The organism is Parahaliea maris (genome assembly GCF_008064665.1).
Lineage (GTDB): Bacteria > Pseudomonadota > Gammaproteobacteria > Pseudomonadales > Halieaceae > Parahaliea > Parahaliea maris.
This window is the reverse complement of sequence record NZ_VRZA01000001.1, coordinates 519,043-573,614: the sequence shown is the minus strand read 5'-3', so window position 1 is coordinate 573,614 and position 54,572 is coordinate 519,043. Positions and strand designations below refer to the sequence as shown.

Annotated in this window: 60 protein-coding genes, 1 tRNA gene and 1 pseudogene (2 of these 62 only partly in view); 29 read left to right on the top strand and 33 right to left on the bottom strand. The window is 63.8% G+C overall.

What is annotated here, in order from left to right; genetic code table 11:
• Together FV139_RS02550 and FV139_RS02545 are read left to right on the top strand one after the other, a co-directional pair.
• Positions 1-420, top strand: partial view of an ion transporter gene (locus tag FV139_RS02550; protein WP_148066663.1) — the 3' portion only. 405 nt of this gene lie to the left of the window's left edge; only the last 420 of its 825 coding nucleotides appear in the window; the start codon falls outside the window, past its left edge; its stop codon occupies positions 418-420.
• A 16-nt stretch (positions 421-436) separates the two neighbouring features.
• Positions 437-1,351 (top strand): transporter, encoded by a 915-nt coding sequence (locus FV139_RS02545; protein ID WP_235898498.1) that lies wholly within the window; start codon positions 437-439, stop codon positions 1,349-1,351.
• Positions 1,352-1,368: 17 nt separating this feature from the next.
• On the opposite strand, the gene ychF is transcribed toward FV139_RS02545, so the two are convergent.
• The 8 genes from ychF to FV139_RS02505 form a co-directional block, all read right to left on the bottom strand.
• The gene (gene ychF, locus FV139_RS02540; protein ID WP_148066660.1) at positions 1,369-2,463 is read right to left on the bottom strand and encodes a redox-regulated ATPase YchF; all 1,095 of its coding nucleotides are present in this window, start codon (positions 2,461-2,463) and stop codon (positions 1,369-1,371) included.
• Between the two features lie 39 nt (positions 2,464-2,502).
• Positions 2,503-3,093: an aminoacyl-tRNA hydrolase gene (gene pth / locus FV139_RS02535; protein ID WP_148066658.1), complete on the bottom strand. Its 591-nt coding sequence runs from the start codon at positions 3,091-3,093 to the stop codon at positions 2,503-2,505.
• 29 nt (positions 3,094-3,122) lie between these two features.
• Positions 3,123-3,773, bottom strand: a complete 651-nt coding sequence (locus tag FV139_RS02530; RefSeq protein WP_148066657.1) for a 50S ribosomal protein L25/general stress protein Ctc — start codon at positions 3,771-3,773, stop codon at positions 3,123-3,125.
• 70 nt (positions 3,774-3,843) lie between these two features.
• Positions 3,844-4,776 (bottom strand): ribose-phosphate pyrophosphokinase, encoded by a 933-nt coding sequence (locus FV139_RS02525; protein ID WP_148067047.1) that lies wholly within the window; start codon positions 4,774-4,776, stop codon positions 3,844-3,846.
• Positions 4,777-5,159: 383 nt separating this feature from the next.
• A tRNA-Gln gene (locus FV139_RS02520) sits at positions 5,160-5,234 on the bottom strand.
• 12 nt (positions 5,235-5,246) lie between these two features.
• Positions 5,247-6,077, bottom strand: a complete 831-nt coding sequence (gene ispE / locus FV139_RS02515; RefSeq protein WP_148066656.1) for a 4-(cytidine 5'-diphospho)-2-C-methyl-D-erythritol kinase — start codon at positions 6,075-6,077, stop codon at positions 5,247-5,249.
• Complete coding sequence (gene lolB, locus FV139_RS02510; protein WP_148066655.1) at positions 6,074-6,667, bottom strand: lipoprotein insertase outer membrane protein LolB; 594 nt, start codon at positions 6,665-6,667, stop codon at positions 6,074-6,076. Before lolB ends, ispE begins: the two co-directional genes overlap by 4 nt.
• 3 nt (positions 6,668-6,670) lie before the next feature.
• Entirely contained in the window at positions 6,671-8,449 is a 1,779-nt protein-coding gene (locus tag FV139_RS02505; RefSeq protein WP_235898497.1) for a tetratricopeptide repeat protein, read from the bottom strand.
• Positions 8,450-8,660: 211 nt separating this feature from the next.
• On the opposite strand from FV139_RS02505, the gene hemA reads away from it, so the two are divergent.
• The 6 genes from hemA to rhlB all read left to right on the top strand — a co-directional run bounded on the left by hemA (position 8,661) and on the right by rhlB (position 14,860).
• Complete coding sequence (hemA, locus tag FV139_RS02500; protein WP_148066654.1) at positions 8,661-10,034, top strand: glutamyl-tRNA reductase; 1,374 nt, start codon at positions 8,661-8,663, stop codon at positions 10,032-10,034.
• Complete coding sequence (gene prfA / locus FV139_RS02495; RefSeq protein ID WP_148066653.1) at positions 10,031-11,116, top strand: peptide chain release factor 1; 1,086 nt, start codon at positions 10,031-10,033, stop codon at positions 11,114-11,116. Before hemA ends, prfA begins: the two co-directional genes overlap by 4 nt.
• Positions 11,117-11,122: 6 nt before the next feature.
• Positions 11,123-11,947, top strand: coding sequence for a peptide chain release factor N(5)-glutamine methyltransferase (prmC, locus tag FV139_RS02490; RefSeq protein WP_148066652.1), 825 nt, complete (start codon positions 11,123-11,125; stop codon positions 11,945-11,947).
• Positions 11,941-12,690 carry a HesA/MoeB/ThiF family protein gene (locus FV139_RS02485; protein WP_148066651.1) on the top strand — a complete coding sequence of 250 codons (750 nt, stop codon included), beginning with the start codon at positions 11,941-11,943 and terminating at the stop codon, positions 12,688-12,690. The genes prmC and FV139_RS02485 overlap by 7 nt, the downstream gene beginning before the upstream one ends.
• A 93-nt stretch (positions 12,691-12,783) precedes the next feature.
• Positions 12,784-13,377, top strand: coding sequence for an HvfX family Cu-binding RiPP maturation protein (locus tag FV139_RS02480; RefSeq protein ID WP_148066650.1), 594 nt, complete (start codon positions 12,784-12,786; stop codon positions 13,375-13,377).
• Between the two features lie 307 nt (positions 13,378-13,684).
• A complete protein-coding gene (rhlB, locus tag FV139_RS02475) occupies positions 13,685-14,860 on the top strand; it encodes an ATP-dependent RNA helicase RhlB (protein ID WP_268939930.1) in 1,176 nt (391 codons plus the stop codon).
• Positions 14,861-14,867: 7 nt separating this feature from the next.
• On the opposite strand, the gene cysZ is transcribed toward rhlB, so the two are convergent.
• The gene (cysZ, locus tag FV139_RS02470; protein WP_148066649.1) at positions 14,868-15,617 is read right to left on the bottom strand and encodes a sulfate transporter CysZ; all 750 of its coding nucleotides are present in this window, start codon (positions 15,615-15,617) and stop codon (positions 14,868-14,870) included.
• On the bottom strand, positions 15,614-15,838 hold the full coding sequence (locus FV139_RS21355; RefSeq protein WP_148066648.1) for a cysteine-rich CWC family protein: 225 nt from the start codon (positions 15,836-15,838) through the stop codon (positions 15,614-15,616). Before FV139_RS21355 ends, cysZ begins: the two co-directional genes overlap by 4 nt.
• Before the next feature lie 115 nt (positions 15,839-15,953).
• Here FV139_RS21355 and smrA point away from each other — a divergent pair, with 115 nt between their 5' ends.
• Positions 15,954-16,562 carry a DNA endonuclease SmrA gene (gene smrA / locus FV139_RS02460; RefSeq protein WP_148066647.1) on the top strand — a complete coding sequence of 203 codons (609 nt, stop codon included), beginning with the start codon at positions 15,954-15,956 and terminating at the stop codon, positions 16,560-16,562.
• Positions 16,563-16,589: 27 nt separating this feature from the next.
• Here smrA and FV139_RS02455 read toward each other — a convergent pair whose 3' ends face one another.
• Genes FV139_RS02455 through gatC form a run of 4 tightly spaced genes read right to left on the bottom strand, consistent with a single transcriptional unit; the run spans position 16,590 to position 20,162 of the window.
• Positions 16,590-16,880, bottom strand: a complete 291-nt coding sequence (locus tag FV139_RS02455; RefSeq protein WP_148066646.1) for a PA4642 family protein — start codon at positions 16,878-16,880, stop codon at positions 16,590-16,592.
• Positions 16,881-16,931: 51 nt separating this feature from the next.
• Positions 16,932-18,374 carry an Asp-tRNA(Asn)/Glu-tRNA(Gln) amidotransferase subunit GatB gene (gatB, locus tag FV139_RS02450; protein WP_148066645.1) on the bottom strand — a complete coding sequence of 481 codons (1,443 nt, stop codon included), beginning with the start codon at positions 18,372-18,374 and terminating at the stop codon, positions 16,932-16,934.
• Positions 18,374-19,837 carry an Asp-tRNA(Asn)/Glu-tRNA(Gln) amidotransferase subunit GatA gene (gatA, locus tag FV139_RS02445; RefSeq protein ID WP_148066644.1) on the bottom strand — a complete coding sequence of 488 codons (1,464 nt, stop codon included), beginning with the start codon at positions 19,835-19,837 and terminating at the stop codon, positions 18,374-18,376. The genes gatB and gatA overlap by 1 nt, the downstream gene beginning before the upstream one ends.
• A gap of 13 nt (positions 19,838-19,850) precedes the next feature.
• The gene (gatC, locus tag FV139_RS02440) at positions 19,851-20,162 is read right to left on the bottom strand and encodes an Asp-tRNA(Asn)/Glu-tRNA(Gln) amidotransferase subunit GatC (RefSeq protein WP_148066643.1); all 312 of its coding nucleotides are present in this window, start codon (positions 20,160-20,162) and stop codon (positions 19,851-19,853) included.
• Between the two features lie 292 nt (positions 20,163-20,454).
• On the opposite strand from gatC, the gene FV139_RS02435 reads away from it, so the two are divergent.
• The 6 genes from FV139_RS02435 to FV139_RS02410 all read left to right on the top strand — a co-directional run bounded on the left by FV139_RS02435 (position 20,455) and on the right by FV139_RS02410 (position 28,924).
• Positions 20,455-21,492 (top strand): rod shape-determining protein, encoded by a 1,038-nt coding sequence (locus FV139_RS02435; RefSeq protein ID WP_148066642.1) that lies wholly within the window; start codon positions 20,455-20,457, stop codon positions 21,490-21,492.
• Between the two features lie 80 nt (positions 21,493-21,572).
• Positions 21,573-22,409 carry a rod shape-determining protein MreC gene (mreC, locus tag FV139_RS02430; protein WP_268939929.1) on the top strand — a complete coding sequence of 279 codons (837 nt, stop codon included), beginning with the start codon at positions 21,573-21,575 and terminating at the stop codon, positions 22,407-22,409.
• A 3-nt stretch (positions 22,410-22,412) separates the two neighbouring features.
• A complete protein-coding gene (gene mreD, locus FV139_RS02425) occupies positions 22,413-22,895 on the top strand; it encodes a rod shape-determining protein MreD (RefSeq protein ID WP_148066640.1) in 483 nt (160 codons plus the stop codon).
• A gap of 1 nt (position 22,896) precedes the next feature.
• Positions 22,897-23,490 carry a Maf family protein gene (locus FV139_RS02420; protein ID WP_148066639.1) on the top strand — a complete coding sequence of 198 codons (594 nt, stop codon included), beginning with the start codon at positions 22,897-22,899 and terminating at the stop codon, positions 23,488-23,490.
• Positions 23,487-24,965 carry a ribonuclease G gene (gene rng, locus FV139_RS02415; protein ID WP_148066638.1) on the top strand — a complete coding sequence of 493 codons (1,479 nt, stop codon included), beginning with the start codon at positions 23,487-23,489 and terminating at the stop codon, positions 24,963-24,965. The genes FV139_RS02420 and rng overlap by 4 nt, the downstream gene beginning before the upstream one ends.
• 65 nt (positions 24,966-25,030) lie before the next feature.
• A complete protein-coding gene (locus tag FV139_RS02410) occupies positions 25,031-28,924 on the top strand; it encodes a YhdP family protein (protein ID WP_148066637.1) in 3,894 nt (1,297 codons plus the stop codon).
• Here FV139_RS02410 and yjgA read toward each other — a convergent pair.
• From yjgA to FV139_RS02345, 13 genes and pseudogenes are all read right to left on the bottom strand, one after another.
• On the bottom strand, positions 28,921-29,442 hold the full coding sequence (yjgA, locus tag FV139_RS02405; RefSeq protein WP_148066636.1) for a ribosome biogenesis factor YjgA: 522 nt from the start codon (positions 29,440-29,442) through the stop codon (positions 28,921-28,923). The two genes, FV139_RS02410 and yjgA, sit on opposite strands and share 4 nt — an antisense overlap.
• On the bottom strand, positions 29,435-30,790 hold the full coding sequence (gene mgtE / locus FV139_RS02400; protein ID WP_148066635.1) for a magnesium transporter: 1,356 nt from the start codon (positions 30,788-30,790) through the stop codon (positions 29,435-29,437). Before mgtE ends, yjgA begins: the two co-directional genes overlap by 8 nt.
• A gap of 388 nt (positions 30,791-31,178) precedes the next feature.
• The gene (locus FV139_RS02395) at positions 31,179-31,448 is read right to left on the bottom strand and encodes an HPr family phosphocarrier protein (protein WP_148066634.1); all 270 of its coding nucleotides are present in this window, start codon (positions 31,446-31,448) and stop codon (positions 31,179-31,181) included.
• Positions 31,445-32,314, bottom strand: coding sequence for an RNase adapter RapZ (gene rapZ, locus FV139_RS02390; protein WP_148066633.1), 870 nt, complete (start codon positions 32,312-32,314; stop codon positions 31,445-31,447). The genes FV139_RS02395 and rapZ overlap by 4 nt, the downstream gene beginning before the upstream one ends.
• A 12-nt stretch (positions 32,315-32,326) precedes the next feature.
• On the bottom strand, positions 32,327-32,785 hold the full coding sequence (gene ptsN, locus FV139_RS02385) for a PTS IIA-like nitrogen regulatory protein PtsN (protein WP_148066632.1): 459 nt from the start codon (positions 32,783-32,785) through the stop codon (positions 32,327-32,329).
• Between the two features lie 9 nt (positions 32,786-32,794).
• Positions 32,795-33,082: a ribosome hibernation-promoting factor, HPF/YfiA family gene (gene hpf, locus FV139_RS02380; protein ID WP_148066631.1), complete on the bottom strand. Its 288-nt coding sequence runs from the start codon at positions 33,080-33,082 to the stop codon at positions 32,795-32,797.
• 79 nt (positions 33,083-33,161) lie between these two features.
• Complete coding sequence (locus FV139_RS02375; protein WP_148066630.1) at positions 33,162-34,661, bottom strand: RNA polymerase factor sigma-54; 1,500 nt, start codon at positions 34,659-34,661, stop codon at positions 33,162-33,164.
• A 145-nt stretch (positions 34,662-34,806) separates the two neighbouring features.
• The gene (gene lptB, locus FV139_RS02370) at positions 34,807-35,532 is read right to left on the bottom strand and encodes an LPS export ABC transporter ATP-binding protein (protein ID WP_148066629.1); all 726 of its coding nucleotides are present in this window, start codon (positions 35,530-35,532) and stop codon (positions 34,807-34,809) included.
• The gene (lptA, locus tag FV139_RS02365) at positions 35,510-36,136 is read right to left on the bottom strand and encodes a lipopolysaccharide transport periplasmic protein LptA (protein WP_187276363.1); all 627 of its coding nucleotides are present in this window, start codon (positions 36,134-36,136) and stop codon (positions 35,510-35,512) included. The genes lptB and lptA overlap by 23 nt, the downstream gene beginning before the upstream one ends.
• Positions 36,117-36,677, bottom strand: a complete 561-nt coding sequence (lptC, locus tag FV139_RS02360) for an LPS export ABC transporter periplasmic protein LptC (protein WP_148066627.1) — start codon at positions 36,675-36,677, stop codon at positions 36,117-36,119. The genes lptA and lptC overlap by 20 nt, the downstream gene beginning before the upstream one ends.
• A gap of 47 nt (positions 36,678-36,724) precedes the next feature.
• Positions 36,725-36,871 (bottom strand): annotated as a pseudogene (locus FV139_RS02355) (phenylphosphate carboxylase subunit delta); the annotation flags it as partial.
• A complete protein-coding gene (locus FV139_RS02350) occupies positions 36,871-37,848 on the bottom strand; it encodes a KpsF/GutQ family sugar-phosphate isomerase (protein ID WP_235898493.1) in 978 nt (325 codons plus the stop codon). The pseudogene FV139_RS02355 and the gene FV139_RS02350, both read right to left, overlap by 1 nt.
• Before the next feature lie 9 nt (positions 37,849-37,857).
• Complete coding sequence (locus FV139_RS02345) at positions 37,858-38,832, bottom strand: calcium/sodium antiporter (RefSeq protein ID WP_148066625.1); 975 nt, start codon at positions 38,830-38,832, stop codon at positions 37,858-37,860.
• Between the two features lie 186 nt (positions 38,833-39,018).
• Here FV139_RS02345 and FV139_RS02340 point away from each other — a divergent pair, with 186 nt between their 5' ends.
• From FV139_RS02340 to hisD, 5 genes are all read left to right on the top strand, one after another.
• On the top strand, positions 39,019-39,684 hold the full coding sequence (locus tag FV139_RS02340; RefSeq protein WP_148066624.1) for an MlaC/ttg2D family ABC transporter substrate-binding protein: 666 nt from the start codon (positions 39,019-39,021) through the stop codon (positions 39,682-39,684).
• A gap of 131 nt (positions 39,685-39,815) precedes the next feature.
• Positions 39,816-40,055 (top strand): BolA family protein, encoded by a 240-nt coding sequence (locus FV139_RS02335; protein ID WP_148066623.1) that lies wholly within the window; start codon positions 39,816-39,818, stop codon positions 40,053-40,055.
• Between the two features lie 31 nt (positions 40,056-40,086).
• Entirely contained in the window at positions 40,087-41,349 is a 1,263-nt protein-coding gene (gene murA / locus FV139_RS02330; protein WP_148066622.1) for a UDP-N-acetylglucosamine 1-carboxyvinyltransferase, read from the top strand.
• 19 nt (positions 41,350-41,368) lie between these two features.
• The gene (hisG, locus tag FV139_RS02325) at positions 41,369-42,010 is read left to right on the top strand and encodes an ATP phosphoribosyltransferase (protein ID WP_148066621.1); all 642 of its coding nucleotides are present in this window, start codon (positions 41,369-41,371) and stop codon (positions 42,008-42,010) included.
• Position 42,011: 1 nt separating this feature from the next.
• Complete coding sequence (hisD, locus tag FV139_RS02320) at positions 42,012-43,319, top strand: histidinol dehydrogenase (protein ID WP_213003995.1); 1,308 nt, start codon at positions 42,012-42,014, stop codon at positions 43,317-43,319.
• A gap of 113 nt (positions 43,320-43,432) precedes the next feature.
• Here hisD and FV139_RS02315 read toward each other — a convergent pair whose 3' ends face one another.
• Positions 43,433-44,548 carry a S1C family serine protease gene (locus FV139_RS02315; RefSeq protein WP_148066619.1) on the bottom strand — a complete coding sequence of 372 codons (1,116 nt, stop codon included), beginning with the start codon at positions 44,546-44,548 and terminating at the stop codon, positions 43,433-43,435.
• A gap of 128 nt (positions 44,549-44,676) precedes the next feature.
• Here FV139_RS02315 and FV139_RS02310 point away from each other — a divergent pair, with 128 nt between their 5' ends.
• Complete coding sequence (locus FV139_RS02310) at positions 44,677-45,438, top strand: Nif3-like dinuclear metal center hexameric protein (protein ID WP_148066618.1); 762 nt, start codon at positions 44,677-44,679, stop codon at positions 45,436-45,438.
• Between the two features lie 25 nt (positions 45,439-45,463).
• Here FV139_RS02310 and FV139_RS02305 read toward each other — a convergent pair whose 3' ends face one another.
• Entirely contained in the window at positions 45,464-46,000 is a 537-nt protein-coding gene (locus FV139_RS02305; protein WP_187276362.1) for a YhcB family protein, read from the bottom strand.
• 187 nt (positions 46,001-46,187) lie between these two features.
• Here FV139_RS02305 and zapE point away from each other — a divergent pair, with 187 nt between their 5' ends.
• From zapE to FV139_RS02270, 7 genes are all read left to right on the top strand, one after another.
• Entirely contained in the window at positions 46,188-47,297 is a 1,110-nt protein-coding gene (zapE, locus tag FV139_RS02300) for a cell division protein ZapE (protein WP_148066616.1), read from the top strand.
• Positions 47,298-47,588: 291 nt separating this feature from the next.
• Complete coding sequence (rplM, locus tag FV139_RS02295; protein WP_148066615.1) at positions 47,589-48,017, top strand: 50S ribosomal protein L13; 429 nt, start codon at positions 47,589-47,591, stop codon at positions 48,015-48,017.
• Between the two features lie 12 nt (positions 48,018-48,029).
• On the top strand, positions 48,030-48,422 hold the full coding sequence (gene rpsI / locus FV139_RS02290; protein ID WP_148066614.1) for a 30S ribosomal protein S9: 393 nt from the start codon (positions 48,030-48,032) through the stop codon (positions 48,420-48,422).
• 284 nt (positions 48,423-48,706) lie between these two features.
• Positions 48,707-49,303 (top strand): ubiquinol-cytochrome c reductase iron-sulfur subunit, encoded by a 597-nt coding sequence (gene petA / locus FV139_RS02285; protein ID WP_148066613.1) that lies wholly within the window; start codon positions 48,707-48,709, stop codon positions 49,301-49,303.
• Positions 49,303-51,342 (top strand): ubiquinol-cytochrome c reductase, encoded by a 2,040-nt coding sequence (locus FV139_RS02280; protein WP_148066612.1) that lies wholly within the window; start codon positions 49,303-49,305, stop codon positions 51,340-51,342. Before petA ends, FV139_RS02280 begins: the two co-directional genes overlap by 1 nt.
• Before the next feature lie 76 nt (positions 51,343-51,418).
• The gene (locus FV139_RS02275; RefSeq protein WP_187276361.1) at positions 51,419-52,051 is read left to right on the top strand and encodes a glutathione S-transferase N-terminal domain-containing protein; all 633 of its coding nucleotides are present in this window, start codon (positions 51,419-51,421) and stop codon (positions 52,049-52,051) included.
• Positions 52,052-52,078: 27 nt separating this feature from the next.
• Entirely contained in the window at positions 52,079-52,480 is a 402-nt protein-coding gene (locus FV139_RS02270; protein ID WP_148066611.1) for a ClpXP protease specificity-enhancing factor, read from the top strand.
• 72 nt (positions 52,481-52,552) lie between these two features.
• On the opposite strand, the gene FV139_RS02265 is transcribed toward FV139_RS02270, so the two are convergent.
• The 3 genes from FV139_RS02265 to FV139_RS02255 are packed head-to-tail and all read right to left on the bottom strand — an operon-like array spanning position 52,553 to position 54,070.
• Complete coding sequence (locus tag FV139_RS02265; protein WP_148066610.1) at positions 52,553-53,128, bottom strand: BON domain-containing protein; 576 nt, start codon at positions 53,126-53,128, stop codon at positions 52,553-52,555.
• Positions 53,125-53,730 (bottom strand): SIS domain-containing protein, encoded by a 606-nt coding sequence (locus FV139_RS02260; protein ID WP_148066609.1) that lies wholly within the window; start codon positions 53,728-53,730, stop codon positions 53,125-53,127. Before FV139_RS02260 ends, FV139_RS02265 begins: the two co-directional genes overlap by 4 nt.
• A gap of 25 nt (positions 53,731-53,755) precedes the next feature.
• Complete coding sequence (locus FV139_RS02255; protein ID WP_235898531.1) at positions 53,756-54,070, bottom strand: YraN family protein; 315 nt, start codon at positions 54,068-54,070, stop codon at positions 53,756-53,758.
• Between FV139_RS02255 and FV139_RS21195 the strand changes: the two genes are divergently transcribed.
• Entirely contained in the window at positions 53,993-54,175 is a 183-nt protein-coding gene (locus FV139_RS21195) for a hypothetical protein (RefSeq protein WP_235898492.1), read from the top strand. The two genes, FV139_RS02255 and FV139_RS21195, sit on opposite strands and share 78 nt — an antisense overlap.
• Here the strand turns inward: FV139_RS21195 and FV139_RS02250 are convergent, their stop codons facing one another.
• On the bottom strand, positions 54,176-54,572 hold the 3' portion of the coding sequence (locus FV139_RS02250) for a penicillin-binding protein activator (protein ID WP_187276360.1). It continues 1,433 nt past the right edge of the window; the window shows 397 of its 1,830 coding nt (coding positions 1,434-1,830); its start codon lies beyond the right edge, outside the window — the gene reads right to left on this strand; its stop codon occupies positions 54,176-54,178.

The following is a 54,572-nucleotide window of genomic DNA, read 5'->3' as shown; positions in this document are numbered from 1 at the left end:
GCGCTTCCCCAACTCGGCTACGTGATGCTGATGATGTTCATCATCTTCTATATCTACGCCGCGGTGGGCACGACCTTTTTTGCCGCCATCAACGATACCCTCTGGGGAGACATCAGCGTCAGTATGCTCACCCTGTTCCGTATCATGACTTTCGAGGACTGGACCGATGTCATGTACGAAACCATGGCAATCTACCCCTTGAGCTGGGTGTTCTATCTCAGCTTTATCTTCCTGTCGGCCTTTGCTTTTCTTAATATGATCATCGGTATCGTGGTGAATGTATTGGAGGAGGAGCACCAGCGCCAGGCTCAGGCGGAGGCGCTGGCCTCCGGAGAGCCGACCCTGGCTGAGTTGCGCGATGAAATTCGCGATCTTAAGCTGCTGTTGCAGGCGCAGGTTGGAAGGCGGCCGGCAGCATGAACTTGGGGAGAGTGTGGTGTCTGGAAAGATCATTCGAGTATGGGGCCTGGCCACCTTGCTGCTGGGTAGTGCGGCTGGTGCTCTAGGCCAGGAACTGACCCCGAGAGCCTACTGGCCGGCCCCGGTGGGCACGCAGCTGCTCACGCTGGGTACCTCCTACACAGACGGCGACACGGTGCCCGACCCCTCCCTGCCCATTGTCGGGTTGGATTCCAGCATCTCAACGGTCACCGTCGGCTATACCCGCGCCTTTGCCCTGGCCGGCCGCACCGCCACGGTGTCCTTCCAGCAGTCCTATGCGGACGGCAACACCCAGGCCGTTCACGAGATCCTGGGGAAGCTGGAGCGGGACTATCAGGGCAGGGGTGATTTCAGCGCTGGCTTTTCCATTAATCTGCTGGGTGCACCGGCGATGACGCGCGAGGCCTTCGCGGAACTGCGTCGAAATCCACGGCCCATACTGGGGGCGAGCCTCAAGGTGGTCGCCCCGACAGGGGAATACAACAAAAACCGCTTGATCAATGTGGGGGCCAACCGCTGGGCGGCCAAGGCCGAATTGGGCTATATCCAGCCGCTGGGGGGTAACTGGTTGCTGGAGCTGGATCTCGGTGTGTGGGGCTTTGCCGACAACGATGATTTTGTCGGCTTCACCCGCGAGCAGGACCCGATTTATTCCACCCAGGTGCACCTGATAAAACGCTTTGCACCGGGCTTCTGGGGGTCCCTGAATGTGAACGGCTACCGCGGTGGCCGCAGCACCGTCGACGGCCGTGAACTGGACGATTTGCAGCGCGACTCCAAGGCCGGAATCACGCTGGTCTTCCCCTTCGCTGGCAAGAACGCCATCAAGGCCAGCTACGCCTTCGGCTCAGTCAACGACAGCGACGAGAGCTTCGATCTCTACCAGCTGAGTTACCAGCGGGTGTTCTAGTACCACGGGGGCTGCGGTCAGACGTTAAACCGGAAGTGGATGACATCGCCATCCTGGACGATGTAGTCCTTGCCTTCCAGGCGCCAGCGGCCGGCGTCCTTGGCTCCCTGCTCGCCCTTGTGGGTGATGAAGTCGTCGTAGCTGATCACTTCCGCACGGATAAAACCCTTCTGGAAATCGGTGTGAATCACACCGGCCGCTTCGGGGGCGGTAGCGCCGACCTTGACCGTCCAGGCGCGTACTTCCTTTTCCCCGGCGGTGAAGTAGGTCTGCAGGTTCAGCAACTCATAGCCGGCGCGGATGACCCGGTTCAGTCCGGGCTCTTCCATGCCCAGGTCGGCGAGGAACTCTTCGCGCTCTTCGTCTTCGAGTTCGATGATCTCTGATTCGAGCTTGTTGCAGATCGGTACCACTACAGCATTTTCGGTGGCGGCGATCTCGCGAACGAGATCGAGATGGGGGTTGTCCTCGAAGCCTTCCTCGCTCACGTTGGCGATGTACATGGTGGGCTTCACGGTGAGCAGGAACAGCTGTTTGACCAGCGCTTTTTCATTGCTGTCGAGTTCCAGGGCCCGCACCGGTTTGGCTTCGTTCAGCTGGGGCAGCAGCTTGTTCTCCAGCAGCGCCTTCATGGCGATGGCTTCCTTGTCGCCACCCTTGGCGGTGCGAGTCACTTTCTGCAGCTGTTTCTCGCAGCTTTCGAGGTCGGCCAGGGCCAATTCGGTGTTGATGATTTCGATGTCGGCCGCGGGGTCGATCTTGTTGGCCACATGAATGACGTTGTCGTCCTCGAAGCAGCGCACCACGTGGGCGATGGCATCGGTTTCGCGGATATTGGCCAGGAACTGGTTGCCCAGGCCCTCGCCCTTGGACGCACCGGCCACCAGGCCCGCGATGTCAACGAACTCCATGGTGGTGGCAATTTCGCGCTGGGGTTTGACGATTTCCGCGATCCGGGTCTGGCGAGGGTCGGGAACCGGGACCACGCCGGCATTGGGTTCGATGGTGCAGAAAGGGAAGTTCTCGGCGTCGATGCCGGCCCGGGTCAGGGCATTGAACAGGGTGGACTTGCCCACATTGGGCAGGCCGACGATTCCGCATTTGATTCCCATGACTGTGTCCTGTCGGTAAGGGGCGCCCGGCCAGCGGCCTCAGGCAGCGCTAAAACTGTGGAGCCGGGACATGGCCCGGCTGGTATTGCCGTCCAGCAGCAGGGGCAGGGCGTCGAGTGCCTCGTCAATGCTCTGGTCGATCCGCACGCGCTCGTCGGCGGTCGGCTTGCCGAGGACGTGGCCGGTCACCCGGGAGGCGTGTCCGGGGTGCCCGATGCCGATGCGCAGGCGGTGAAAATTCTTGTTGTTGCCCAGGGCTGGAACAATGTCGCGCAGGCCGTTGTGGCCGCCGTGGCCGCCGCCCTGCTTGAAGCGGGCCTGGCCGGCCGGGATGTCCAGTTCGTCGTGGGCAATCAGGATCTGTTCGGGGTCGATCTTGTAGAAACCCGCCATGGCCGCCACGGCCTGGCCGCTGCGATTCATGAACGTGGTGGGGATGAGCAGGCGCAGGTCGTGCCCTGCCAGGGTAATGCGTGCAGTGAGGCCAAAGAACCGGCCCTCGCTCTGCAGGGTGGCGCCGCACTGACGTGCCAGCGCCTCCACAAAGTCGGCGCCTGCATTGTGGCGTGTGCCCCGGTAGTCGCTCCCGGGGTTGCCAAGGCCAGCGATCAGTTTGATGTTGGCTGTCAACGCAGGTGCCGCTCGCGGCGAAGGACCTATCAGTCCTCGCCGTTCTCCTCTTCGCCTTCGTCAGCCGCAGCTTCCACGGCTTCTTCGTCGCTGCCGCCTTTCGGTGCGATCACGCTGGCAATGGCCAGGTCGTGGTCTTCACCCAGGGCCAGGGCCACGGAGCTGACGCCTTCCGGCAGTTTGACGTCGGACAGGTGAACGATCTCACCGGTCTTCACGTCGATCATGTCGACTTCGATGTACTCGGGGATGTCGGTCGGCAGACACAGTACTTCGATGTCGGTTTCCTGGTGCTGGATCATGCCGCCCTGGATTTTAACCCCGTGGCAGCTCTTCTCGTTCAGGAAGTGGATCGGCACGTGCACCTTGATGGCCACCTTGTCGTCGATGCGCAGGAAGTCTGCGTGCATGACGGCGTTGCGGGCGGGGTGACGTTGCAGGTCCTTGAGGATGGCTTTCTCAATGCTGCCACCGACATTGATGGACAGAACGTGGGAGAAGAACGCCTCGTTTTCCAGCGCCTTTTCCAGGTCCTTGCGGATCAGGGTCAGGGGCTGGGGATCCTTGTCACCGCCGTAAATGATGGCGGGGACCAGGTCAGCGTGACGACGCAGGCGGCGGCTCGCACCTTTCCCCATGTCCTCACGCACTTCTGCGCTAATTTCAAATTGGTCAGACATTGTCTGGCTCCTTTGATAACACTGCCTTGCCTGCGACCGACTCGGCAGCGGTTGGTGTAAACGCTGCTCCTTACTGGAACAGCGCGCTAATGGATTCCTCGTTGGACACCCGGCGGATGGACTCCGCCAGCAGGTCCGAGATGGTCAGCTGGCGGATCTTGCCGATCTGCTTCGCTGCTTCACTCAGGGGAATCGTGTCCGTGACCACCAGCTCGTCGAGCTGGGAGGCCTTCAGATTTTCCAGGGCGCGGCCCGACAGTACCGCGTGGGTACAGTAGGCGACGACCTTGGTGGCGCCGCGCTCTTTCAGCGCATCGGCGGCCTTGCACAGGGTGCCGGCGGTGTCGACCATGTCATCTACCAGCAGGCAGGTGCGGCCGTTCACTTCACCGATCAGGTTCATCACCTGTGCTTCGTTCGCTTGCGGGCGACGTTTGTCGATGATCGCGAGGTCAGCGTCATCGAGCTGTTTGGCGATAGCACGTGCCCGCACTACACCGCCGATGTCCGGCGACACGACGATCAGGTTTTCGTAGTTGCAGGCCTGAATGTCGGCATTCAGGACCGGCGAGCCGTAGACGTTGTCCACCGGGCAACCGAAGAAGCCCTGGATCTGCTCGGCGTGCAGGTCGACCGTCAGCACCCGGTCTACACCTACGGTGACCATCATGTCAGCGACTACCTTGGCGGTGATGGGCACCCGGGCGGAGCGTACGCGGCGATCCTGGCGGGCGTAGCCAAAGTAGGGCACAACCGCGGTGATCCGGGCTGCCGAGGCGCGACGCAGCGCATCGATCATCACCAACAGTTCCATCAGGTTGTCGTTGGTGGGAGCGCAGGTGGATTGCACCACGAACACGTCCTTGCCGCGGACGTTTTCGTTCAGTTCAACGGCTACCTCGCCATCGCTGAACTTGCCAACATCGGCTTTGCCCAGCGCCAGATACAGCCGGCTGGCTACTTTGCGGGCCAGTTCCGGGTTGGCGTTTCCGGTAAAGACCATCATTTTAGAGGACACGGCAGACTACCCCTGGTCGTTGCTGGAAAAAGCTGCATTATGCCTGCACTGGCTCGCTGTCGGCACCTTGAGGTGCGGCGATCACCCGTGCACTACGCACAAAAAAGAAGTGCCATACACCGGTCAATGTATGGCACTGCTGTCAGGCGTTGTGGCCTTCGCGCGTCGCACCGTGTGCACGCGCTGTATAAAATGGCTGGGGTGGTAGGATTGACTCGACCCTGCGGGTCTCGGGGCTCCGCCCCGGTGTCGCTCCGCGACCCCGTCCCAATGCCTTCGGCGTTGGTCGAACCTTGTTCGAACCCTACCGTACGGCTTTCGCTCAACTTTGCACTCTGCGGTCGATCAGGCAGACGTGCGCTGGTATATGGCTGGGGTGGTAGGATTCGAACCTACGAATGCCAGGATCAAAACCTGGTGCCTTGCCGCTTGGCGACACCCCAATAATTGGGCTTTCAGGATAGCACAGACAGTGTTGGCGAGCGGTTCACGCCGCGGGCAACGAATGCCTGCCAGGGCGCTGGGACTTGCTCGGCGACCCTCTCGGCGGCCGCTTGACTGTCGAACCGGGTAAACACGCAAGCGCCGGTTCCTGTCAGTCTGGAGTCTCCGAATTTTGCCAGCCAATTCAATGCCTTGGCTACCTCGGGGTAACGCCTGGCAACGACTTCCTGGCAGTCGTTGCGGTGACCCCCCTGAAAAACGGCCGCCATTGTGATGGCAGGGCTGTTTCTTGTCAATTCCCGCGCGGAAAAAATTTCACCGGTCGGCACGTGGCAGCCGGGGTGGATGACCAGATACCAGCTTTCCGGCAGCTCCACGGGCTTCAGTTGCTCGCCAACGCCCTCCACCCAGGCGGTCTGGCCGGCGACAAATACCGGTACGTCGGCGCCCAGTTGCAGCCCGATGTGCTGCAGTTGGGTATTGCTGTAGCCGCACTGCCAGAGCTCATTCAGTGCCAGCAGGGTGGTTGCGGCGTCGGAGCTGCCGCCTCCCAGCCCACCGCCGGTGGGTATGCATTTGCTGACATGGATGCGAGCGCCATGATCGCCGTGCTGCAGCGCGCGGGCGGCTTTGACGATCAGGTTGTCGTCAGCGGCCAGGCCGAGATCATCCCCGCTCAGGCCTATAGTGCCGCTGTGATCTGCAGCAAAGCTCAGGGTGTCGCCCCAGTCCAGCAACTGAAACAGGCTCTGCAGTTCGTGGTAGCCGTCGGCCCGGCGCCCGGTGATGTGCAGGAACAGGTTGAGCTTGGCCGGCGCCAGCAGGCGCAGCGGTTTGCTCACGGCTCGCTGCCCGGCTGCCAGTCGCGAACGAACAACCGGGCACTGGTCTCGCCCCGGCTGACCCGCAAGCGCGTGGGCAGGGTGTAGCCGCCGAACTGACCATAGGCGTCAAAGCTTACCTGCCAGCCGTCCTGGCTGAGGGTGGTGAGCCGTTCATTTTCAAAGGCCAGGTCTGTCGCTTCCGCGCCGGGCTGGGGGATGCCCAGCATCCAGTAAGGCAGGGCCTTCAGTGGTAAGTCCCAACCGGTGCTCAACTCCACCGCCTGGGGGGTGGAGATGTCGAGGATGCGCAGTTCCTCGCCGCGGCGGACCTCAAGGCGTTCGCCTTCGGCCAGTATCTGGGTGGCAGCCACACCCAGTGGCCCCGAGAGCTGCAGTTCGCTGCGCCCGTCCTGTTGCCGCCACAGCAGGTTGGCCGACTCGGCAGCGGCACCGTTGCGCAGGGCCAGCTTGCCCTGGGCCTGCCAGGATTGCAGCGTCGACAAGCGTTCGAGACGCTCCTGCCAGGGGGCAGTGCCGGCCGGCGGGGGCGCAGGTGTTGTGGCGCAGCCGACCAGCAGGGTCAGCAGCAGGAAACTCAGGTAGCGCATGGATCAGGGCTGGTTCTGCAGCATGCTGACGTCGAAGCGCTGGATGGTGCTCAGCAGGATTTCATGGGCGGGATCCTTGGCCAGGGCGTCGCGCCAGATGGCCCGGGCCTGGTCGGCGCGGCCCGAGACCCAGAGCACTTCACCCAGGTGGGCGGCCACTTCAGGGTCGGGAAAGGCTCGATAGGCGCGCTCCAGGTAGGTCAGTGCCTCGTCGTAGTTGCCCTGGCGATACAGTACCCAACCCATGCTGTCGAGGATGGCCGGCTCCATCGGTTCCAGCGCAAGGGCTTGCTCAATCAGGTTCCGGGCCTCTGCATAGCGCTGGGTCCGGTTGGCCAGGGAGTAGCCGAGGGCGTTGAGCGCGGTGGCATTGGTCGGGTCCTGGGCGATGATGGCCCGCAAATCGGTTTCCATCAGGGCCAGATCGCCCTGTTTCTCGCTGAGCAGGGAGCGGCTATAGCGCAGCGACGACGAGTCGGGCAGGGCGCTGACGCCTTCGTTCAGCACGGTCATGGCCTCTGCGCCAAAGCCGACTGAGGCCAGCACCTCCGCCTCCAGGGCGTAAAGGCGCTCGCTGGTCTCGGGGTATTCCTGGCGCAATTCGTTAAACAGTGCACCGGCTTCCGCGGTCTTGCCGTTGTCCAGCAGAATCCGGCCAATGCGCCCCTTGGCACTGAAAAAATCGGGGCCATCGGGTTCGACCACCAGCATGTAGGCCTTCACTGCATCCTGTAGCTGGCCATTTTGCTCGGCGATCCGCCCCAGGTAATAGTGCGCTTCATCGGTGCGCTGGCCCAGGTCCAGCAACTGCCGCAGGTAGGCTTTGGCCGCCAGGTCGTCGCCAATCTCGTGATTGATCAGGGCCAGGGAGAACAGCAGGTCGCCGTCCCGCGGGGCGTGGGCCGACAGGATCTCGAACTGGCCGCGGGCGGCACCGATGTCGCTGCGGGTCAGCAGGCGCGCGTACTGGAGACGCAACCGGCTGTCTTCCGGGTCGGCCTCCAGCGCTTCCTCTATGTGGGCAAAGGGTGTTTCATCGCCCGCCTCGAGCAGCAGCTTGGCCTCGAGCAGCAGGCCCTGGTACTGGTAGGGATCCTGTTCGAACAGCGCCTGCAGGGTGGCCAGGGCCTGGTCGTGCTGATCCAGCTCGTCATAGGCCAGTGCCCGGGTCAGGAGCAGTGAAGCATTGTTTGGGAACTCTTCCTGCAGTGTCTCGAGCCCGCTGATCAGTTCGGTCTGCCGCTCCGGGCCCAGTTGGGGAAAGCGATTCAGCAGGATAGGGAAGTTGGCCTTGCCCTGGTCCCGGGCAACCATTGCCAGGTGGGGCAGGGCCTCGTCGGTGCGGCCCGCCCGGGACAGCAGGGTGGCGTAGGTATTGTTGGCCTCGATGTTATCCGGCTCCAGTTCCACCCACAGGGCGGCGGACGCCAGGGCCTCCGGCTCGCGCTGCAGGAACTGGGCGATATGGGTGGCGTGCGCGCTGATGCCCCGGTCGCGCAGCAGGGGAGCCTGTTCGGTGTACTGCTGCAGGGCGATGTCGTAGTCGCGCCGGCGCAGGGCAAACTCGCCCAACAGCAGGGGGTAAAGCGAATCCGCGGGAATAGCGCGTTCCGGCGGCGGTTCTGGCGCGGGTTCGGCTTGCGCCAGCGGTGCCGGGGGCGCCTCGGGCATCATGGGGGCAGAGGCGCAGGCGCCGAGCAGGGCCGAGAGGCCGGCGGCGAGGAGCACTTTTGGCGACAAACGCGGGTACAGGCGCGACATGGCGGGGAGATATCCGGACATCGGTAACAAACTCTGCTTGATTGTGACACAAGCCCCGAACTAAACCTACCTGATTAGGACCTCCCTACCGCCGCCCGGTTCCCCGTCCGGGCGCTAGTTTTTGCTTGGTAACTTGTTAGAATTACGGGAAATTTTCCATGGATGTGCTATGGTTCGCGACCTTTTTCCAGCAGATCGATTGGCGCCGGTTTGCCACCGCCCCTGAGACGACATGAATTTCCTTGCCCTGGGTATCAACCACAACTCCGCCGCCGTCGAGGTGCGTGAGCGGGTGGCGTTCGCCCCGGAACAGGTGGGCGATGCCCTGGTGTCCCTGTGCCAGCTGGCCGGGGTGGAAGATGCCCTGATTCTCTCGACCTGCAACCGCACCGAGCTCTATGTACAGAGCGCCGAGGGTGCGAGCGCGGGGCTGGCGGACGACCTCGTGGACTGGATGGCCAGCTATCACCACCTGTCGGCTGAGGAGCTGCGCACGGCGGCCTACCACCACGCCGGCAGCGATGCCCTCGAGCACGTGGTGCGGGTGGCCAGTGGCCTGGATTCCATGGTGCTCGGTGAACCGCAGATTTTCGGGCAGCTCAAGTCCGCGTTCTCCGTGGCGGTGGACGAGGGCGTGGTCGGGACCGAGTTTCATCGCCTGTTCCAGCGCGTCTTCGCGCTGGCCAAGCGGGTGCGGACGGACACGGCCATCGGCGAAAATCCGGTGTCTGTGGCCTACGCGGCGGTCGACCTGGCGGGCCATATTTTTACCGATCTCTCGGCCTGCACGGCGTTGCTGGTGGGGGCCGGGGAGACCATCGAACTGGTCACCCGGCACTTGATCGAGGCCGGGGTCAGCCGGATCACCATCGCCAACCGTACCCTGGAGCGCGCCCGCGAACTGGCCCAGCGCTTTGGTGCCGAGGCGGTGCTGATGGCGGAGATTCCGGATGAGCTGCCCCACGCGGACATCGTCATCTCCTCCACCGCCAGCCAGCTGCCGATCCTGGGCAAGGGAGCAGTGGAGCGTGCTATCAAGGCCCGCAAACACCGCCCCATGCTGATGGTGGACATCGCCGTGCCCCGGGACATCGAGCCCGAAGTGGGTGACCTGCGGGATATCTACCTCTATAGCGTCGATGACCTGAGGGACATCGTCGACGAAAACCTGCGCAGTCGCCAGAGTGAGGCCCGCAAGGCCGACCTGATGATTGCCGAAGGCGTGCGCGCCTATCGCGAAGAATTGCGCGGCCTGGCCGCCGTCGACTCGGTAAAGGAATACCGGCGCATGGCCGAGCACCTGCGTGAGCAGGAGCTGGAGCGGGCCCTGCGCGCACTGGCGCGGGGGGACGACCCCGAAGTGGTGGTCGCCCAACTGGCTCGCGGCATTACCAACAAGCTCATTCACGCCCCCACGGCCGGGCTGAAGCAGGCGAGCGCGGAGGGCCGCACCGACCTGCTGGCCGGCGCCCGGCGCCTGCTGGGGCTGGATAATCGCGCTGCGGGCGCGAGTAGTTCCCCACAGCAGCCCGCGCAATCCACTGAAAACCCCCCGCTGGATTTACCCCCCGGGGAAGACGCCAAACCGAGACGTACGCTGCAATGAAAGCCTCCCTGTTGAGCAAACTGGATACCTTGACCGATCGTCACGAGGAAGTGGCGGCGTTGCTGGGGGATGCCGAAACCATCGCTAACCAGGACCGCTTTCGCGATCTCTCGCGGGAGTACGCCGAGCTGGAAACCGTGGTCCACTGTTACACCGACTACAGCCGGGTAAAGGCCGATCTCGAAGACGCCCGCGCCATGCTCGAGGAAAACGACCCGGATATGGTCGCCATGGCCGAAGAGGAAATCGCCACGGGCAGCGACCGACTCGAGGCCCTCGAGCTGGAATTGCAGACCCTCCTGCTGCCCCGCGACCCGCGCGACTCCCACAACGTTTTCCTGGAGATTCGTGCGGGTACCGGCGGCGACGAAGCGGCGATTTTTTCCGGCGATCTGTTTCGCATGTATTCCCGTTACGCCGAGCAGATGGGCTGGAAAGTGGAGGTGCTGTCGGAGCGCCCCGGCGAGCACGGCGGCTACAAGGAAATTATCACCCGGGTGGAAGGCCGCGATGTCTACGCCCACCTGAAGTTTGAATCCGGCGCCCACCGGGTGCAACGGGTGCCGGAAACCGAGTCCCAGGGGCGCATCCACACCTCCGCCTGTACGGTGGCGATCATGGCCGAGGCCGAGGCGGTGGATGAGGTTGCCATCAACAAGGCGGACCTGCGTGTGGACACTTACCGGGCCTCCGGCGCCGGCGGCCAGCACGTGAACAAGACCGATTCCGCGGTGCGCATCACCCACCTGCCCACCGGTATCGTGGTGGAGTGCCAGGACGAGCGCTCGCAGCACAAGAACCGCGCCCGGGCGATGTCCCTGCTGCAGTCCAAGCTGCTGTCCAGTGTGCAGGACAAGCAGGCTGCAGAGCAGGCCGAAGAGCGTCGCAACCTGGTGGGTAGCGGTGATCGCTCGGATCGCATTCGCACCTACAATTTCCCCCAGGGCCGGGTGACCGACCACCGCATCAACCTCACCCTGTACAAACTCGACGAGGTGATGGCCGGCGAGCTCGATGCCGTGATCTCACCACTGCGCCAGGAATACCAAGCGGATCAGCTGGCCGCCCTGGCGGAACACTAGGCTGCCATGGCGAGCGTTCGCGAGCTGCTGGCGCAGGCGGCGGATCTGCCCACCGAGAGCCCCGCCCTGGATGCCCAGTTGCTGTTGGGCCATTGCCTGGGTCGCGATCGCACCTGGTTGTACACCTGGCCGGAGAAAACCGTGGAAGCCGAGCCGGAGGCCCGCTACCGGGCCCTGCTGGAGCGCCGCCGCGCGGGAGAGCCAGTGGCTCACCTGACCGGCCAGCGGGACTTCTGGAGCCTGTCCCTGCAGGTGTCAGCCGACACCCTGATTCCCCGCCCCGACACTGAAACCCTGGTCAGCGAAGCGCTGGCACTGGCCCTGCCGCCCGCCGCCCGGGTGCTCGACCTCGGTACCGGTACCGGGGCCATCGCCCTGGCCCTGGCGGTAGAGCGTCCCGGCTGGGATGTCACCGCAACGGACGCCAGTGCGGCGGCACTGTCTGTCGCCCGGCAGAATGTGGCCCGGCATTGCCCGGGCGTCCGCCTGCTGGAGGGCAGCTGGTACACGCCGGTGGCGGGAGAGACCTTCGACCTGATCGTCAGCAATCCTCCCTATATAGAGGAGGATGACATTCACCTGGGACAGGGCGATGTTCGCTTCGAGCCGCGCTCCGCGCTGGTCGCCGGGGTCAGCGGGCTCGACGATCTCGCGCAGATTATCGAGTCCGGTCCGGCGCACCTGCGTCCCGGTGGCTATCTCCTGCTGGAACACGGCTACCAACAGGGCGAGGCGGTGCGGGAGCTGTTGCAGGCGGCCGGTTTCAAAGCGGTTGCCAGCTACCGCGACCTCGGGGGCAATGAGCGTGTGAGCGGGGGCCAGGGGTGCTGAGCGACGCGGAACTGGCCCGCTATGCCCGGCAGATCCTGTTGCCGGGGTTCGATATCGCCGGCCAGGAGCGCCTCAAGGGGGCCCGGGTGCTGGTGCTGGGGCTGGGGGGGCTGGGCAGTCCGGCGGCGCTCTACCTGGCGGGCGCCGGGGTCGGCACACTGGTGCTGGCCGACGGCGACGTGGTCGAAACCAGTAACCTCCAGCGCCAGCTGTGCCACACCGAAGCGGACTGCGGCCGCAACAAGGCCGAGTCCGCTGCCGCCGCCATTATCGCGCGCAACGCCGGGGTGGCGGTTGAGGTGCTTCCGCAACACCTCGATGAGGCGGCCCTGGGCAGGTTGTTACCCGGCCTTGACCTGGTGCTGGACTGCTCCGACAACTACCCGGTGCGCTACGCCCTGAACCGCGCCAGCCTGCGCCACGCCGTGCCGGTGGTGAGCGCTGCTGCAGTGCGCACGGAGGCACAGGTGGCAGTGCTCGACCCTGTCCGGGGCGGCCCCTGCTATCGCTGCATGTACCCGCAGGCCGGCGCCGATACTGCGCTGAGTTGCAGTGAAAGCGGCGTCCTGGGGCCGGTGGTGGGCATTGCCGGCAGCCTGCAGGCGCTGGAGGCGATCAAGTTGCTGTCGGGCTGTGCCGAGCCGCTGCGCGACAACCTGCTGATCATGGATCTCGCCACCCTGGACTTCCAGCGCCTGCGCGTCGGTCGGCGGGAAGGGTGTGCCGACTGTGGTGGTGGCTAGCGCGGGCAACAACCCGGGTCGCTGGCCCTGTTCGGGCAAACTTTCCTCGGGTATTGTTGTCACAGCTTCAGTCGATGGACTCTGGAATCTGAGATGAACGCACTGGCGCGCGCCTACTACACCCTGCACGATGCCCTGTTTCCCCGCCTCTCACACCTGGATGGCCTTGCGCCGCTGGCCATTCGACTCTACCTGGTGCCGGTTTTCTGGATGGCCGGGCAGCAGAAAATCGCCAGCATGGACAGTACGATCGAGTGGTTTGGCAACAAGGAGTGGGGCCTCGGTTTGCCGATGCCGGAGCTTCTCGCCTACCTGGCGGCCTATACCGAGGCGATCGGCGCGCTGTTGCTGTTACTCGGTCTGGCGGTGCGCTGGATCAGTGTGCCGCTGATGGTCACCATGGCGGTCGCGGCGGTGGCCGTGCACTGGGACAATGGCTGGGCCGCTATCGCGGATTCCGGCGCCCGGGAGGTGGCGGTCCGCCTGGGTGAAGCCAAGGATATCCTGCGCGAGCACGGCAACTACCGCTGGCTCACCGAGAAGGGCAATTTTGTCATTCTCAACAATGGTATCGAGTTTGCCGCCACCTACTTCATCATGCTTTTGAGCCTGCTGTTTACCGGCGGCGGGCGCTATGTCAGCCTGGACTACTACCTGGCACGCCTCTATCCCCGCAGCCGCGTATGATTCGCGCACGCGCCCGGCGTGCGAATAGGCCGCAATGACGCGCGAAATGATGGTAGACTAGCGCGTTTTTTGAGCAGCAGCAGGAATTTGAGTGATCAAGAATCTAGTGGGCCGCATCGCCAGCAAGGGCGGAGCGGAACCCGATAACCAGCCCCCCGCGGGGGCCAGAGCGGTGGCAGACCGCAACAGCGAACGCAGCGACGCAGAAGCACCGCGCGCCCATCAACGTGAATCCGCCAGTGGCAAGGGCGGTCGTCGCAAGCGCCGCGACCAGCCGGCTGCGCAACCCTGGAGCCCGGAAGACTTTGTGGTGGAAGCCAAGGAAGGAGAAACCCGCTTCCACGATCTGGGCCTGCGCGACGAATTGATGCACGGCATTTCCGATCTCGGTTTCAAATACTGTTCGCCCATCCAGGCCTCTATTCTCCCGCAGACCCTCCAGGGCAACGACGCTATCGGCAAGGCCCAGACCGGCACCGGCAAAACCGCGGCATTCCTCATTACCGTTTTCAACGATCTGCTCAACCACCCGGTGGAAGGAGAGCGCTACCTGGGTGAGCCCCGGGCACTGGTGATTGCTCCCACCCGGGAACTGGTCATGCAGATTGCGGAAGACGCCAAGGACCTCGGCAAACACACCGGGCTCAATACCGTGACCCTGATTGGCGGCATGGACTACCAGAAGCAGCTGAATCAGCTGCAGCGCCGGGTGGTTGACCTGGTCGTCGCCACCCCCGGCCGCCTGCTGGATTTCACCAGCCGCCGGGACCTGTTCCTGGACCGGGTCGAAATCCTGGTGCTGGACGAGGCCGACCGCATGCTGGACATGGGTTTCATTCCCCAGGTGAAGCGCATCGTGCGGGCGACGCCGCGCAAGGAAGACCGCCAGACCCTGCTGTTTTCCGCCACCTTTACCCAGGACATCATCAACCTGTCGAACCAGTGGACCTACCACCCGGTGACGGTGGAGATCGAGCCCGACCACGTGGCCACCGATACCGTGGACCAGAAGGTCTACCTGGTGAGCAGCGAGCAGCGTTACCGCGTGCTCACCAACTTGCTGCGCAGCCCGGATGCCAACAGCGTCATCGTGTTTGCCAACCGTCGCGACCAGGTGCGCCGCCTGCACGAGCGCCTGCGCAAATCCGGGGTCAAGGCCGGCATCCTCTCGGGGGAGATTCCCCAGGCCAAGCGGACTCGCACCCTCGAGCAGTTCAAGCAGGGAGAGATCACGGTGCTGGTAGCGACAGACGTTGCCGGGCGGGGGATTCACGTGGACGGCGTTACCCACGTGGTGAACTACAACCTCCCGGAAGACCCGGAGGACTACGTACACCGTATCGGCCGTACCGGTCGCGCCGGCGCCAGCGGCACCTCGATCAGCTTTGCCAGCGAGGACGATGCCTTCCTCCTGCCCGACCTCGAAGCCCTGCTGGGGGCGCCGCTGGAGTGCACCCACCCGCCGGAAGAGCTGCTCTCCTAGCTCACCCTCAGCCCGCTGTGCTGTGCCGGGGCGCCAGTTCCCGGCACCACAGCAGGGTAGCCCCCACTACGGCGGCGGGTACCACGAAGAAGTTCACTACCGGGATGGCGGCGCCCACCGCCACCAGGCCGCCGAAGCCCATGCTGGACAGGCGCCGGCTGCGCACTGCTTCCTTGACGTCGCCAAAACTCATGCGGTGGTTGTCCATCGGGTAATCCACGAACTGCAGGCTCATCATCCACGCGCCCAGCAGGAACCACAGGGCCGGTGACAGCGCGTTGATTGCCGGGATGAAGGTCAGAATCAGCACGAACAGTGCCATGGGTACGTAGTACAGCAACTTGGCCAGTTCCTTGACGATGGCCCTGGGGATTTCCATCACTGCGGCACCGAAGCCTTCCAGGCCCTGTACTTCCCGGCCGGTGATCAGTTCCTCTGCTTTTTCCGCCAGTAGTGCGTTGAACGGGGAGGCAATCAACAGGGCGAGGGCGGTGAAGGTGTAGCCGGTCAAAAGACTGAACACCAGGCCGACCAGGGGCCAGATGATCCACTCGATAAAGCTGAGCCATTCGGGAACGTAGCTCATCCAGGCTTCCATGTGCGCGGCCAGGTAGGCGTAGGCCGCGCCCAGGAGCGAGGCAAAGATCACGATATTGACCAGCAGCGGGATGACCACAAAGGGCCTTAGCCGGGGGTGGGTGAGCATCCGCGCCCCTTCCATCAGATAGCCCGCTCCCTGGATGGCATTACCCTTCATTCTGGTCTCCCCGTAGCTGGAATGGCGTTATTGGCGGGGCGCCCGCAGGCGGGGCAGAGACAGCGCTTGCCGCGCTCGGTTTCGGGAACTGCCGCCAGGGCATTGTGGTCGATAGGGGTAGCGGCACACCAGCATGACTCAATCGCGCCCCCGCGTGCGACGGCGCACTGATTGTCCCGGCCGCAAACCGGGCAATAAAAAACGCTTTCGGAAGTCTTCATATGGTGTGGTACTGGCCCTGGCTTACCCGTTGCAATGGAAGGGCTATAATAGCGAACCCCGGTATCGCGCGTCATGAGTTCGGCGATTTCTGCGGGCCCAAGGCAGGTGATGTAAATGGCAGACGACGAACAATCCCTCTTCGAGCAGGAAATGGCCGGTGTCGTCCGGCTCAAACACGATGAGCGGGTCCGTCGCGGCGGGCCCTCGGAGTCCGAGCAGGCGCTGGCTCACCGTCGTCAGGCCGCCGTGACCGAAACGGCCGCCGATCCCAATACCCTCAGTGACCGTGAAATAACGCCACTCGACTCCTGGTATGTGCTGGAATTCAAGCGACCAGGGGTGCAGAACGGGGTGTACCGCAAGCTGAGGCAGGGGCGCTATGAGCATGAGGCGCGGCTCGATATGCACCGTATGACGGTGGCCGTGGCGCGACGTGAATTGTTCGAGTTTATCGAGCAGTGCCACGAATACGGACTGCGCAGCGTGATGCTGATTCACGGCAAGGGCGAACGCAAGCCGGAGCAGGAGCGCAGCGCGGTGCTCAAGGGTTACGTCAATGTCTGGCTGCGGGACCTGGAGGCAGTGCAGGCCTTTCACAGCGCACAGCCACGGCACGGCGGCACCGGTGCCGTGTATGTGCTGCTGAAAAAGAGTGAAGACAAAAAGCGCGAGAATCGCGAGCGCTTTATGAAAGGGCGGGTGCCCTACGACGGCGGGCGCTAGGCCCGCCACCGGGGAGAGTGGAGCTTGTTACTGTGCGCCGGCGGCGCGCAGTACCTCGGCATAGTCGCCGCCGTGACGGTGCTCGGTCACGATGCTCAACACGCTGCGCCCTTCGCGGTTGCTGGCGTTGATGTCGCGGCCCTGCTCCTTGAACATGCCGACAAACAGCTCGAAATCCGAGGCGCGCATGCTCTGGTAGGCCTTGAGCAGCATGTGGAAGTCGTCGTTGGTGCCATCGTGTGCGCGCACATTGAGGAAGCTGCGGACGTGGTCCTCGGTCCAGACCTCGTCGATGACCTTTTCCTTGTCTTTTTTCATGGTGTTGCCTGTTCGTTCGTCGCGTTGAATGGAAAGGGCGCCCGGGCGTGGTTACCCGAGCTTTTCCGCCAGTAGTTTGTTGACCATCTGCGGGTTGGCCTGCCCCCGGGATACTTTCATGACCTGGCCGACGAAGAAGCCCACCAGCTTCTTGCGCTTGCCTTCGTCGGCGGCGCGATACTGTTCGACCTGCCCCGGGTTGTCGGCGATGACACCGTCCACCATGGCCTCCAGCTCACCGCTGTCCGATACCTGCTTCAGGCCCTTGGCTGCGATGATGGTGTCGGCGTCGCCCTCGCCGTTCCACATGGACTCGAAAACCTGCTTGGCGATCTTGCCGGAGATGCTGTCGTCGAGAATGCGCTGGATCAGTTGGGCCAGGTGTGCCGCCGGGACCGGGCAGTCTTCGATGTCCTTTTCGTCGCGATTGAGGCGGCCGAGCAGTTCAACCTGTACCCAGTTGGCGGCGATCTTGGCGTCGCCGGCGTCACTTGCTACCGCTTCGAAGTAATTCGCCAGGGCGCGGCTGGCGGCGAGCACGCCGGCGTCGTATTCGCCGAGGCCGTACTGGCTGACAAAGCGCTCGCGTTTTTCCCGGGGCAGTTCCGGCAGGGTGGCGCGCAGGTCTTCGATAAAGGCCTCGTCCAGTACTACCGGCAGCAGGTCCGGCTCGGGGAAGTAGCGATAGTCGTTGGCTACTTCCTTGGAACGCATCGGCCGGGTCTCGTTGCGGTCGGCGTCGTACAGGCGGGTTTCCTGCACCACCTTGCCGCCGTCCTCGAGAATGTCCGACTGGCGTTCGATCTCGTGCTGGATGGCCTTTTCGACAAACCGGAACGAGTTGACGTTCTTGATCTCGGCACGGGTGCCGAGGGTCTCGCTGCCCTTCGGTCGCAGGGAGATGTTGATATCGCAGCGCATGGAGCCCTCGGCCATGTTGCCGTCGGAAATCTCCAGGTAGGTCACCAGTGAGTGCAGGGCCTTGAGGTAAGCCACCGCTTCCTCGGCGCTGCGCAGGTCGGGTTCGGTGACGATCTCCAGCAGGGGAGTGCCGGCCCGGTTGAGATCGATCCCGCTCTGGCCGTGAAAGTCCTCGTGCAGGGACTTGCCCGCATCCTCTTCGAGGTGGGCGCGGGTGATGCCGATTTCCCGGGTGCTGCCATCTTCCAGCTGGATCTCGAAGGTGCCGCGGCCTACGATAGGATCGGCAAACTGGCTGATCTGGTAGCCCTTCGGCAGGTCCGGGTAGAAGTAGTTCTTGCGGTCGAACACCGAGCGGCGGCCGATCTCGGCGCCGATGCCGAGGCCGAACATCACAGCAAAGCGCACCGCCTGTTCATTGAGCACCGGCAGCATGCCCGGCATGGCCAGGTCCACAGCGCTGGCCTGGGTATTGGGCTCGGCGCCGAATGCGGTCGGCGAGCCGGAAAAAATCTTGGACCGGGTGGCGAGCTGGAGGTGGACTTCCAGGCCGATGACGGTTTCGTACTGCATCAGGCGGCACCTCCGGCAATCTCGGGTTTACGGGTGTGCCAGTCGGTGGCCTGCTGGAAACGGTGGCCCACATTCAGCAGGCGCGCTTCATCGAAGTGGCGCCCGATCAGCTGCAGACCCACCGGGCGATCGTTGACAAAGCCCGCGGGCAGCGACATGCCGGGCAGGCCCGCCAGGTTCACCGCCAGGGTGTAGACATCTTCCAGGTACATGGCGACCGGGTCGTTGCTCTTCTCGCCGATGCCGAAGGCCGGGCCGGGGGTGGTGGGGCCGGCAATGATATCCACATCCTCAAAGCAGGCCAGGAAATCGTCACGGATCAGGCGCCGGGCCTGCTGGGCCTTTTTGTAGTAGGCGTCGTAATAGCCGGCGGACAGGGCGTAGGTGCCCACCAGGATGCGCCTTTTGACCTCGTCGCCAAAGCCCTCTTCCCGGGTGCGGGTGTAGAGGTCGTGCAGGTCGACCGGGTCGGCGCAGCGGTGTCCGTAGCGCACACCGTCATAGCGCGACAGGTTGGTCGAGGCCTCTGCCGGGGCGATGATGTAGTAGGTGGGAATGGTCAGCGCGCTGTTGGGCAGGGCCACTTCCACCAGGCTGGCGCCGAGGCTCTCCAGTTCCCTGAGTGCCGCCTGAATGCACTGGCCGGTGGCGGCATCCAGGCCGTCACCGAAATACTCCTTCGGCAGGCCGATGCGCAGCCCTTCCAGCGGCCGCTCGAGATCGGCGCTGTAATCGGGTACTTCGCGCACGGTCGAGGTGGAGTCCCCTGCGTCGTGCCCTGCCATCGCGTTCAGCAACAGGGCGCAATCTTCGGCGGTACGGGCCATGGGGCCGGCCTGGTCGAGGCTGGAGGCGTAGGCCACGATGCCCAGCCGGGAAACCCGGCCGTAAGTGGGCTTGAGGCCAGTGATACCGCAAAACGCCGCCGGCTGGCGAATGGAGCCGCCGGTATCGGTGCCGGTGGCGGCGGGCACCAGGCCGGCGGCCACCGCTGCTGCGGAACCACCGGAGGAGCCGCCCGGTACCAGGCTGGTATTCCAGGGGTTTTTCGCCGCGCCGTAGTAGCTGTTTTCGTTGGAGGAGCCCATGGCGAACTCGTCCATATTGGTTTTGCCCAGGGACACGGTACCAGCGGCCGCCAGCTGGCTGACCACGGTGGCGTTATAGGGCGGGACGAAGTTATCCAGCATGCGCGAGCCACAGCTGGTGCGCACGCCCTCGGTGCAGAAGATATCCTTGTGGGCGATGGGAATGCCGGTGAGCGGGCCGCCCTCGCCATTGCCGAGCTGGCTGTCGGCGCGGCGGGCATCACTCAGGGCCTGCTCCCCCGTGACCGAGATGAAACTGTTGTAGTTGGCGTCCAGCTGCTGGATCCGGTCCAGCAGGTGTTGCGTCAATTCAACGCTGGAAAAGCGTTTTTCGCGCAGCCCGCGGGCAAGCTGGGCGACGGTCTGGTCATGCATGGTAGCTGCCTGGTTAATCGATGACTTTGGGGACCAGATAGAGGCCGTTCTCGACCGCCGGGGCGATGGCCTGGAAGGCTTCGCGACGGTTTTCCTCGGTAATCTCGTCTGGGCGCAGGGCCTGGGTGGCGTCGAGGGGGTTGGCCATGGGCTCAACGCCATCGGTATCGGCGGCCTGCAGGGTGTCGACCATGCCGAGAATACGGGTGATGCGCTCGGCCACCTCGCCGGCCTGGTCGGCGGCAATGCGGATGCGCGCCAGCTCGGCGATCTTCTCGATCTCTTCCCGGTCTACGGTCGGGGTACTGGACGGTGTGTCGGACATGTTCTGTCCCGGTCTCCAAAAAAGCGTGGGAAGGGGCGGCGAACAGCCGCGGGGGCGTAAACTTATCATATTTGCGCCTTGCCCAAAATCCCCGCGGTTGGTAGAGTTGCGCGATTATCCGGACGCCGCACAATAAAGAAATAGCCACCCCATTTATCGGGACTTTTTCCCGGCTCAGGGCTGAACCTTTTCAGCTCTGGGTTGGTCTTAGCCGGGAGGTGGCAGGTAGGGTGCTAGCAGAGCTCCGAGAATCAGGGAGCGTCCCGTCGTACTCACAAGGTAGTAAACTTTAATGCTTAAAAAATTGCGCGGAGTGTTCTCCAATGATCTGTCTATAGATCTGGGTACCGCCAACACTCTTATTTACGTGCGCGACAAGGGAATTGTCCTCGACGAGCCATCCGTCGTGGCAATCCGCATCCACAACGGGCAGAAAACCATTGAGGCGGTCGGTACCGAGGCCAAGCGCATGCTGGGCCGTACTCCGGGCAACATCACCGCGATTCGTCCCCTGAAGGACGGCGTGATTGCCGATTTCCAGGTGACCGAGAAGATGCTCCAGCACTTTATCGCCAAGGTGCACGAGAGCCGGTTCATCCGCCCCAGTCCCCGCGTACTCGTCTGTGTGCCCTGTATGTCTACCCAGGTGGAACGCCGCGCGATTCGTGAATCTGCGCTCTCCGCAGGAGCCCGCGAGGTGCGCCTGATCGAGGAGCCCATGGCGGCGGCCATCGGCGCCGGGCTGGACGTGGAAGAGGCCACCGGCTGCATGGTGGTAGATGTGGGCGGCGGCACCACCGAAATCGCCATTATCTCCCTCAACGGGGTCGTTTACCGCGATTCCGTGCGCATCGGCGGCGACCGCTTTGACGAGGCCATCGTATCCCACGTGCGCCGTCGTTACGGCAGCCTGATTGGCGACGCCACCGCCGAGCGTATCAAGCAGGAAATTGGCTGTGCCTTTGCCGGCAGCGAACTGCGCGAGATCGACGTCCGCGGCCGCAACCTGGCAGAGGGCGTGCCCCGGAGCTTTACCCTCAATAGCGACGAAATCCTCGAGGCGCTGCAGGACCCCCTGTCGTCTATCGTGCAGTCGGTGAAGATGGCGCTGGAGCAGTCCCCGCCGGAACTGGCGGCCGATATCGCCGAGAGCGGTATTGTAATTACCGGGGGCGGTGCCTTGTTGCGCGACCTCGATCGCCTGATCTCCGAGGAGACCGGTCTGCCAGTAATTGTGGCAGATGATCCGCTGACCTGCGTCGCCCGCGGCGGCGGTCGTGCAATGGAACGCATGGACCGGCATACTATCGACCTGCTGTCCACCGAGTAATCCGGCGTGCGGCCCCGGGCGTGCCCACCGGGCCTGCCGTAGGGGCCCAGTGCTCCTTGTCACCGTGAAGGAGCACTAGTATCAAGCCGCTATTCGTCAAGGAGTCCCACCTGGGGTTGCGCGTCATGCTGACCCTGTTGGTGGTGGCAGGGCTGATCCTCGCGGACCTGCGCTTCAACAGCCTGGATCGCACTCGCGCCATCCTCGATACCCTGGTCGCGCCCGTCTACTGGGTGGCCGACATCCCTTCCCGCCTGAAAGACTGGCAGGAAACCCACCTGGTCTCCCGCAGTACCCTGCAGGGGGAGAACGAACGCCTGCGGCGGGAAAACCTGATCCTGGAAGGGCGCACCCAGCAAATGGCCTCCCTGCAGGCCGAGAATATCCGCCTTCGGGCCCTGCTCAATTCCGCCGCCCTGTTGCGGGACGATGTCGTGGTGGCCGAATTGATCGGCGTATCCCCTGACCCGGTGCGCCAGCACGTGGTGATCAACAAGGGCAGCCGGGACAGCGTGTACGTGGGGCAGCCCCTGATCGACGCCAATGGCCTGATGGGCCAGGTGGTCGAGGTAGGTGAATTCACCTCCCGGGTCCTGCTGATTACCGACCTCACCCACTCGGTACCCGTGCAGGTCAATCGCAACGGGGTGCGGGCCATTGCCGAGGGCAACGGCTCCCTCAGCGCGCTCGAAGTGCATCACGTGGCGGCGACCACCGATATCCGCGAAGGCGACCTGCTGGTGACCTCAGGGCTCGGCGGTCGTTTTCCCGTGGGTTACCCGGTGGCGGTGGTGAGTTCGGTCGTCCGCGACCCCGGGCAGACCTTCGCCCGCATCCTGGCCCAGCCCACTGCTGCCCTCGATCGCAGTCGCCACGTGTTGCTGGTCTTCACTGTGGGCCAGGGTGAGGAGGGTTGAGTCGTGGAGAGCGGGCAGGGCTACTGGGTTGTTATCGCCACGCTGCTGTCGGCTGCGGTACTGGCGGTGCTGCCTGTACCCCATGCCCTGGTCTGGTGGCGCCCGGAATGGGTGGCCCTGGTGCTGGTCTACTGGTGTATCGCCCTGCCGCATCGGGTGGGTGTGGTGGTGGCCCTGTTAACGGGCATTGGCATGGACATCCTGGAAGGCGCAGTCCTCGGGCAGAATACCTTTGCCCTGTCGGTGATCGCTTTGCTCTCGGTGGGTCTGTACCAGCGGGTACGCCTGTTCAGCCTGTGGCAGCAGGCCGGAATTGTGTTTGTACTGATCGGAATTCACCAGCTCATCTGCCAGTGGGTCCAGAACCTCGAAGGGGTCGGCACCCAGCAGCCCCTGTTTCTCCTGCCGGCCCTGAGCAGCGCCCTGTTCTGGCCACTGGTACTCAGCTTGCTGCGCGGCCTGCGTCGGCATTACCGGGTAGCCTGATATGACCTCCTTGGTACTGGCCTCCGCCTCGCCCCGGCGTCGGGAACTGCTGGACCAGATCGGTGTGTCCTGCCGGGTCCAGCCCGCGGACATCGACGAAACCCCCAGGCCCGGTGAGTCGCCACCGGACTACGTATCCCGCATGGCCCGGGAAAAGGCGGTAGCGGTGGCCGTCGGGCAGGTGGACGATACCGTTGTACTGGCTGCCGATACCACGGTGGTGATCGACGACGATGTGCTGGGCAAACCCGTCGACCGCTTCGACGCACTCGGCATGCTGGCTCGCCTCGGGGGGCGCACCCACGAAGTCATGACCGCGGTCTGCGTGGTTGGCGGCGACAGCGAGCGGGAAGTGCTGGTGACCACCCGGGTGACCTTTGTGTCGCTGGATCTCGCCCTCTGTGATGCCTATCTCGCGACCGATGAACCCTGGGACAAGGCAGGCGCCTACGGGATTCAGGGGTTGGGAGCGGTTCTGGTGGAATCGATCGAGGGCAGTTACAGCAATGTGGTCGGGCTGCCGCTGGTGGAAACCTGGCGTCTGCTGCGCGAATTCGGTGTAGCCACTGGCCTTGGCAGTGAGGGCGCGCCGTGAGCGAAGAAATCCTGGTCAATGTGACCCCGATGGAAACCCGGGTAGCGGTCGTTGAAAACGGCGCCACCCAGGACATTCATATCGAGCGCCGTTCCAGTCGCGGCATTGCCGGCAACATCTATGCCGGCAAGGTTGCCCGCGTCCTGCCGGGCATGCAGGCCGCCTTTGTCGATATTGGCACCGAAAAAGCCAGTTTTATCCACGTCTCGGATATCGTGCCGCTGGACAGCCGGGGCCGGGAGGACCGCAGCCGCCAGAGCAGTGCCATTCGCGACCACCTGCACGAGGGCAAGAAGGTGGTGGTGCAGGTCACCAAGGAGCCCCTGGGCAGCAAGGGCGCGCGGCTGACGACCCAGCTGTCGGTGTCGTCCCGGTACCTCGTGTTCATGCCCCAGAATACCCATGTGGGTGTATCCCAGCGTATTGAAGACGGCGAAGAGCGCACCCGTCTGCAGGCCCTGCTGGACGAGGGCCTGGCGCTGGAAGAGATGGTCGACAGCGGCGGCTATATCCTGCGCACCGCCGCCGAGGGGGTGGGGCTGGAGGAGCTGCGTGCCGACCTGCGCTTCCTGCGCCGGTTGTGGGCGGCGGTTGAACGTCGCGCCAAGGCGGCTACCAACCCCCAACTGCTGTACGAAGACCTGCCTTTACACCTACGTACTGTGCGCGACCTGGCGCGTCCGGGTGTCGAGCGCATCCGTATCGATAGCCAGGAAAGCTTTGCCGCCCTGAGTGACTTCTGCAACGATTACGTGCCGGAGGTTTCCGGCCTGCTGGAATGTTACCGCGGCGAGCGCCCGCTATTTGACCTGCACGGCGTGGAACAGGAAATCCAGCGGGCACTGGCCCGTAAGGTGGACCTTAAATCGGGCGGTTATCTGGTTATCGACCAGACAGAGGCCATGACCACCATCGATGTGAACACCGGCTCTTTCGTCGGCCGTCGCAACCTCGAGGAAACCATCTTCAAGACCAACCTGGAGGCGGCGACCACCCTTGCCCGACAACTCAGGCTGCGCAACCTGGGGGGTATTATCATCGTTGATTTCATCGACATGCAGGACCCTGAGCATCGCCGCCAGGTACACCGCACGCTGGAAAAGACAATGCAGAGGGATCCGGCGCGCAACAAGATTACCGGGGTTTCGGAACTCGGCCTGGTGGAAATGACCCGCAAGCGCAGCCGGGAGAGCCTTGAGCATCTGCTCTGTGAGGACTGCCCGGTCTGTGCCGGGCGCGGTACCCTGAAAACGGCGGAAACCGTCTGCTACGAGATTTTCCGGGAAATCCTGCGGGACGCCCGGGCCTACGAGAACGACAGCCTGGCGGTGCTGGCGGGGCAATCGGTCGTGGACCGCCTGCTCGATGAGGAGTCTGCCAATGTCGCGGACCTCGAGGAATTCACGGGCAAGACGATCAGCTTCCGGGTGGAACCCAACTATAACCAGGAACAGTTTGACATCGTCCTGCTCTAACAGAATATGGTCCTGCCCCAGAGGGGCAGGTAGAGCCCCTATGCTTCCGACTCGCTGAGGAAAGTGTGGAACACGCCCTGATGCACAAACTGGCCCGGGCCCTGTGGCGGGGGATGGTGATCGCCATCACCCTGCTGGCGGTCTATGTCAGTTTCGGGCGCCTGTTGGTGGACCGGGTCAGTTCCCAGCAGGGCTGGATACTGACCGAAATCAACCGTCAGGTGCCCTTCGCTGTCGCGGCCGATGGCGTCAGCGGCGTGTGGCGCTCCTTCAGCCCGGAACTGGTACTCAGCGGCCTGCGCCTGCAGTTCCCGGGTTGGTCCGGCGAGGAACTTCGCCTGGCGGAGGGCCGGGTACGGATCGACCCCCTGCGCAGCCTGCTGGAGGGGGGGCTGCAGGTCAGCCGGATCCAGCTGGCAGGCCTCGACTTACCTTTACAGGTGGATGAGCAGGGGCGAATTACCCTAGTGGGGTTTGAGCGCGGCGACAGCACCGTTGGCGACTGGCTGCGTGACCTCGCCCTCAGTATCGAGCAACTGGAACTTCACCGTAACACGCTCAGTGTCCTTCTGCCCGACGGCACCCGGCGCGACCTGGTACTGGATTTCAGTTTGCTCCGGGATGGCAGCCAGCGCGAGATGAGCGGGAATCTCAGCGTCGTCGACACCGGCACCCAGGTGCAGCTGGCCGCTACCGGCCTCGGAGATCCTTTCGACCTGGATACCTTCGAAGGCCGCGCCTATATGGGGGCCAGCGACGTGGACCTGTCGGCGCTGCACCCGTGGTTGCCGACGGCCTCCGGACCGCTCACCCTGGCGGGAGTCGTGGATTTGCAGCTCTGGCTGGACTGGCGGGAGGGGCGGCCGCAGCTGCGCTCGAGGGTCCGCGGCAGCGCGCTGGAATTGGGTGACCAGCAGGGTAGTTGGCAGTTGCCACTGCAGCAGCTGGCTTTCGATGCCGCACTGGGTAAGCAGGACAACAACTGGCAGGTGTTTGTGCATAACCTGCTGCTGAGCAGCGGGGAGTCCCGTCTGATCGTCCCCAGGTTGCAGATGGACATGTGGGGCGACTCACTGCGCCTGCGGGGGGAGGGCTTACCGCTGGAGCCCGTGTCCCGCTTGTACGCGTCGCTGGACTCCACGCCCGATGCCATGGCGGAAGCGTTGCGCGCGCTGAACCCGCTGGGCCTGTTGCGCACCTTTGAGGTCAGCCTGGATGACCGACACAGCCCCTTGCGCGGCTGGCAACTGGCCGCCCGATTCAATGAAATCAGGGCCGATTCCTGGCGCGGGACACCCGGGGTGGAAGCGGCAACGGGCTATGTGCACCTGATGCCCGGGAGCGGCCAGGTGATTCTGGATGCCACCGATTTCAGTCTGAATTTTCCCACCATTTATGACCACCCGCTCGATTTCGAAGATATACACGGGACGGTCGACCTCACCTGGAATGACCAGGCCCTGACGTTGCACAGCGGGCAGGTGGTGGCGCAGGCCGCCGAGGGCGAGACCAACACCCTGTTTGGCCTGAGCATACCCTTTGCCCAGACACCGGCGGGTATCGAGATGGACCTCCTGGTGGGACTGCGCGACTCCAAAGCCGCCCATCGCGACAAATACCTGCCCGTCGTCCTCAACGGAGGGCTGCTCCGCTGGCTGCGGGAAGGGCTGGGCGAAGGCGATGTCCGCCAGGGGGCCTTCCTGTGGCGGGGCAGCCTGGATGCGGAAGCCAACCAGCTGCGCACCGTGCAATTGTTTTTCGATGTGGCGCAGACCGCGCTGCGGTTCCAGCCCGACTGGCCTCCACTGTCCGGGCTGTCCGGGCTGGTGCTGATTGACGATACCAACATCAGTGTCTGGGGTGACAGTGCCCAGCTCTACCGCTCACAGCTGTCCAACCTGTCAGCCGAGGCCTGGCACGTGGACGGTGCTGGTATGCAGCTGGCGGTGCACGGAACGCTGGCGGGCCCCGCCGAGGATGGCCTGCAACTGGTGCGCGAGTCGCCGCTGGCGGACCTGACCGGTCACGTCTTCGACGAGTGGAGCGTGAGTGGGGATCTGGCCCTCGACCTGGCCTTGCAGCTGCAGCTGACCGACCCGGCGCCCGCGCCCCGGGTGGCTGTGTCCAGCTCGCTGCGCGACGCCCGCGTCGAGATGAAGCCGCTGGGTCTGTCCCTTAGTGCGGTGAGCGGCAAGGTCGACTACCACAGCGATCACGGTTTTACCTCCCGGGGGCTGGTCGGCAAGCTCTGGGGCCAGAGAATCGATGCCCGCCTGCAGCCGTTGGCGGCCCCGACAACTCCCGAGCGCGGCTTGTCCATTGCCCTGGCGGGCCAGGTGCCGGCCACTCCGCTGCAGCAGTGGTTGGGGCTGGCCACATCCCTGCCCGCCGAAGGCACTGCAGAGGTCACGGGAGAGCTACAACTGGTTCCCGGGGCATCGCCGACCCTGGCGTTTGCCTCTGACCTGGAGGGGGTGGCATTGGCACTGCCGCCGCCGCTGAACAAGGTCGCGCCAGCGAAACTGCCCCTGCAGGTTGCGCTGACCATGGAAGAGGAGCGGCAGACGCTGGACATCGATTTGGAGCGGCGCCTGAATGCGTCGCTGCTGCTGGGGCCGGACGCCGGGCTGATCGGAGGTGACATCGCCTTGCAGGAAACCGCGCACCGGGCCGAGCCGGGGGTAGTGCGCTTGCGGGGGCATTTGCCTTCCTTCGAGCCCGCCCAGTGGCAGGTCTGGCTCGACCCTGCAGCAGGCGAGGCAGCGGAAGTAACGGAAGTCGCAGTGCTGCCGCCGGTGGAAGTGGATGCGCTATTGCTGGACAGCCTGTCCCTCGGCGGCGTCGAGCTGCGTGACGTGGTACTGAACGGCCGGGTGGTGCCGGGCGGCGAGCTCAAGATGGCGGCGGAAACTGACTGGCTGCAGGGGGAGCTTGACCTCGAGGCGGATGGGCAGCGAGGCTCGCTGGTCATCGGGCACCTCAACCTGTCTGCCCTTGGACGTCTGGGAAGTGCACAGGGGGAGCCCGATTTCACCGAGTTGCCGACACTGGCGGTGTCCATCGACCAACTGCGTACGGATAGCCTGGAGCTGGGTTACCTGGCCTTCGACCTGCAGCATGGCGACGAGGGACTGCGAGCGACGTCGGTGACCGGTGAACTGGCCGGGCTGGCGCTGACAGAGGAGCAACCCGGACAGCTGCTGTGGCGCCAGGGCGCCGAAATGTCTGAGTCGCAGCTCGACGCGACACTGCATTTTGCCGACCTTGGCGGTGTGCTGGAGCGCCTGGATTACGAGCGTATTGTCGACACCGAGCGCGGCAGCTTCCATATCGCGCTGGACTGGCCAGGCGGGCCGCAGGATTTTGCCCTCGCCACGACCCGCGGCCGCGTCGATATCAGTGTGTTGGAGGGGCGCTTCCTGGAAGCGTCGGCAGGGACCTCGGGCACGCTGCGAGTGCTCAGCATCTTCAATCTCGCAGAAATCGTGCGACGGCTCAGCCTCAGTCACATGTTCGAGTCCGGCATCCCCTTTGACTCGGTCGAAGGAGAGATGTTCTTCCATTCCGGCAGCGTGGAAGTACCCAAACTGGAGGTCAAGGGTGCCTCCAGCAGTTTCAATTTCACGGTGGTCAGTCCACTGCGGGAGCAAACGCTCGACGGAGAACTGGTGGCTACGTTGCCGGTGGCGAGCAACCTGCCCTGGGTTGCAGCGCTGACGGCGGGCCTGCCGGTCGCGGCGGGGGTCTACGTGGTAAGCAAGGTGTTCGAACAGCAGATGAACCGCATGTCCAGCGCGGTCTATAAAGTGGCGGGCAGCTGGGACGACCCCGAGGTCAAATTCAGCCGGATCTTCGATACCAGCAGCAAGTCGCGGTCAGTACCCGAACCCAACACCCCGCCAGAATCCGGGCCTGAACCGGTCCCGGCGGCAGCAACAGTACCCGAGCAGCCGAACTAGTCGCTACTCTGCTCCTGCAATTCCCGCAGGTAGCGGAACAGCTTGCGGCTGGCAGCCGGGGGTTTACTGCGTGCCACTTCGCGCTGGTGCTGTAACACCAGCTGTCGCAGGTGCTGACGGTCGGCCCGGGGCCAGCGTGTCACCACCTGTTCGATGCCCTTGAGTCCCTGGGCCAGTATGTCGTCGCGCAGTTCCTCCAGCTGGTGGAAGCGGTCGGCGCTTTCGCGTTGCTCGCGGTACAGGGTATCGAGGGCGGCCTCGATGGGCGCCGGGTCGAGGTTGCGCATCAGCTTGCCGATAAACTGCATGTGCCGGCGCCGGGCGCTGTTCGAGGTGATAGACTTCACCTCGGCAACCGCCTGGGCCAACTGCGGATCCTCCAGCGGAATCCTGGCCAGCTGTTTGTCGCTCAGGCGGGTCAGGGTTTCTCCCAGCTCCTGCAGGGCCGTCATGCGGCGTTTCATCTCGCTCTTGCTGGGAGCCTCTTCGCCGTAATCTTCGTAGTCGTCTTCAGCCATAAAACAGGGTCGCAAGCCCGAGAAAGGAAACAAAACCCACCACATCGGTAACGGTAGTGAGCACCACACCGCCGGCCAGCGCGGGGTCGATGTTGACGCGCTTGAGCAGCAGTGGCAGGGCCGCGCCGGTAAAGGCGGCGGTCACCAGGTTGATCATCATGGCCGCGGCGATGATCATGCCGATGTTCCAGTCCTCGAACCACACCGAGGAGGCCACGGCGACCACCGTCGCCCACAACATGCCGTTAAGTATACCAACCCCGAGCTCACGGTTGATCAGCCAGGCACCGTTACTGCGGCTCACCTGCCCCATGGCCATCCCGCGCACCAGCACAGTCAGGGTCTGGGTGCCGGCAATGCCGCCCATGGATGCCACGATGGGCATCAGGACCGCCAGTGCCACGACTTTCTCGATGGTGCCCTGGAACAGGTTGATCACCGAGGCGGCAACAAAGGCAGTGATCAGATTGAGGCCGAGCCAGATGGCGCGGCGCTGGGCCGTGCGGAACACCGGGGCGAAGGTGTCCAGGTCCTCCTCCAGGCCGGCCATGGAGGTCAGGGAGTGGTCCGCGTCTTCGCGGATCACGTCGACCACGTCATCGATGGTAATTCGGCCGAGCAGCTGGCCGTCATCGTCGACCACCGGCGCCGACACCCAGTCGTGACGCTCGAACAGGCGCGCGACCTCGTCGTCGGGCATGTAGGCGGGGATGGGCTCGACATCCGTATCCATCATCTCGCGCACCGTGCGCGAAGGGTCCGACACCAGCAGAGTGCGCAGCGGCAGCAGGCCGACAAAGCGGTCGTTGCGGTTGACCACGATCAGGCTGTCGGTCATGGCCGGCAGCTCCTCGTGGCGCCTGAGATAGCGCAGCACCACATCCAGCGTCAATCGCGCCCGGATAGTGATGGTGTCCGTGTTCATCAGGCCGCCGGCGGTATCGTCCGGGTAGTGCAGTACCCGTTCCAGTCGCGCCCGGTCCTGGTGGTCCATGGCGTCCAGGACTTCCCGGGTGACCTGTTCTGGCAGCTGCTGGAGAATGTCGGCGACGTCGTCGTCGTCGAGGTGTTCCGTGATCTGGGCGACCTCGGCGGCATCCATGTCGCTGAGGAAGTGCGTGCGCAGCTCGTCCGACAGCTCATTGATGATGTCGCCCTCATTGTCGAGGTCGACCATCTTCCACAGAATGTGGCGGAAGCGCGGCGTGGAAGATTCCAGCAGGTGGGCCACGTCCCCGGGGGGCAGGCCATTGAGCATGCGTTTGACGTCGACGAAGGTGCCCGATTCCAGCGCCGCCGACAGGCGGTCAAGTTGTTGCTGGGTTTTGGGCGTGCTCGTCGCTGCCATGCCGTCCTTCCGCTACCGGGGCCGCGGCGGAATTGCCGGGCCTGCTAATTATCCGGAAAAGGCTTGGGCACAACAACTTGGAAGGGCCTGAAACAGGCCTGCCAGTTTCAAAGTTACGAGATTCGGGCGCTCCTCGAAAGAGCGTGCGGGGCGTGCAGTCCCCTCCCCGGACCGTCAGCGGCCAGGACGGCCGCTGCCGAGCCCCCATGGATGGGTTCACGGCGTGTCCGGGGAGGGGGCTGCACGTCCTGCGCGCGGGTTCAGAGCTCTATGTCCTTTACAGCGAATAGCAGTAACTGTGGGCGATATTCACCGCGTTTCCCGGAAGGCCTCCGGGCGCCATAAACGCGGGTTCAATGCGCGCAATCCAAACCGGTGAGCTGGAGAACTATTCCGCCTCGTCGAACCGATTGGCAATCAGCGTACTGAGGGCTTCCAGGGCCCGCTCTTCGTCGTCGCCATTGATCTCGACGTCGAGCACAGTGCCCTTGCCGGCAGCCAGCATCATGACCGACATGATGCTCTTGCCGTCCACCAGTTTGCCATCCCGGCCGGCCTGAATAGTGCTGGAAAAAGCGCTGGCGCAGGCGACGAATTTGGCTGCTGCGCGAGCGTGCAGGCCAAGCTTATTGACGATGGTGAGTTGGGTGCGGATCACGGTGTGGGCTGTCCTTGCAGTTCCCTGTGACGTAAGTGGACCTGCGGAAACTGCTGCCGATAGTGCTGGTACAGTCGATCCGCGAGATATACTGACCGATGTTGTCCTCCCGTACAACCCACCGCGATGGTCATGTAGCTGCGGTTGCTCTGGGCGTAGGCCGGGAGCCAGCGGTCCAGATAATCGGCAATGCTCTGGTAGAGCGCATGGGTGGCTTCCTGTTCCTCCAGGAACGCTCGCACCGGTGCGTCCAGCCCGCTCAGCAGGCGCAGATCCTTGACCCAGTGGGGGTTGGGCAGCACGCGCACATCGAACATCAGGTCAGCGTCGGTCGGTACGCCCCGCTTGAAGCCAAACGACTGAAACAAAATCGACATACTGGCGTTGCTGTCGCCCAGCAGCCTGTCGCGAATGGCGTCTCGCAGCTGGTAAATGGTGAGCTGGCTGGTATCCAGTACCAGCGACGCGTCGGTGGCGATGGGTTCGAGCAACTCGCGTTCGCGGGAGATCGCTTCCGCCAGGGGCAGGTTGTGATCACTCAGGGGGTGGCGGCGCCGGGTTTCACTGAAACGCTTGATCAGGGCCGCGTCCTGGGCGTCCAGAAACAGGATCTGGGTGTTCACTCCCGCGGGCAGGGACTCCAGAATCGCGTTGAAATCCTGCAGGTCCTTCCAGGCATTGCGGGCATCGATACACACAGCAGCGCCGCGAAAGTGGGCGAACTCGTCGCGGAAAGCCTGCTGCACCAATCCGGGCAGCAGGCCCAGGGGCAGGTTGTCGATGCAGTAGTAGCCCTCGTCTTCCAGCTGGTGCAGGGCGGTACTTTTGCCCGAGCCGGAGCGTCCGCTGATGATGACCAGTTCCATCCTGAGCTGGTCCTAGAGTTTCCAGCCGGTTGCGACGTCGTACAGCGCCTGGTTGTCGCCCGCTTCGCGCAGGGCCTCGCAGAACGCTTCCTGGCTGAACAGGCCCGCCACGTGGGCGAGGATGTCGAGGTGTTCCTGGTGGGCCTCATCGGGCACCAGCAGGACAAACAGCAAATCTACCGGCTGGTTGTCGGGGGCATCGAAGTCTACCGCCTCCTCGAGGCTGAGCAGGCTGCCCAGGGGCTGGGTGCAGTTGGCGATGCGGCAGTGGGGAATTGCAATGCCCCGGCCCAGGCCGGTACTGCCGAGTTTTTCCCGGGCGATCAGCTGGGTGAAGACCTCCGCGTAGGGCAGGGAATCCTGGTCCTCACTGATAATTTTGGCGATGGTTTCAAAGAGTCTTTTTTTGCTGCCCCCGGGAGCGCGGCAGATCGTGCGCCCGGGGGTCAGTATATGTGTCAGGCTTTGCATGATGTGCGGTTAGTGGCCTCGCGCCTTTTCCTTGTGTTTGATGAGCTGGCGGTCGAGCTTGTCGGCCAGGGCGTCGATCGCGGCATACATGTCTTCGGATTCGGCGGCGGCGAAGATATCAGCACCGGAGATGTGCACATTGGCTTCCGCTTTCTGGATCATCTTTTCGACGATGAGGGTGACTTCGGTGTTGGTTATCTGATCGAAATGTCGCTGCAGGCGCTCAAACTTGTTTTCCACGTATTCCCGCAGTGGGTCGGTGACTTCTACATGGTGACCGCTGACATTCAGTTGCATAACTGACTCCTTCTACAGTGTGAATCGGCCCCGGGGGACCGACGCGGTGGCGGCCATGTGACAGCCGCCTGATTTCATTCTAGACCAATCTCTTGCGCTCATTGGAGGGCGGAATAAGCAGGGTGTCGCGGTATTTGGCGACGGTTCGCCGGGCGACCTGGATGCCCTGTTCCTCGAGCAACTGGGTGATCTTGTTGTCGCTCAGCGGCTTGCGCGGGTTCTCCGCCGCCACCAGCTTCTTGATCAGGGCGCGAATGGCGGTGGATGAGCACTCGCCACCTCCGGCCGTGCCCACATGGCTGGAGAAGAAATACTTGAGCTCGAAGATGCCCCGGGGAGTGTGCATGTACTTGCGGGTGGTCACCCGGGAGATGGTCGACTCGTGCATGTCCACCGCCTCGGCAATGTCGTGCAGCACCAGGGGCTTCATCGCTTCCTCACCGTACTCGAGGAAATTGCGCTGGTGTTCGACAATTTTGCTGGCGACCTTCATCAGGGTTTCGTTGCGACTCTGCAGGCTTTTCAGGAACCAGCGGGCCTCCTGCAGATTGTCCTTGAGGAAGGTGTTGTCGGCACTGTTGTCGGCGCGCTTGATGAGGCTGGCGTAGTCGCTGTTGATACGCAGGCGGGGGGCGATATCGGGATTGAGTTCGACTCCCCAGCGGTTGTGGTGCTTGCGCACGAACACGTCGGGTACAACGTATTCGGTATCATCGCTCTCCACTGACAGGCCGGGGTTGGGATCGAGGCTGCGGACCAGGCTGAGGGTGTTGCGCAGGTCCTCCTCGCTCATCCGCGTGCGGCGCAGGATCTGCTGGTGGTCTCCGGCACCGAGCTGGTTCATGTGGCGGGCCAGAATGGTGCGCGCCTGCTCCAGGTAGGGGGTGTCCGGGGGCAATTGGGCGAGCTGGATCTGCAGGCATTCCTGCAGGTCGCGAGCGCACACGCCGGCGGGTTCAAACTGCTGCAGGCAGTGCAGTACGGCGATGACCTCGTCGAGTTCGATATCCAGTTCCGGAACCAGTGAGTCGAGGATGTCCTCCGGGGTGCTGGTCAGGCGACCGTTGTGGTCCGTGGCATCGATGATGGCCATGGCAATCACCCGGTCCACGTCCGAGAGGCGGGTCAGGTTGAGCTGCCAGCGCAGGCGGTCCTGCAGGGATTCACCGCTGCCGTTGCGGGACTCGAAGTCGTAGTCACCGCTGTCGTCTGAGTTGCCCGCGGGGGCGGAGGCAGAGGGCAGCAGGTCTTCCCACTGGGTGTCGACAGGCAGGTCTTCCGGCATGGACGTCGGCCATTCGGTGTCATCGCTGCCTTTGTCTGATGCGGTGCGCTCCAGGCTCTCCAGCGGGCCATCCCCGGTTTCGGGAGCGGGGTCCGTGTGGCGTTCGCTGTTGTCGGGGGGCTCGGCGGGGCTGTCGTCCTCCTCCGTCATTTCCAGTAGCGGATTGGAATCCAGGGCCTGCTGGATCTCCTGTTGCAAATCCAGGGTGCTGAGCTGCAGCAGGCGGATAGCCTGCTGCAGTTGGGGCGTCATGGTCAGTTGCTGGCCAAGTTTTAACTGGAGCGACTGTTTCATCTGACTGTTCTGGACTTCGGCGATACCACGGTAGGCGTACTGCTAGCGACTGCGGAAATTGCAGTGTAGCGCCGCTGGCGGAATCAAGGCAACTGCTGGCGCGAATATTGCTTATGCCACCAGTTTGCCTGCGGCGGGTGGCTCGCTAGAGACGGAACTGATCGCCCAGGTAGACCCGGCGGACGGCCTCGTTGGCAAGGATGGCCTCGGTGCCCCCCTCGGCAATGATATGCCCCTCCCCGACAATGAAAGCGTTCTCGCAGATGTCGAGAGTGTCCCGGACATTGTGGTCGGTGATCAGGACGCCGATGCCCCGGTCGCGCAACTGGCGAATGATCTGCTTGATGTCTGCGACTGAAATCGGGTCCACCCCGGCAAAGGGTTCGTCGAGGAGGATGAAGTCGGGCTCGGTGGCCAGGGCCCGGGCGATCTCCACCCGCCGGCGCTCTCCGCCCGACAGGGACTGGCCGAGGCTGTCGCGCAAGTGGGTGACGTGAAATTCCTCGAGCAGGGCGTCGCAGCGCTCCAGCCGCTGGCTGCGGTTGAGATCGGGGCGGGTCTCCAGGATCGACAGGATATTGTTGCCCACCGTGAGCTTGCGGAAGATCGAGGCCTCCTGGGGCAGGTAGCCGATACCGCGGCGGGCGCGTTCGTGCATCGGCAGGGCCGTGATGTCCTCTCCGTTCAGTACGATACTGCCGTTGTCGGCCCGGATAATGCCGACAATCATGTAGAAACAGGTGGTCTTGCCGGCCCCGTTGGGGCCGAGCAGGCCGACTATCTGCCCACTCTCGAGCTGCAGGGAGACGTCGTGAACCACCTGCCGCCCGCGATAGGCCTTGGCCAGGTTACTGGCCTTCAGTTGTGCCACTGGCCGCTTCCTCCGGTTCCGGCGATTCTCCCGTTGGGGTATTGGGGTCGCTGGCCGCCTGGTTATTGGGCAGGGCGTTGGCCGGGATGACGACTTCCACCCGGCCGCTGCTGCTGGCGGCGGAATCCGCCCGCAGCAACTGCTGGCCGATAAAGTATTCGATGGAGTCACCGGTCACCCGGGAGCCCTCCTGTTCGACGCTGGCGTTGCGCTGGAGCAGGACGCGTTCTTCGGCCTTGAAGTACTCGATCACTTCGGCGCGGGCGTGCATCAACCCTTTTTCCGCCTCGGGCTGTTCCTGCATGTGGGCGGGTTGGCCCTCGGCCTTGATGTGGTCGGCTTCTTTCTGCTGGTGGAATACGGTGACCTTGGCCGCGTCGATCCGCAGGGTGCCCTGCTGCATGGTCACGTTGCCCTGGTAAACGGTAAAGCCCTGCTTTTCGTCCCGCAGGGCCTTGTCGGCCGAAATGCGAATCGGCTCGTTGCGGTCCTCGGGCAGTGCCCGGGCGCTTTCCGTGACGAGCAGCAGAGCGCCCAGCAGCAGGGTGGCCAGAGGCGTTGCGCGCTGCGCTCCGGAAGCCCTGTCAGGGCTGCGGTTGAACATAGGTACTCTCCACATTGGGGCTCATGACAATGCGTTCGCTGTTGAGGTTTGCTGTCATGCCATCGGCGCGCAGGATACTCCCATTCTGGGTAATTGTGACAGGCACCTGTGATCTCGCTGTGTTTTTACGGGTGTTCAGCGTCATGGCCTGGGTCGATAGCGTGCCGCCAGTCTGGTCGTTGGTCAGCAGCACCTTGCGCCGCAATTGCAGTATTCCCGGGCTGTGGCGCAGGGTGCCGAGCTCCGCCGTCGCCGTCCAGGAGCGGTCGTTGCCGTCGTGGGAATAGAAGCGCGGCTGCTGCAGTTCCGAGGTATCCCGGCGGGCATAATAGTCGGCTCGGTCTGCTTCCAGGACTTCCTTGAGAACACCGTCGGCGTCGTACTGCCAGGCGCGCACCTGCTCCAGATAGGTCTGCGGCAGCGCCATCCGGCGCTTCACGGTTTCCGGGTCGGCGTCGGGGTTGCCGCCCGGTTGCCAGTAAAAACTGGCGAGCAGGACCAGACCGATGGTCAGGAAAATGGACAGGGCTGCGCGTTGCATCAGCGGAAGTCGGACTCCAGTTGTTCTTTCAGTCCGCGCGCTTGCAGCAGCAGCTTGATGCCAAGGCCATCCTTGATGTTGAAGGGCTTGAGCTCCTCGCCATCGTTGCCGTAGTAAATGCAGCCGTCGGTAAGCACGCCGTCGACATCCAGGGCCAGCAGGCGAACCCGGGAGGCGGTCTGGTCGGTGCTCATCAGGCAATCCCCGCTTGCAGCAGGGACATGAGGTGCACTACCCCGACCACGGCGGAGCCATCGAGTACCACCAGCGAGGTAATACGGTTTTCTTCCATGATGCGCAGGGCTTCCGCGGCGAGCATGCCGGGGGTGACAGTTTTCGGGCCGCGGCTCATCAGTTCGCTGATCGCGGTGGCGTTGATGTCAATCCTGGCGTCGATGGCCCGGCGCAGGTCGCCGTCGGTAAAGATACCGTCCAGGTGGCCTGCCTCGTCAACGACCGTGGTCATGCCCAGTCCCTTGGCGCTGATTTCCAGCAGGGCCTCGGCCAGGGGTGTCTGGGGCGCTACCCGGGGCACCTGGTTGTCCCCGCGCATGACGTCTTCCACTTTCAGCAGGAGCTTCTTGCCCAGGGTGCCGCCGGGGTGGGAAAAGGCGAAATCCTCGGCGGTGAAGCCCCGCGCCTCCAGCAGGGCGATAGCCAGGGCGTCGCCCATGACCAGGGCCGTGGTGGTGCTGGAAGTGGGCGCCAGGTCGAGGGGGCAGGCCTCGGTTTCCACCCCGGTGTTGAGGTGGGCGTCGGAGGCCTGGGCCAGGGGCGAGGTGGGATCACCGGTCATGCTGATCACCGGCGTGCCGAGGCGCTTGAGCAGTGGCAGCAGGGTGACGACTTCCGGCACCTTGCCGCTGTTCGACAGGGCGATGACGGAGTCCTCGGAGGTGATCATGCCCATGTCCCCGTGGCTGGCTTCGCCGGGGTGGACGAAGTGGGCCGGGGTGCCGGTGCTGGCCAGGGTGGCGGCAATTTTGCGGGCGATGTGGCCGGACTTGCCCATACCGGTGACGATGACGCGCCCCCGGGTGGCCAGCAGGATTTCACAGGCGTGGTCGAAGCTGGCGTCGATACGTTGGGCAAGGGCGGCGACAGCATCGGCTTCCATCTGCACCGTGCGCAACGCCGAACGGCGGTGGGCACCGGAATCGTGGTCGCTCATTATGGGGTCTCAGCGGGTCTGGTAAAGCCAGTAATAATACCCTGCGTAGAGGGCCACGAACAACGCGCCGACCCAGCGTCCGAGGAAGGCCCGGCCGTCGTGGGCTTCGGGGTGACGCCGGCCCCGGTACAGCGCAACTGCCATCACCAGGGTGAGCAGGGTCATGCTGCTGTAGTCCCGGGGGAGCACAAAGGTGTCCAGCTCCTCGGGAATAATGATCCCGGGAATGGCCATGACCGCCAGCAGGTTGAACAGGTTGGAGCCGATGACATTGCCCACGGCAATCTCGGTGTGGCCGCGCAGGGAGCTGGCGATGGTGGCGGCCAGCTCGGGCAGGCTGGTGCCGATGGCGACGATGGTCAGGCCGATGACCAGTTTGGACACGCCAACGAACAGCGCCACCTCGGTGGCGCCCCACACCAGCATACGGGAACTGGCAATCAACAGGGCCAGGCCCAGGGCAAAGGTCAGCCAGGCCTTGCCCATGGCGAAGTGGGGAAAGGCTTCCTCCTCAGCCGCTTCGATCAGGCTGGCTTCGGGGTCCTCCCGCTGCACCATCAGGTAGAGAATAAAGGCCAGTGAGGCCAGCATCAGGCTGCCATCGAGGCGCGACAGCTCGCCGTCGAGGATCAGCAGGCCGACGCCGGCGGTGACCACCAGCAGGGCGGGCACTTCCCGGCGAATACAATCGGCGTAGACCTGCATCGGGATAATCAGCAGGGTCGTGCCCAGCACCAGGCCGATATTGGCGATATTGGAGCCGATCGCATTGCCGATGGCCAGTTCGCCGGCGTCGGACAGCGCGGCGGTAAAGGACACCAGTATCTCCGGCGCCGAGGTGCCAATGGACACGATGGTCAGGCCGATGATCAGCGGCGACATGCCGAGGTTTTCGGCGATGGAGGCGGCGCCGGCCACAAAGAGGTCAGCGCTCCAGATCAGTATGATAAAGCCGAGCAAGATCGCAATGACGGCCAGCAGCATCGGGTTGGGCTTCCTGTTAAAGTATGCGCCGCGCGCTGAACCCGGACGCCATTCCGGCTGTCATACCCACTGTCATAGTCACGATGGAATCGGTAGCTATCGGGCTTGCCGGATGGATTCACGGCGCGCGGGCACGAATGCCTGAAGGCCACTACCCTACAGAGAATAATCGCAGGAGCAAAGGACGTGAAGCGACTTGAGCAAAAATTGGTACACTGGATCGCCCTGTTGGGCCTGGTGTTGAGCGCTGCCGCAGGCGCCCAGAGCCAGCCCAGTGCCCACCAGGTGGTGAGCGATACCACCGAGGCCGTCATGAAGGTGGTCGCCGAGGCGCGCGAGGCCGGTGGTGATACCAGTGATGAATACTACCAGCAGATTGAGATGCTGCTGGATCCGGTGGTGGACTTTCGCGGCTTCGCCCGGGGTGTCATGGGGCCCTACGCCACCAGCGAGCGCTACCGCTCCCTCGACGAGGTCGGCCGCGAGAAGCTGGCAGGCCAACTGGACGGCTTCAGCGACCGGATTCGCGACACCATGGTGCGCGCCTACGGCAAGGGCCTGCTGGCCTTTGGTGGTTCCCGTATCGAGGTGACCCAGCCCGCGAGCCAGGACCCGAAGGCGCGTCGCTCAACCGTGCAGCAGCTCATCTACAAGGAGGGTTCCCCCCCCTATGTCGTGCTCTACCAGATGGGGCGCGAGCGTGACGGCAGCTGGAAGCTGCGCAACATGATTATCGAGAACGTCAATCTCGGGGAAATTTACCGCAGCCAGTTCCAGAGCGCCGCCCGCAAGTACGACGGCGACCTGGACCAGGTGATCGACAATTGGTCGGTGGTTGATATCGAGAGCTGACCAGGGCCATGTGCAATTCGTGAGAACAGGCCCCGGGGCGCTGGCTGTTTTGCCTCAGCCTGATAAAATGCCCGCCTTTTCCGCGCGCCCCGGCCCCCGTGCCCGGCGCGCATTGCTGTTTGGAGGCAAATATGGACGCGGCGACGGTAACTGCCCTGCTGGAGGCCCATCTCGAGGGTTGTCAGGTACAGGTTGAAGGCTCGGGCAACCACTACGACATACTGGTGGTTGGCGAGGTGTTTGACGGCATGCGCCCGGTCCAGCGCCAACAGCTGGTGTACGCCGGCCTCAGCGACCAGATTGCGGATGGCAGCATTCACGCCGTCAACATCAAGACCTTTACTCCCGAGCAATGGCAATCTCTCGCCTAGGCCCGGTCATACCCTTTCGGGAGAACCCTTCGTGGACAAACTAGTTATCAGGGGCGGCCGCGCCCTGCACGGGGAGCTGCGTATCTCCGGCGCCAAGAATGCGGCCCTGCCCATTCTGGCGGCCACCCTGCTCAGCAGTGAGCCGGTGATCATCCGCAACCTGCCGCACCTGCACGACATCACTACCATGATCGAGCTGCTCGGTTGCATGGGGGTGGAGCTGACGGTGGATGAAAAGCTCAGTATCGAGGTAAACGCCAACACCATTCGTGAATTTTCCGCACCCTACGAGCTGGTCAAGACCATGCGGGCCTCCATCCTGGTGCTGGGCCCGATGGTGGCCCGCTTTGGCCGCGCCCACGTGTCCTTCCCCGGTGGCTGCGCCATCGGCAGCCGGCCGGTGGATATCCACCTCAAGGGGCTGGAGGCCATGGGGGCGAAAATCACCGTCGAAGGCGGCTATATCAACGCCGAGGTCGAGGGCCGTCTCAAGGGTGCCCGCATCCTGATGGAAACCGTGACCGTGGGCGGTACCGAGAACCTGCTGATGGCCGCGGCCCTCGCCGAGGGACGCACGGTGCTGGAGAACGCGGCCCGGGAGCCGGAAGTGGTGGACCTGGCCCAGTGCCTGATCGCCATGGGGGCGAAGATCACCGGCCACGGCACCGATACCATCGTGATCGACGGTGTGGAGTCCCTCCACGGCTGTACCTACGACGTTATGCCCGACCGGATCGAGACCGGCACCTACCTGGTGGCGGCGGCTGCCACCCGGGGTAGCATTACCCTGCGCGGGACCTGTCCCGAGTACCTGGAGGCCGTCCTGCACAAGCTGGAAGACGCCGGCGCCGACATCGAGCAGGGAGAGGACTGGGTTCGCCTGGATATGCATGGGCAGCGCCCCAAGGCAGTGAGCATCAAGACCGCTCCCTACCCCGGCTTCCCCACCGACATGCAGGCCCAGTTCACCGCCATGAATGCGGTGGCGGAGGGCACCAGCACGGTAATCGAGACGGTGTTCGAAAACCGCCTTATCCAGACCCATGAGATGAACCGCATGGGTGCCCATATCGTGATCGAGGGTAATACGGCCATCATTACCGGCCAGGAGCGCCTCGAGGGTGCGCCGGTGATGGCTTCGGACCTGCGGGCCTCCGCCAGTCTGGTCATTGCCGGCCTGGTGGCGGACGGGGAGACCCCGGTGGACCGGATTTACCACATCGACCGCGGCTACGAGTGTATCGAGGAAAAATTACAGCAGCTGGGCGCGGATATCCGCCGGATGCCCGGCTGAATCACAGGCTATTCCCATCATGAGCAGACCTCTCACCCTGGCGTTGACCAAGGGCCGCATCCTCAAGGAAACCCTGCCACTGCTGGCGCGGGCGGGCATCGAGCCGCTGGAGGATGTGTCCGCCAGCCGCAAGCTGGTGTTCGAGACCAGCTGGCCCGGCCTGCAACTGGTGATCATCCGCGGTACTGACGTGCCTACCTATGTGCGTCACGGCGCCGCCGACCTCGGCGTGGTGGGCAAGGACATCCTGCTCGAGCAGGGCGCCGAGGGCCTGTATGAACCCCTCGACCTGAACATTGCCCGCTGCCGCCTGATGACCGCCGGCCCGGTGGGCTGGCAGAGCGGCGGAGCCCGGGTGCGGGTGGCCACCAAGTTCGTCAATATCGCCCGCCGGCACTTTGCCCGCCAGGGGGTGCACGCGGAAGTGATCAAGCTCTACGGTGCGATGGAACTGGCGCCGATGATGGACCTGGCGGACCTCATCGTGGATATCGTCGACACCGGTAATACCCTGCGCGCCAACGGCATGGAGCCCATGGAGGAGATTGCCGCCATCAGCTCCCGGCTGGTAGTGAACAAGGCCGCCATGCGCGCCCAGCACGGCCCGATCCAGAAGGTGGTAAACGCTATCGCTGCCGCCGTCGCTGATGAGGCCGCCTGAGATGCGCCGCCTCGACAGCCGCCAGCCTGACTTCGACAGCGCCGTCGAGGCCCTGACCGCCTGGGAGGAGTCTCTCGACGCCGACGTCAACGCCACCGTAACCGGCGTCATCGCCGATATCCGGGCCCGCGGCGACGCCGCGCTGGTCGAGTACACCGAACGTTTTGATCGCCGCACACTGGCCGGCGCCGCTGAACTGGAGGTGCCCGCCGGGCGCCTGCAGCAGGCCCTGGACAGCATCGGGGTGGCCCAGCGCGAGGCCCTGGAGACTGCCGCCCTGCGGGTGCGGAGTTACCACGAACACCAGCGCCAGGACAGCTGGGATTACCGCGACAGCCAGGGTAACCGCCTGGGGCAGCAGATCACCCCGCTAGAGCGCGCCGGCATCTATGTGCCCGGCGGCAAGGCCAGCTATCCCTCGTCAGTGCTGATGAACGCGATTCCGGCCAAGGTGGCCGGAGTCGGTGAGATCATCATGGTGGTCCCCGCGCCCGATGGCGAGCTCAACGACCTGGTGTTGGCGGCGGCAGCGATCGCCGGTGTCGACCGGGTGTTCACCATCGGCGGGGCCCAGGCAGTGGCCGCCCTGGCCTATGGCACCGAAAGAGTCCCGCCTGTCGACAAGATCGTCGGCCCCGGCAATATCTACGTTGCCACTGCCAAGCGGCAGGTGTTTGGCCGCGTGGGTATCGACATGATCGCCGGTCCCTCGGAGATCCTGGTGATCTGCGACGGCTCCACCGATCCCGACTGGGTCGCGATGGACCTGTTCTCCCAGGCGGAGCACGACGAGAACGCCCAGTCGATCCTGCTGTGCCCCGATGCCGCCTACCTGGACCGGGTGCAGGAGAGCATCGACCGCCTGCTGCCGACGATGGAGCGGGCGGAGATTATCCGCGCCTCGCTGACCGGCCGCGGCGCGATGATCCTCACCCGCGACCTGGCAGAGGCTGTCGCCATCAACAACCGCCTGGCGCCGGAGCACCTGGAGCTGTCGGTAGCGGATCCGGATGCACTGCTGCCAACCGTGCGCAATGCGGGGGCCATTTTCATGGGGGCGTACACCACGGAGTCACTCGGTGATTACTGCGCGGGTCCCAACCACGTACTGCCCACGTCTCGTACCGCCCGTTTTTCCTCGCCGTTGGGGGTCTATGATTTCCAGAAGCGCAGTTCGGTGATTCACTGTTCGCCGGAAGGGGTGCAGGAGCTGGGCAAGGTGGCTTCGGTGCTTGCGCGGGGTGAGCAGCTCACTGCGCATGCGCGGAGTGCGGAGATGCGATTGGACGAGTCTGGTTCTTCTTCCTGATCGTGGCCAGTGGCGGCTGAGTACGCTTGGTAGCTGTCGGCGGCCGTGAGGCCGCTCAGTGGATAGATTCGCAGAACTAGATCAGCGCCGCTGCCAACCAGCCGCGCTGTACCTCAAATCGTCGGCGACTGCCGCAAGGTCCCTACCACCGCGTGCAGGTCCAGCGACTGGGTCTCCCGCTGTACCGTCACATCGATATCGTCCCCCGGCCGCAGCATCGCGATCTGGTGCATGGTCTGGCGCCCGTCCTGGATCGGTTCCCCGTCCAGGTGGGTGATCAGGTCACCCAGTTTCACCCCAGCTCGCTGGGCCGGGCTGTCCTCGGTAATGGCCGAAACCAGCAGGGCCTGGCCTGAGGGGGTGCCGTTGTCGAGGCGGCGCACCGGTTCCACGCTCACCCCCAGCCAGCCGCGGATCACCTCGCCGTAGTCGATCAGGTCCTGCATCACGAATACTGCCAGGTTCACCGGAATCGCCAGGCTGATGCCGATACCCGTGGGGGAGGCGGCGCGGCCCTGGTCGCCGGCGGTGTAGATCAGCGTGTTGATGCCCAGCAGGCGGCCCTCGGTGTCCACCAGGGCGCCACCGGAGTTGCCCAGGTGAATGATGGCGTCGGTCTGGATGTAGTCCTCGTAGGTGTTGCGCTGCAAGCCGTAGCGACCCAGCGCGGAGACGATGCCCTGGGTGACCGAGTTACCAAACCCCAGGGGATTGCCGATGGCGAGTACCACATCGCCCACCCGGGTGTCCTCGGAGTTGCCGAGCTCCACCGGTTGCAGGTTGGGCAGGTCGATTTTCAGGACCGCGAGATCGGTGGCAGGGTCGGTGCCGATCACCCTGGCCTTGGCGAGGCGGCCGTCGTGCAGCAGCACCTGGATGGCATCGACCTGGCTGATCACGTGGTTATTGGTGAGGATATGGCCTTCCGCGGTCATGATGACACCGGAACCCAGTGACTGCTCGATGCGCTGGCGCTGCTCCTGGGGCGGGTTGAAACGATTGGAGAACAGGTCCTCGATACGCGGGCGGCGCTGCTCCGGCACCAGCCGGGCGGTGTAGATGTTGACCACGGCGGGGCTGGCATTGCGCACGGCGGCGGCATAGCTCACCGAGGCCGACGACACCGGACGCGCCTGTCGCTCGGGCAGGACAAAGCGGTCGAGGATCAGCAGGGCCGCAAGCAGGCCGGCGAGGGCGGGCCAGGTGATGAATTTGATGGTGTCTTTCATGGTTCCGCGCAGGTAGTCAGCCGTCGCATTGTATATGATGCGCCCTTGCAGTGTCCCCCGCGGTTGCCGGGGGCCTGCGTATCATTTGGTAAAGAAGCGTGAACAGATGCGCAATCAGAGGTGATGTCATGGCCGTATCCCTGCGAGAACTGCAACAGGAACTCGACCGGCTGCTGCAGCCCGGGCAATTCCGTGATTACTGCCCCAATGGCCTGCAGGTGGAGGGGCGGGGGCAGGTGCAGCGGCTGGCGACCGGCGTAACCGCCAGTCAGGCCCTGGTGGATGCTGCCATCGAATGGGAGGCGGACGCGATCCTGGTGCATCACGGCTATTTCTGGAAGGGTGAGGAGCCGGTGCTGGTGGGCATGAAGCGTCGCCGGCTGGCGGCCCTGCTGGGCAGCGATACCAGCCTGCTGGCCTACCACCTGCCCCTGGACGCCCACCCGGAGCTGGGTAACAACGCCTGCCTCGGGCGCCTGCTAGGGATTGAAGAGAGCGAACCGCTGCAGCCGGGTAACAGCGACAGCGTGGGCAATCTGGCCACTCTGGATGACCCGGCCACCGTGGGTGACTTCCTGGCCCGGCTGCGGGAGGTTACCGGTCGCGAGCCACTGCACATCGGAGATCCGGAGCGAGAGGTGCTGCGTGTCGCCTGGTGCACCGGGGCGGCCCAGGGCTATATCGACGCGGCGCTGGCGGCGCGGGCGGACCTTTACATTACGGGTGAGGTGTCAGAGCAGACGGTCCACACGGCCCGGGAGGAGGGGATCGACTTTATCGCCGCCGGGCATCACGCCACAGAACGCTACGGCGTGCAGGCGGTGGGGGAGAGTATGGCCGAGCGCTTTGACCTCGAGCACCGCTTTATCGATATCGATAACCCGGTGTAGAGCCCGTTGGCGACGGGGAGAGCGCTCAGGCTTTCTCCGCCTTCGCCTTGCTCTCTCCGGCATCTTTCGCCTTGCTCTCCACGGTACCCCCTACAGCACCCTCTACAGCACTCTCGGCCTTCTCGCGCTTCACCCGCTCCAGGCCGAACTCCTCGTTCAGCATGCCTTTTTCCTCGGGCGAGGATTTGGGGGCGTAGTCGAGGGGGGGCTGGATGTTGGCCAGGTGGGAGGGGATCTCCGCATCGTCACCGGCGCTCTGCAGGCGCTCCAGCGAAATCGGACCCTGGCCCTGGCACAGGGTGGCGGCGCCAGTGGCCAGGTGGTTGTGCACGTCGCGATAGCTGTCGGTCAGGCCGTTGAGCAGTTTGGCCGTTTTGGCAAAATGCTCCACCACCTCGTCCTCGTAGGCGCGTTTGTCCTGGATAACCTGGTCCAGCTTGCGCTCCACCTCACGGTACTTCTTGCCCTCGGCGGAGCTGCGGCGGCCTGCCAGCAGCCCGAGCCCGAGCCCGATCAGCAGGCAAACTACGGCTGAAGCGATGACGATGGTTAAGCTATACACGCGGCAAATCCTCACAGGGCAGGCACAACAGGCTGGCCAGTATACCCGAATCAAGGCCCGACTAAAGTGCGATGAGCAGGGTGGATTGCCTTGTTGGCGGTGGCTGGTTAAAGTTGGCCGCTTTGCCATACCACAGACTGCATTCGTACATACGCGCGCATGAGTCTTTCCGTATCGAGTCACTAATTTGAGCCAGCCCTCCGCCAGCCCCCTGCAGCGCTACCAGGCCGACCTGAAGCGCGAGGGATTCTCCCACGACCCCGCTCAGGAAAGCGCGGTCCTCAAATTGCAGGACCTCTACATGCGGCTGCTTTCGCGGCGTCGCGAGAACGCCGGTGTGGGCGCCCTGTGGAAGCGGCTGAAGCGCGAGCGGCCGGAGCCGGTGGTCGGACTGTACTTCTGGGGCGGGGTAGGGCGCGGCAAGACTTACCTGGTGGATACTTTTCACGACTGCCTGCCCTTCGACGACAAGATGCGGGTGCACTTTCACCGCTTCATGCAGCGGGTGCATGCCGACCTGAAGGATCTCGACGGAGAGAAGAATCCCCTAGAGCTGGTGGCGGACCGCCTGGCCGGTGAAGCGAGTGTCATCTGTTTCGACGAATTTTTTGTCACCGATATCGCCGATGCGATGATTCTCGGGGGGCTCATGCAGGCCCTGTTCGCCCGTGGTGTATCCCTGGTGGCCACCTCCAATATCGTCCCTTCGCGGCTGTACGAGAACGGCCTCCAGCGGCAGCGCTTCCTCCCGGCCATTGCCCTGATCGAGCGTTACACGGAAGTGGTCAATGTCGACTCGGGGGTGGATTACCGGCTGCGCACCCTGCAGCAGGCCGAGTTGTATCACCACCCGCTGGACGAGGCCGCCGATGTGAGCCTGCGCCAGAGCTTCGATCAGCTCGCCCCGGAGCCGGGCAAGCACTGGGAGCGCATCCGGGTCAACGGCCGGTTTATCACCTGCCGCTGCCTGGCGGACGATGTCGCCTGGTTCGATTTTGCCGAGCTTTGCGACGGTCCCCGGTCCCAGAACGACTACATCGAGCTGGCCCGGGATTTCCAGGCGGTCCTGATCTCCGGGGTGCCGGCGCTGGGGGCGGCCAACGACGACGCCGCCCGGCGCTTCGTCAACCTGGTCGATGAGTTCTACGACCGTAACGTCAAGCTGGTGCTGGCGGCGGACCGGCCACTGCTGGGCCTGTACGAGGGCGGGCGGCTGGAGTTCGAATTCCAGCGCACGGTGTCGCGGTTGCAGGAAATGCAGTCAACCGAGTACCTGGGGCGGGAGCATCGGCCCTGAGGGTGCAAAATACCTGTCGCGATCTGCGACAGCAGGGGGTTTTGGGTGTACTATTCCGCGCCGAGCGTGACAGTGGTGGGGCTTTATTGCGGCGCCACAGCGGGCTGGTGGTAAGCGCCGCAGCGGGCTGATGGTGAGCGCCGCAGCGGGGTTATGGTGAGCGCCGCGGCGGGGTTATCGTAAGTCCCGGAAATGGCCCGAATTTTCTTTTGATTTGGCGCTTGAAATGCCCCTGCGCATTCAGTAGTATTCGCGCTCTCGAAATTGGAGCCCTCCAAGAGGCAGTCATTGATGAAAACTTTTAGCGCCAAAGCTGAAGACGTGACCCGCGATTGGTTCGTGGTCGACGCGTCTGACAAGACTCTGGGACGCCTGGCAAGCGAAATCGCGCACCGTCTGCGCGGCAAGCACAAGCCCGAATACACCCCTCACGTGGACACTGGCGATTACATCGTCGTGATCAACGCCGAGAAAGTACGTGTAACCGGCGCCAAGTCCAAAGACAAAATGTACCACCACCACACCGGTTACCCGGGTGGCCTGAAATCGATCTCTTTCGAAAAGCTGATCGACAAGGCCCCTGAGCGGGTACTCCAGGGTGCGGTCAAGGGCATGCTGCCGCGGAACCCGCTGGGTCGCGCCATGTTCAAGAAGCTGAAGGTGTACGCGGGTGCCGAGCATCCCCACGCCGCGCAGCAGCCGCAAGAACTGAACATCTAACGGAAGCCACCTATGTCAGCTACCCAATACTACGGAACCGGCCGTCGCAAGACTTCCACCGCTCGTGTGTTCCTGCAGAGCGGCGCCGGTAACATCACTGTCAACAAGCGTCCCCTGGACCAGTACTTCGGCCGTGAAGTGGCTCGCATGATCGTGCGTCAGCCGCTGGAACTGGTTGAACTGGTCGAGAAGTTCGACATCAACGTCACCGTTGCCGGTGGCGGCAGCTTCGGCCAGGCCGGTGCCATTCGTCACGGCATCACCCGTGCCCTGATGGAGTACGACGAGTCCCTGCGTGGCACCCTGCGTGGCGCCGGTTACGTGACTCGCGATGCTCGTGAGGTCGAGCGTAAGAAGGTTGGCCTGCGCAAAGCGCGTAAGCGTCCGCAGTTCTCCAAGCGCTGATTGCTTTCTGGCAGGCCTCTGGCCGGCCGGACTCCCATCGGAAACGCCCATCCTGTTGTCAGGTGGGCGTTTTCTGTTGTTTCTGAAATGGTTTCCGAAATAGTTCCCCGGATACCTTGCGTCTGCTTGTCCAAGGCGGCTTGACAAGACGGAAAACGCTGCAAAATCAAAGCGTTCTCCTTGTCACATTGGCCGAAAATCTTTACTATTTGCAGCATTTTCGCAAAGCGGTCCCGGTAGTCTGGCAACCTCTGTCAGCGGACTGAAAATAAGGGGAGAAAAAAATGAGTGGCGATGGCGTGAACACCGGCAGGAGGCGCTTCCTGACGGCGGCCACCAGCGCGGTTGGGGTAGCCGGTGCGGTGGGGATCGCAGTTCCCTTCCTCGGTTCCTGGAATCCCTCGGCCAAGGCGAAAGCCGCTGGCGCACCGGTCAAGGCCGATATCGGCAAGCTGGAGCCGGGCCAGATGGTGGTCGTGGAATGGCGTGGCAAGCCGGTGTACGTGGTGCATCGCACGGCGGCCATGCTCGAGGCACTCCCCGGTCTGGATGGCAACCTGAAAGACCCCGGTTCGGAAATTTCCAAGCAGCCCACCTACATTACCGGTGAAGACCGCTCCATTCGCCCCGAAATTTTTGTCGCCGTCGGCCTGTGCACCCACCTGGGCTGCGCGCCGAAGTATCGCCCCGAAGTGGGCGCGGCGGACCTGGGCGGCGAATCCTGGATGGGCGGCTTCTTCTGCCCCTGCCACGGTTCCAAATTTGACCTCGCCGGACGCGTGTTCTCCGGTGTGCCGGCCTCGGCCAACCTGGAAATCCCCCCGTACTCCTACGAGGGCGAGAGTGTTCTGGTTATTGGCGTGGATTCGGAGGCTGCCTGATGATTAATATGCTGATCGGGGTTCGGGACTGGGTCGACGAGCGTCTGCCCATCATGCGCGCCTGGAACACCCACATGGGCAAGTACTACGCGCCCAAGAACTTCAACTTCTGGTATTTCTTTGGTGTGCTGTCGCTGGTGGTGCTGGTCAACCAGCTGCTGACCGGCATCTGGCTCACCATGAGCTTCAACCCGAGCGCAGAGGGCGCCTTCGCCTCCGTCGAGTACATCATGCGCGATGTCGACTACGGCTGGATCCTGCGCTACATGCACTCCACCGGGGCCTCGGCCTTCTTCGTGGTGGTCTACCTGCACATGTTCCGGGCGCTGCTTTACGGCTCGTACAAGAAACCGCGGGAGCTGATCTGGATCTTCGGCATGCTCATCTTCGTGGTGCTGATGGCCGAGGCCTTCGTGGGCTACGTACTGCCCTGGGGCCAGATGTCCTACTGGGGTGCCCAGGTGATCATCTCCCTGTTCGGTGCGATCCCGGTGGTGGGCGAGGACCTGGTCACCTGGATTCGCGGTGACTTCCTGATTTCCGGCGCCACCCTGAACCGCTTCTTCGCCCTGCACGTGGTGGCGCTGCCCATCGTGCTGCTGGCGCTGGTGGTGCTGCACCTGCTGGCTCTCCACGAAGTGGGTTCCAACAACCCCGACGGTGTCGAGATCAAGAAGAACAAGGGCCCGGACGGCATCCCGCTGGACGGTATTGCCTTCCACCCCTACTACTCGGTGCACGACCTGCAGGCCATCGGTGTGTTCCTGTTCATCTTTTGCGGGGTGATTTTCTTCATGCCCGAGATGGGCGGTTTCTTCCTCGAATACGCCAACTTTGAAGAAGCCAACGGCCTGAAAACCCCCGAGCACATTGCCCCGGTGTGGTACTTCACCCCGTTCTATTCGGTACTGCGCGCGGTGCCGGACAAGTTCTGGGGCTTCATCGCGTTTGCCGCGTCGGTCGCCATTCCCTTTATCCTGCCGTGGCTGGACCGCAGCCCGGTCAAGTCCTGGCGCTACCGCGGCAACCTCAACAAGGTGATGCTGGTGCTGTTCGTGGCCAGCTTCCTGATCCTCGGTGTGCTGGGTGTGAAGGCGCCGACCGAATCCCGGACCCTGCTGGCGCAGATCTGCTCCATCTTCTATTTTGCCTTCTTCCTGTTCATGCCGGTGTGGAGCGCAATGGACAAGACCAAGCCGGTGCCCGAGCGGGTGACCATGGACGGCGGCATGGGCTTCTGGCGCAGCATGGGCGTGCTGGCGATCATCATGGCCCTCACGGTCCTGCCGCTGAAGGCCGTCGGTGCTGAGTCCGCCCATGATTGCGGCACCATCGCCTGCGACGAGTTCACCGCGAACCCGGCCGACAAGGCCTCCCTGCAAAATGGCGCCAAGCTGTACATGAACTACTGCATGGGCTGTCACTCACTGCAGTACTCCCGGTACAACCGGGTGGCCGCGGACCTCGGCATTCCCGAGGACCTGATGGAGGCCAACCTGATTTTCGATCCGTCCGTGAAGATTGGCTCGCTGATGGACAACGCCATGGGCAAGGACGACGCCAAGACCTGGTTTGGTGCCACGCCCCCCGACCTGACCCTGGTGTCCCGTGCGCGCCAGCCGGAGTGGCTGTACACCTACCTGCGGACCTTCTACAAGGATGAGAGCCGCCCCTGGGGTGTGAATAACAAGGTATTCAAGGACGTGGGCATGCCCCACGTACTGCTGGAATTGCAGGGCATGCAGGAATGCGCCATGGGCCCGGTCAAGGCGGCCAATGGCGGGGTAAAGCGTGACCCCCTCACCGGCACCGACATCATGGAGGAGCCCTGTGGCCGCCTCGTGGTGACCGAAGAGGGCCTGATGACGCCGGAAGAGTTTGACGGCGCCATGTATGACCTGACCAATTTTCTGGCCTACACGGCCGAACCGATAGCCGGTGACCGCAAGCGTATTGGCACGTTTGTCCTCCTGTTTATCACCCTGTTCTTTGTCTTTGCCTGGCTGCTCAACCGCGAGTACTGGAAAGACGTTCACTGACAGCCCGCAAGGGCTGCTGTCGCGCGGCTGAAGCCGCGCCGACAGCGAAGCGTTTCGTAATACTGAGGATACCCTGATGGGCGTAGTCGCAAAGCGGTCTTCCATGACCTTCTTCTCTGATAGCAGCAGTCACTACAGTCACCGGGTCCGCATCGTGCTGGCTGAAAAAGGCGTGACTGTGGACCTGATCGAGGCTGAAGGCAATCACCCTCCCGCCGAGTTGGCCGACGTCAACCCCGACAACTCCCTGCCCACCCTGGTGGACCGGGACCTGGTGCTGTGGGAGTCGCGGGTCATCATGGAGTACCTGGACGAGCGCTTCCCCCATCCGCCCCTGCTGCCGGTGTACCCGGTGGCGCGCGCAGAGAGCCGCCTGTTCATGCACCGCATCGAAACCGGCTGGTGCACGCTGGTCGACTCCATCCAGAACTCCCGCAGTGACAACGTGGTTACCAAGGCCCAGAAAGAACTGCGTGAGAGCATCATGGGTATCGCGCCGATCTTTGCCGAGAAGCCCTTCTTCATGAGCGACGAGTTCACCCTGGTGGATTGTTGCATCGCCCCCATTCTCTGGCGCCTGCCTTCCCTGGGCGTGGATATCCGCTCCAGCAAGCAGTCCAAGCCCCTGCTGACCTACATGGATGCGCTGTTCAATCGCGAGTCCTTCCAGGAAAGCCTGTCTGAGCAGGAGCGGGAGCTGCGCTCCTGATCTGCTGCGCTTGTGGCTGAGGTCTGTATGACGCCGAGTCGTCCCTACATCATGCGCGCGCTCTATGAGTGGATCGTGGATAACGGCTGCACGCCCTACCTGCTGGTGGATGCCTCCATCCGCGGGGTGGACGTACCCCGTCAGTACGTGAAGGATGGCCAGATCGTTCTAAACATCTCGCCCAGCGCGGTGATCGACCTCAACATCTCCAACGAACTGGTGTATTTCAACGGCCGGTTTGGCGGTGTGCCCACCGACATCACCGTGCCGGTCAACGCTGTAGTCGGTATTTACGCCCGTGAGAACGGGCAGGGCATGGTATTCGAGGCGGAGGATTCGCCCGGCGGGCCGGACGACGACCCGGAGCCACCCAGCGACGGCGGCCCCGGCAAGCCGGAAGGGCGGCCCTCGCTGAAAATCGTCAAGTAGACAAGCGCCAGTTAGCACAAGGGCCGCCTCCGGGCGGCCCTTTGCGTTTCAGGTGTTTGCCCCGGCCTGAGGTCAGGCGGGAACAACCTCGAACAGGCGCACCACCCGCTGTACACCGGACAGGCTGGCGGCTTCTGCGGCGATCCGGTCGGCTTCCGCCTGGGTGGCCAGCCCCATCAGGTAGACTACCCCGTTCTCTGTAACGACCTTCACCCGCATGCCGGGCGTACTGGAGTGGCCGATGAGCCAGGATTTGACCTTGGCGGTAATCCAGGCGTCGGAGGAGCGGGTCATGGTGGAGCTGGGGGCGGCGATCTCCATTTCGTTGTAAATACGGCGCACGCCGCGAATTTCGCGCACCACGTTGGAGGCCTTGTTTTTCAGCTCTTCGCTTTGCACCTGTCCGGCCAGCAGCACGAAACCGTTGTAGCTGACCACCACCAGGTGGGACTGGGCGAACCGTTCGTCCGCCGCGCGGATATTGACGATGGCCTTGGTCTCTACGCTCTCGTCTTCAAGCTGCCGGCCCATGGTGCGCTCCACCGGTTCATCCTCGATGGGGTTGGCATTCATGCTTGCCAGCATGCTGCCGCAGCCGGAGACGGCGAGGGTCGTGAGCAGGAGGGGGTAGAGAAGGTAACGCGTCATAGGTGCTGTCCTGTAAAACCGCCGAACAGGGCGTGGTCAATCAATTCACAAAGGTTCTGGAGCAGCACGGTATGGCGCTCCAGGGCCCGGGCCGGGGCTATCCGGTCCAGGGCGATGACGGGGTCTCCCTCACGCAGCAGCAGGGGGAAGGTGTCGTCCACGCCGTTCGACAGCATGACGACCGCCATGTTCCGCTCGCGGGCGGCTTCCAGCGCACGGCGCAATTGGGGCGAGAGTCCGGCGCTGGCAATGCACAGCAGTACATCTTCCGCCTGGCCCAGGGCCAGCAACTGGCGGGCGTAGATCTCGTCGGTACCTTCGCTGGTCGCGATCGCGCCGACGACACCGCCGTCTGCGGCCAGGGCCAGCGCCGGCAGGGCGGGCCGCTCCTGCTGGAAGTGGCCCAGCAGGTTGATGGCAAAGAGCTGCGCCAACGCGGCGTCGGGGCCGCTGCCGCAGGCCATGACCTTGTGCTCACTCAGCATGGCGCCGGTCATCAGTTCGGCAGCGGCGCTGAGGGCCGGGGCGGCGGGGTCCACTGCCATGGCCAGCGCCTCGATCGTGCCCTGGCAATTGCCGGCAAGAAGTTCGTAGTGATCCATGCTGCGGGTTCCGGAATGGTTGGATTCATGCAGTGAAGGCCGACCGGATCCACGTGGGCTCCGGATTGGCCGCTGATTGTCGCGGCTCGAAGGCGATAACGTCAAATCGGCAGGGGTAATTGGCCCAGCGGGCGTGTTGGCGCAGGAACAGGGCGGCGGCCCGCAACAGCTTTGCCTGTTTGCGTCGATCCACCGAGGCGGCGGCGCCGCTATAGCGCGGATTGCTGCGGGCCCGCACTTCGACAAAGACTAGGGTGTCCCCGTGCAGGGCGACGATGTCCAGCTCCCCGGCCTTGAAGTGAACGTTGCGCGCAAGGATGCGCAGCCCCTGGTCGCGCAGCCACCGGGCGGCGAGTTGCTCGTGGTGATCGCCGGCGGGGCGCTGGCGGGTGTTACCGGGCTTGCTCAGGGCGGCAGCCTCCTGCTGGAAGAGGCGCCATTATAGTTACAGCGGTTTCAGCCTGCCGCCATCAAAAGTGGCCGGTGCCGGTTCGCGAATAATGCGCAGATAGGGGTCCATGTGCAGCAGCCCGGTGCTGCCACGAAACAGGGCCTCGGGGCCCGACTGCAGCTGGGCGAAGCGACGCTGGAGCAGGTAGGCGTCGGCGCCGAGGGCGTTGAGTCGGGTGTAGCTGTCACTGCCGGTACCGCCGGCGGCAATGGCGACGCGCAGCCCCGGGTCGGCCCCCAGCAGCCAGGGCAACTCCGCCAGCAGGATGCCGTTGAGGTCGCTGTCTCCTCGCCCCGGCAGGCCGCTGTAGACCGCGGAGGGGGCCAGTACGGGTACATCCCCGGCGTAGTGGAAGGCCAGCAGTGGCTTGATGGCGCGGGCCTCTCCGTGC

Excerpts from the sequence above, each read along its gene's own strand:
- ychF (WP_148066660.1), bottom strand. The coding sequence starts at position 2,463 with ATGGGAATCAAATGCGGAATCGTCGGCCTGCCCAATGTGGGCAAGTCC.
- FV139_RS02530 (WP_148066657.1), bottom strand. The coding sequence starts at position 3,773 with ATGTCTGACCAATTTGAAATTAGCGCAGAAGTGCGTGAGGACATGGGG.
- FV139_RS02525 (WP_148067047.1), bottom strand. The coding sequence starts at position 4,776 with ATGGTCTTTACCGGAAACGCCAACCCGGAACTGGCCCGCAAAGTAGCC.
- lolB (WP_148066655.1), bottom strand. The coding sequence starts at position 6,667 with ATGCGCTACCTGAGTTTCCTGCTGCTGACCCTGCTGGTCGGCTGCGCC.
- FV139_RS02505 (WP_235898497.1), bottom strand. The coding sequence starts at position 8,449 with ATGTCCGGATATCTCCCCGCCATGTCGCGCCTGTACCCGCGTTTGTCG.
- hemA (WP_148066654.1), top strand. The coding sequence starts at position 8,661 with ATGAATTTCCTTGCCCTGGGTATCAACCACAACTCCGCCGCCGTCGAG.
- prfA (WP_148066653.1), top strand. The coding sequence starts at position 10,031 with ATGAAAGCCTCCCTGTTGAGCAAACTGGATACCTTGACCGATCGTCAC.
- prmC (WP_148066652.1), top strand. The coding sequence starts at position 11,123 with ATGGCGAGCGTTCGCGAGCTGCTGGCGCAGGCGGCGGATCTGCCCACC.
- FV139_RS02480 (WP_148066650.1), top strand. The coding sequence starts at position 12,784 with ATGAACGCACTGGCGCGCGCCTACTACACCCTGCACGATGCCCTGTTT.
- cysZ (WP_148066649.1), bottom strand. The coding sequence starts at position 15,617 with ATGAAGGGTAATGCCATCCAGGGAGCGGGCTATCTGATGGAAGGGGCG.
- FV139_RS21355 (WP_148066648.1), bottom strand. The coding sequence starts at position 15,838 with ATGAAGACTTCCGAAAGCGTTTTTTATTGCCCGGTTTGCGGCCGGGAC.
- smrA (WP_148066647.1), top strand. The coding sequence starts at position 15,954 with ATGGCAGACGACGAACAATCCCTCTTCGAGCAGGAAATGGCCGGTGTC.
- FV139_RS02455 (WP_148066646.1), bottom strand. The coding sequence starts at position 16,880 with ATGAAAAAAGACAAGGAAAAGGTCATCGACGAGGTCTGGACCGAGGAC.
- gatB (WP_148066645.1), bottom strand. The coding sequence starts at position 18,374 with ATGCAGTACGAAACCGTCATCGGCCTGGAAGTCCACCTCCAGCTCGCC.
- gatA (WP_148066644.1), bottom strand. The coding sequence starts at position 19,837 with ATGCATGACCAGACCGTCGCCCAGCTTGCCCGCGGGCTGCGCGAAAAA.
- gatC (WP_148066643.1), bottom strand. The coding sequence starts at position 20,162 with ATGTCCGACACACCGTCCAGTACCCCGACCGTAGACCGGGAAGAGATC.
- FV139_RS02435 (WP_148066642.1), top strand. The coding sequence starts at position 20,455 with ATGCTTAAAAAATTGCGCGGAGTGTTCTCCAATGATCTGTCTATAGAT.
- FV139_RS02420 (WP_148066639.1), top strand. The coding sequence starts at position 22,897 with ATGACCTCCTTGGTACTGGCCTCCGCCTCGCCCCGGCGTCGGGAACTG.
- yjgA (WP_148066636.1), bottom strand. The coding sequence starts at position 29,442 with ATGGCTGAAGACGACTACGAAGATTACGGCGAAGAGGCTCCCAGCAAG.
- mgtE (WP_148066635.1), bottom strand. The coding sequence starts at position 30,790 with ATGGCAGCGACGAGCACGCCCAAAACCCAGCAACAACTTGACCGCCTG.
- rapZ (WP_148066633.1), bottom strand. The coding sequence starts at position 32,314 with ATGGAACTGGTCATCATCAGCGGACGCTCCGGCTCGGGCAAAAGTACC.
- ptsN (WP_148066632.1), bottom strand. The coding sequence starts at position 32,785 with ATGCAAAGCCTGACACATATACTGACCCCCGGGCGCACGATCTGCCGC.
- hpf (WP_148066631.1), bottom strand. The coding sequence starts at position 33,082 with ATGCAACTGAATGTCAGCGGTCACCATGTAGAAGTCACCGACCCACTG.
- FV139_RS02375 (WP_148066630.1), bottom strand. The coding sequence starts at position 34,661 with ATGAAACAGTCGCTCCAGTTAAAACTTGGCCAGCAACTGACCATGACG.
- lptA (WP_187276363.1), bottom strand. The coding sequence starts at position 36,136 with ATGTTCAACCGCAGCCCTGACAGGGCTTCCGGAGCGCAGCGCGCAACG.
- lptC (WP_148066627.1), bottom strand. The coding sequence starts at position 36,677 with ATGCAACGCGCAGCCCTGTCCATTTTCCTGACCATCGGTCTGGTCCTG.
- FV139_RS02350 (WP_235898493.1), bottom strand. The coding sequence starts at position 37,848 with ATGAGCGACCACGATTCCGGTGCCCACCGCCGTTCGGCGTTGCGCACG.
- FV139_RS02345 (WP_148066625.1), bottom strand. The coding sequence starts at position 38,832 with ATGCTGCTGGCCGTCATTGCGATCTTGCTCGGCTTTATCATACTGATC.
- FV139_RS02335 (WP_148066623.1), top strand. The coding sequence starts at position 39,816 with ATGGACGCGGCGACGGTAACTGCCCTGCTGGAGGCCCATCTCGAGGGT.
- hisG (WP_148066621.1), top strand. The coding sequence starts at position 41,369 with ATGAGCAGACCTCTCACCCTGGCGTTGACCAAGGGCCGCATCCTCAAG.
- hisD (WP_213003995.1), top strand. The coding sequence starts at position 42,012 with ATGCGCCGCCTCGACAGCCGCCAGCCTGACTTCGACAGCGCCGTCGAG.
- FV139_RS02315 (WP_148066619.1), bottom strand. The coding sequence starts at position 44,548 with ATGAAAGACACCATCAAATTCATCACCTGGCCCGCCCTCGCCGGCCTG.
- FV139_RS02310 (WP_148066618.1), top strand. The coding sequence starts at position 44,677 with ATGGCCGTATCCCTGCGAGAACTGCAACAGGAACTCGACCGGCTGCTG.
- rplM (WP_148066615.1), top strand. The coding sequence starts at position 47,589 with ATGAAAACTTTTAGCGCCAAAGCTGAAGACGTGACCCGCGATTGGTTC.
- rpsI (WP_148066614.1), top strand. The coding sequence starts at position 48,030 with ATGTCAGCTACCCAATACTACGGAACCGGCCGTCGCAAGACTTCCACC.
- petA (WP_148066613.1), top strand. The coding sequence starts at position 48,707 with ATGAGTGGCGATGGCGTGAACACCGGCAGGAGGCGCTTCCTGACGGCG.
- FV139_RS02280 (WP_148066612.1), top strand. The coding sequence starts at position 49,303 with ATGATTAATATGCTGATCGGGGTTCGGGACTGGGTCGACGAGCGTCTG.
- FV139_RS02275 (WP_187276361.1), top strand. The coding sequence starts at position 51,419 with ATGGGCGTAGTCGCAAAGCGGTCTTCCATGACCTTCTTCTCTGATAGC.
- FV139_RS02270 (WP_148066611.1), top strand. The coding sequence starts at position 52,079 with ATGACGCCGAGTCGTCCCTACATCATGCGCGCGCTCTATGAGTGGATC.
- FV139_RS02265 (WP_148066610.1), bottom strand. The coding sequence starts at position 53,128 with ATGACGCGTTACCTTCTCTACCCCCTCCTGCTCACGACCCTCGCCGTC.
- FV139_RS02260 (WP_148066609.1), bottom strand. The coding sequence starts at position 53,730 with ATGGATCACTACGAACTTCTTGCCGGCAATTGCCAGGGCACGATCGAG.